Source organism: Sphingomicrobium astaxanthinifaciens (assembly GCF_022865105.1).
Classification (GTDB): Bacteria; Pseudomonadota; Alphaproteobacteria; order Sphingomonadales; family Sphingomonadaceae; genus Sphingomicrobium; species Sphingomicrobium astaxanthinifaciens.
Map to the genome: position 1 here is coordinate 265,258 of NZ_JAKNYM010000002.1, position 54,705 is coordinate 319,962.

A 54,705-nucleotide genomic window follows, 5' to 3' on the forward strand; every position below is an offset into this window, starting at 1 on the left:
CCCGAGCGCCGCGGCGAGCTTGGCAGCCGCCGCGCGCGAACCCGAGACATCGACCCCGTGGAACAGGTAGAGCCGCAGCGGATCCCGCTTGAGGAACTGGGCGATGTCCGTGGCTTTCGCCTTCACGGGGTGCCGATTCGGTCGAAATAGAGCGCGAGCCGCGCGACGATGTCATCGGCGACCTCCATGCTCAGCCGTTCGAGCGCGCTTTGCTCGGCGGCGACGGTGGCATAGGGCGAGGAGGTGATGTCGATCCCCGCGTCGAACCCCGCGGTGGCGTCGACGAGCGTTTCACCGGTGGCGAGGTCGACCAGCTGGTAACGCGCGCGCAAGGCACGGCGTTCGCGGGTCGCGCCGGCATCGCCGCGCAGCCCGAACTTGGTGATGTCGTCGTCGATCACCACGTCGAGCCGATAGCGGGCGTCCGCCGCCTCGCCCGCCCCCGCGAGGCGGTCGACCAGCGCGTTGCGCAACAGCCAGCCCGAGCGTTCGTCGATCGGCGCGACCATGACTTCGCGCAGCGACTGCGCGGTCGCCGAGGTCGCCCCCGCGCCGTAGAGCGGGCGCAGCCCGCACGCCGCGAGCGGGGCGGCCAGCAGCAGGAGGGCGAGCGCGCGCGTCATGCGACGATGTTGACCAGCCGATCGGGCACGACGATCACCTTGCGCGGCGGCTTGCCCTCGAGCAGCGCCTGGATCTTGTCGAGCGCCAGCGCCTGCGCCTCGACCGCGTCCTTCGCGGTGCCCCGCGCGACGCTCATCTTGTCGCGCAGCTTGCCGTTGACCTGGACGACGATGACGGCCTCCTCGGCGACCAGCTTGGCGGGGTCATGCACCGGCCACGCGGCCTCGGCCACCAGTCCGGCGCCACCGCGCACCGCATGCGCCTCCTCGGCCAGATGCGGCGCCATCGGCGCGACGAGCCGGACCAGCGTATCGATCGCCTCGTCGCGGGTGGCCGAGGCCGCGGCCTTCTCGATCGCCGAGACGAGCTCGTAGAGCGCGGCGACGGCCTTGTTGAACTGCAACCCCTCGATCGCGCTGGTGACCGCCGCGATGGCCTGGTGGCGCTTGACGTCGAGCGCCTTGTCGACGCCCGCCGCACCGCGCTCGGCCTGCGCCAGCTTCCAGACGCGCTGGACGAAGCGATTGGCCCCTTCGATCCCCGCTTCGGACCATTCGAGGTCGCGCTCGGGCGGGCTGTCGGACAGCATGAACCAGCGCACCGCATCGGCGCCGTAGCGGGCGATCATCGGATCGGGATCGACCACGTTGCGCTTCGACTTGGACATCTTCTCGACGCGGCCGCGCTCGACGGCGGCGCCGGTGGCCCGCTCGACCATCTCGCCGTCGGTGCCGACCCCGAGCTCCTCGGGGCTGAGCCAGCGACCGTCGAGGCTCTTGTAGGTCTCGTGGGTGACCATGCCCTGGGTGAAGAGGCCGGCAAAAGGTTCGGGTGCCTCGAGGCCCGTGTGCTTGGAAAGCGCGCGGGCGATGAAGCGGGCGTAGAGCAGGTGCAGGATCGCATGCTCGACCCCGCCGATATACTGCCCGACCGGGAGCCATTTGTTGGCCTCGGCGGCGTCGAAGGGCCGGTCGTCCGGCTGCGAGGCGAAGCGGATATAATACCAGGACGAATCGACGAAGGTGTCGAGCGTGTCGGTCTCGCGCCGCGCCGCGCCGTCGCATTTCGGGCAGGTCGTGACCTGCCACTGGGCGTGGCGGTCGAGCGGGTTGCCGGGAATGTCGAAGCTGACGTCCTCGGGCAGGACGATCGGCAGCTGGTCCTTGGGTACCGGTTGCGGGCCGCATTTGTCGCAATGGACGATCGGGATCGGGGTGCCCCAGTAGCGCTGGCGGCTGACGCCCCAGTCGCGCAGGCGCCACGTCGTCTTGGCCTCGCCCCACCCGTCCTTCTCGGCGCGCGCGATCACCTCGGCCTTGGCCGCGTCGGTGTCCATGCCGTCGAGGAAACGCGAATTGACCGCGACACCCGCCTCGGTGTCGGCCTCGCCCTCGATGGGCTTGTCGGCCTCGTCCGCGCTCGGGGCGACGACGCGCTGGATGGGCAGTCCGTATTTGGTCGCGAATTCGAAGTCGCGCTGGTCATGTCCGGGCACGCCGAAGACGGCGCCGGTGCCATAGTCCATGAGCACGAAATTGGCGATGAAAACGGGGAGTTTCCATGCCGCATCGAAGGGATGCACCGCGCCGATCCCGGTGTTGTAACCTTCCTTCTCGGCCGTCTCGATCTCGGCCGCGCTGGTCCCGCCCTGCTTGACCTTGTCGATGAAGGCGGCGGCTTCGGGATTGTCCTTCGCCACTGCCTGCGCGAGCGGGTGGTCGGCGGCGACCGCGACGAAGCTCGCGCCGAAGATGGTGTCGGGGCGCGTGGTGAAGACGGTGACCTTGTCCGCGCCCCCGACGGTCTCGTCGAGCGCGAAGTCGAACTGCATGCCGACCGACTTGCCGATCCAGTTTTCCTGCATCAGCCGCACCTTGTCGGGCCAGCGGTCGAGATCGCCGAGGCCGTCGAGCAGCTCCTCGGCGAAATCGGTGATGCGGAAGAACCATTGCGACAGCTTCTTGCGCTCGACCGGGGCGCCCGAGCGCCAGCCCTTGCCGTCGATCACCTGCTCGTTGGCGAGCACGGTCATGTCGACCGGGTCCCAATTGACCTCGCTTTCCTTGCGGAAGACGAGACCCGCGTCATAGAGGTCGAGGAAGAGCGCCTGCTCGTGGCCGTAATAATCGGGCTCGCAGGTCGCCAGCTCGCGGCTCCAGTCGAGCGCGAAGCCGAGGCGCTTCAACTGCGCGCGCATCGTCGCGATATTCTCGCGGGTCCATGCCCCGGGATGGACCTTGCGCTCCATCGCGGCATTCTCGGCGGGCATGCCGAAGGCGTCCCACCCCATCGGGTGGAGCACCTCGAAGCCCTGCATCCGCTTATAGCGCGCAAGCACGTCGCCCATCGTGTAATTGCGGACATGGCCCATGTGGATGCGCCCCGAGGGATAGGGGAACATCTCGAGGACATAGGCCTTGGGGCGATCCGAGGCGCTATCGGCCTCGAAGGTCCGCTGCGCGTCCCATCTGTCCTGCCAGCGCCGCTCGGCGGCCGCCGAGTCGAAGCGGTCGGTCATGCTTTATCCTGCGGGCGCGATGGTGGTACGGCGAATGTCGCGGGCGCGGGTGAGGATGATGTCCTCGAGCTTCTGCACGGTGGCGGCCTCGACCGGCGCGGCGACCCACATGCCATCCTTTAGGACCTCGCGCGCGGCGGTCACGCGCACCGCGTCGGAGCGCAGGCTGGCGTCGAGGATCGCGGCGGTCAGCTTGATCCGCTCGCCCGGGGTGTTGGGGTTGGCATACCAGTCGGTCAGCACGATCCCGTTCGAGGCATCAGCCTGCAGCAGCGGGGCGAAGCTCAGCGTGTCGATCGCCGCCTGCCACAGATAGGCGTTGACCCCGATCTGGGTCATTTGCGCGGGCGCCATCGCGACGGGGGTCATCGCGCGGTTGCCGCCGCCGCAGGCGGTCAGGGCCAGCGCGCTGGCAGCGATCAGCCCGGTGGAAAGGGGGAATTTCATGACGATAGGCCTCGTGATCTTGGTCGGTTCGCTTCGTGCCTAGCCCCATGCCGGGGGCTTGTGAAGGCGGATCATTGTGGGACGCGGGCCACAGTCGCGACGAAAGCGGATTCTGAGTCATGGAACGATCGGCTTCGCCGCGCTATGTTTACCGGAGCAATGGAGTCGGACCGAGTGACCATCGAGGGGCGCAAATCGAACAAGGCGGGCAAGCGCGGCGGCGTGCTGCTGATGCTCGGCTGCGCGATCGGCCTTGCCGCCACCTCGATTCCCGCGCTCGCCGCGGTCAGCCTGGTCGACGCCGCGGGCGCGCCCCCGGCGCGTAGCCAGACGGGGCGCTTCACCCCGGCCGGCGCCGACCCGCGGCTCGCCGCCGTCTTCGCCAACCGCAAGCCGTCGAACAGCGGCTTCACCCCGGCGGGCAGCAACCGCGAGGAACCCCGCAAGCTCGAGGTGGCGGCGCGCGGTTCGTCGAGCAGCGCCCCCGGCGCCGCGCCGACGCGTCGCGTCGCCGAGGTCGTCGACTCGCCGCGCCGCAGCGCCACCCTCACCCCGAGCAATTACGATCTGGGGGTCGATGTCGGCTGGAAACGTTTCCGCCTGTCGACCGAGGTGGCCGAACAGAACAATCAGGGCGGCCCGGCCTTGCTGAGCCGCGACCGGGCGCGCGTCGGGCTGAGCTATGGCACGAAGGTGAGCGGGCAGGTCGCGGTGTCGGCCGATCGCGAGACCAGCCGCGCGGTCCCGAGCATCCGCGCCACCGACAGCTATGCGCTCGACGTCGGCGGTGCGGTCAAGATCACCAACAATATCGCCATCACCGGCGGGGTGCGCTACCGCATCGATCAGGAACGCCTGCCCGAGGCCGATCTCGACGGGCGCCGCTATGACAGCCAGGCGGTCTACGTCGGCACCAAGCTCAAGTTCTAGCGCGCCAGCGCGCTGATCCCCGCCCATCCCGCAAAGTCCGCCGCCAGCGCGCGCCAGGCGCGAGCGTCCATTCCCCCCAGCGCGATCGCGGGACAGCCACACAGCCGCGCCAGCCGCCGCGCGCGCGCTGCGCCCAGCGTCGCCGCGCCGGGGTGCGAGGCGGTCGCATGGACCGGCGAGACATAGGCCAAGGCCGCCCCCGCGCGCCGCGCCGCGAGGGCTTCGCCCGGGTCGTGCACCGGCAGGCTGAAGCGCATCCCGCGCGTCGGCCCGGAGGGGCGATGCACCAGCGCCGCGCCCACCGCCCGGGCGAGCGCCACGTCGCCCGCCACCGACAGGACCAGCCCCCGCGCGCGCGCCAGCCGCGCGACCCGGTGCGCCAGCGCGGCGCGATCGGCGGGCGGCAGCCGGTCGTGCCGCAGCACCACCCCACTGCCGCGCGGCAGCGCCAGCAGGCTCGGCCACAAGCGGGCGCCGAGGCGCTCGTCGGTGAAGAGGGTCTGGCGGGGAGGCATCGGCTCTCCTATAGCGCGCGGCATGCACAAGCTGGAAGAGACGAAGGCGCGGATCGCGCTCGCGGCGCGGCGCGCGGGACGCGAGGCGCTGCCGACGCTGGTCGCGGTGTCCAAGACGCGCACCCCCGAGGAGATCCGCCCGCTGCTCGCCGCGGGACAGCGCGATTTCGGCGAGAATCGTGTGCAGGAGGCGCAGGACAAGTGGCCGGCGCTCAAGGCCGAGCATCCCGATGTGCGCTTGCACATGGTCGGCCAGCTCCAGTCGAACAAGGCGCAGGAGGCCGTCGCGCTGTTCGATGCGATCCATTCGCTCGATCGCCCCTCGCTGGTGCGCGCGATCGCCAAGGCGGTCGCGGCGTCGGGGCGTCGGCCCGACCTCTACGTCCAGGTCAATATCGGCGCCGAGCCGCAGAAGGGCGGGGTTGCGGTGGACGCGCTCGGCGAGCTGCTCGCGCTCGCGCGCGGCGAGGGGCTGTCGATCGCGGGGTTGATGTGCATTCCCCCCGCCGATCTTGAATCGGCGCCCTTCTTCGCGCTGCTCGCCGAGCTCGCGCGGCGTCATGACGTCGCCGGGCTGTCGATGGGGATGAGCCACGATGTCGAGAGCGCGGTGATACAGGGGGCGAGCGTGGTCCGGATCGGCACCGCGCTATTCGGACCGCGCGGCTGACGGGTCGCTTGTGCCCACGCGCCCCTAGTCGAGATGGCCCGAGCGCGCTTTCTTGGTGGCGACATAGTCCGCGTTGTGCGGGTTGGTCGGCAGGTGGTGCGCGACGCGTTCGCTGACGCGGATGCCTTCGGCCTCGAGACCGGCCATCTTGGCGGGGTTGTTGGTGAGCAGCCTGACCTCGCGTACCCCGAGCGCCTCGAGCATCGCGGCGGCCAGCCCGTAGTCGCGCGCATCGTCGGCGAACCCGAGCCGGCGGTTGGCATCGACGGTGTCGAGGCCGCGGTCCTGCAGCGCATAGGCGCGCAGCTTGTTGGCGAGCCCGATGCCCCGGCCTTCCTGCCGCAGGTAGAGAAGGATCCCACCCCCGCCGGTGCCGATCAGCCGCAACGCCTCGTCGAGTTGCGGGCCGCAATCGCACTTGAGGCTGCCGAACACGTCGCCGGTCAGGCATTCCGAATGCAGCCGGACCAGCGGCGGCCGACCGCCGAAGGCGCCGATGATCATCGCCGCATGTTCGGCGCCCGTCTGCCCATCGCGAAAGACCGCCAGCTGCGCGGCGGGCAGGTCGGCCAGCGGGATGCTGGCGCGCGACACGAGGGTCACGCTGCGCCGCGCCTGCGCGAAGGCGGCGAGCGGGACCGCCGCCAGCGCCCCCTCCCCTTCGATCACGCGCGCCGCCGGTAGCAGCCCCGCATAGCGCAGGAGCGCGAGCGCGGCCCCGTCGAGCGGCCCCGGTGCCACGCTCGTCACCGGCCCCGTCGGACCGCGTTCGAAATCATGCGCCGGATCGACCAGCGCCAGCGCGGCGGCGTGGTCGAACCATTGCGCTGGCGCGATCCGGGTCGGGCGATGCGCCTCGGCGGCCGCCTTCTGGTTGCCCAGCCCCAGCGCGGCGGCGCGCTCGCCGCTCAGCAGCAGGGGGGCCGCGTCCGCACCGAGCTCGGCGGCCATCGCCGCGCTCGCGGTCTCGAGCGGCAGGACGGCGAGCCGCTCCCCCTCGCCCGCGATCGCCACCGGCTGCCCGAGCCGGAGCCGGGCGACCGCGCGCTCGAGGGAGAGCGGTGGGGTCAAAGCGCGATCTCGCACACCAGCGGGACGTGGTCCGACGGCTTTTCCCAGCTCCGCACGGGTTCGTGGACCTCGTGGTGCACCACCTTGCCGGCGAGCACCGGGCTCGCCCACATATGGTCGAGCCGCCGCCCGCGATCGTTCTTGGTGTGGTCCTTCGAGCGATAGCTCCACCAGGTGTAGCAGCGTTGCGGCGCGGGAATGAAGCGGCGGCCAAGGTCGACCCAGTCGTGCGCTGCCTGGAGGCGCTCGAGCGCCGCGATCTCGATCGGAGTGTGGCTGACTACCTTGAGCAGCGCCTTGTGGCTCCACACGTCGCACTCGAGCGGTGCCACGTTGAAGTCGCCAACGAGCAAAGTCGGCTCAGCCAACTTTTGAGCCCACGCCGTCATTCGGTCAATGAAGTCGAGCTTCTGGCCGAACTTGGGATTTTCGGCGCGGTCGGGCACGTCGCCGCCGGCGGGCACATAGACATTCTCGAGCCGGAACTGCCCGGCGACGCGCACCCCGACATGGCGCGCCTCGCCATTGTCCTGCCAGTCATGGCGCAGGTCTTCCTCGAGCGGCACTCGGGCGATGGTCGCCACCCCGTGGTGCATGCGCTGCCCGTTGAGCGCGATATGCCGGTACCCGCGCTCCTCGAAGAAGCCGCGCGGGAAGGCGCTATTGTCGGCCTTGGTCTCCTGCAGGCACAGGATATCGGGGTCGGCATGGTCGAGGAACCGGCTGACGAGGTCGGGGCGGGCGCGAACGGAATTGATGTTCCAGCTGGCAATCTTGAGGCGGGTCACGAGGCGACGGGCACTTTCGGCAAGGGGTGATCTGGGCTCGACCCTTAGCCGCCCCTCCCCGGCCCCGCAAATCCTCACGGGCCCGACAAGCAAAAGGCCCCCGCTCCGGGGGCGTGGAGCGAGGGCCGACCTAGCGTTCGTCACGCAAGGCGATAGCCGACATCACCGGGTAACAGGGGGAAACCCCGGACATCGACAATCGTCATAGCTTTACGCGCCGCAAGCTTTCGCTTTGCTGAACGGTTTTAAATGCAAACCGAAAAAATTCTTAGGTTGGATCACGATAGCGGAATTTGCTGTCGGGGATGGCGACGTTGTAGCGCTGGTTTCGGAGCGTCACCGCGGTGCGCTTGTTCTGCGCATCGATCGCGGTCCAACCCTCGAGCCGCAGCCCGCCCGGATAGGCGCCGTTCTTGGTGAAGGCGAGGATCAGCGTACCGAATTCGGGGCGCCGCGCATCGCGCGCGCGCACGATCACGACCCGGTCGTCGCGGCTCGGCACGATCCGCGCGATCCGCCCGAGGTCGGGTTTGCTGTCGAGCAGCACCGACAGCGGCGAATTGGCGATTTCCCAGCTCGACTTCTGCCCCACCTCATAATCGAGGAAGTGCAGGTTGGTCCCGTCGCCCACGAGCAGCATGTTGGCGTTGGCGCCATAGTCGAAGCGCACCTTGCCCGGGCGCTTGAGCGAGAGATCGCCCGAGATCGAGCGGTTCTTGCCGTCGGTCTGGGTGAAGCTCGCGGTCAACGACCGGGTCGCGGCGAGATGCCGCTCGACCTGCTCGATACTCGCCTTGGCGGGCTGCGCGGTGGCGGGCACCGCGAGGGTCGCGGCGGCAACCACCGCGACGGGCAATGCGAGATGCTTGGCCAGCGAATCCATGAAAACGATCTCCTGAAAATCTCGGGGCCTTGTGGCCGACCCCGGTTGAATGCGCACTGAACTTCCCGGTTCCGGGCAGTTCAGCCGTTGTCCCGCCTCACAGCGGCTGGCCGTCGCGGTCGATCAGCACGTCGCGGCGGCCGACATGGTCGGGCGGGCCGACCAGCCCCTCGTCCTCCATCCGCTCGATCAGCCGCGCGGCGGTGTTGTAGCCGACCCGCAGCTGCCGCTGGAGATAGGAGGTCGAGGCCTTCTGGCTGGTGGCGACGATCTGGATCGCCTGGCGGAACTGCTGGGTTTCGGCGTCGTCCTCGCCCGAGGGTTCGCCGTCGAGGCTGAAGCCCCCGTCCTCGGGTTCCTCGGTGACCGCCTGGATATAGTCCGGGGTGCCCTGCGCGCGCCAGAAATCGGCCACCGCGCGCACCTCCTCGTCCGAGACGAAGGGCCCGTGGACGCGCTCGATCTTCTTGCCGCCGGGCAGGTAGAGCATGTCGCCCTTGCCGAGCAGCTGTTCGGCCCCCTGTTCGCCAAGGATAGTGCGCGAATCGATCTTGCTGGTGACCGCGAAGCTGATGCGGGTGGGCAGGTTGGCCTTGATCACCCCGGTGATGACATCGACGCTCGGGCGCTGGGTTGCCATGATCAGGTGGATCCCCGCCGCGCGCGCCTTCTGCGCCAGCCGCTGGATCAGGAATTCGACCTCCTTGCCCGCGGTCATCATCAGGTCGGCGAGCTCGTCGACCACCACCACGATCTGCGGCAGCGGGGCATAGTCGAGCTCCTCGATCTCGTAGGTCGGCTGCCCGGTCTCGGCGTCATAGCCGGTCTGCACCTTGCGCTCCAATGGCTTGCCCTTGGCGCGCGCCTCGATCACCTTCTTGTTGAACCCCGACAACTGGCGCACCGACAGGCTCGCCATCATACGATAGCGCTCCTCCATCTGCTCGACCGTCCACTTGAGCGCGCGGATCGCTTTGGGCGGTTCGGTCACCACCGGGGCGAGGAGGTGGGGGATATCGTCGTAGATGCTCAGTTCGAGCATCTTGGGATCGATCATGATCATCCGGCATTCGTCGGGGCTGAGCCGATAGAGCAAGCTCATGATCATCGCGTTGAGGCCCACCGACTTGCCCGACCCGGTGGTCCCCGCGACCAGCAGGTGCGGCATCGGCGCGAGGTCGGCAATCACCGGCTCGCCGCCGATATTCTTGCCGAGGATGATGGGAAGCGAGCGACCGTCGCGGGCGAAGTCCTCGCTGCCGAGCAGTTCGCGCATATTGACCATGTCGCGCTGCGCGTTGGGCAGTTCGATCCCGATCACGCTGCGCCCGGGGATGGTGGCGACGCGCGCCGACAGCGCGCTCATGTTGCGCGCGATGTCGTCGGCGAGCTGGATCACCCGGCTCGCCTTGATCCCGCTCGCGGGTTCGAGCTCGTACATGGTGACGACCGGCCCGGGCTTTACCTCGACGATGTCGCCGCGCACATGAAAATCCTCGAGCACGCTCTCGAGGAGGCGCGCGTTGCGCTCGAGCGCGGCCTTGTCGACCCGCGCGTTGACCGCCTCGCCGGGGGGCGTGAGCAGGTCGAGCGCGGGCAATTCGTAGCCGTCGCCCAGCGCGAGGCTCGCCTGCTGCCCGCTCGCCGCCTGCCGCTTGGGGCGCGGGGTCGCGGCGGCGATGACGGGGGCGGCGGGTTCGGCGACCTCGACTTCGGCGCGCGGCGGCCTGGCGGTCTTCTCGCGTTTCTTGCGGCGTTCGCGCGCGGGCGCGGCCGCCTTGTCGCGTCGCAGCCGCGGCGCCCGCAGCGCGTCGCGTTCGGGCAGCAGCTTCGCCAGCGCCGCGCGCTCCTCCGCGCGCAGGGCCAGCGCCATCGCGAACAGCGCGATGCCGCCGAGCGCGGCGATGATCATCAGCGACAGCCGCACCGGCCCCTCGATCGCACGATCGCCGATCAGCCCGACCCCGCTCTCGACCAGCGCGGCGCCGCCCATGCCCGCCAGCCCGCCCCACCCGGCGGGCAAATCGCTGAGGCTGCGGTCCGACAGGAGCGACAGCGCGGTGCCGATGCACAGCGCCGCGGCGAGCCCGAGCAGGATCGCACGCCGCGCGCTGCCCGTCTCGGCCAGCCGCAGCCATCGCCAGCCGCCGACTAGCAGCAGCGGCACGACCAGCACCGCGGCCAGCCCGAACCCCTGCAGCAGCGCATCGCTCGCATAGGCGCCGAACGCGCCGAGCCAGTTGTGCGGCGGCCCCCCGGCCGCGGTCGAGAAGGACGGATCGGTGCGTTCGTGGCTGGCCAGCGCCAGCGCCAACGCGCCCCCGCCCAGCACCATCGCCAGCCCGCCGAGCCGCCGCGCGAGGTCCGCGAAAAAGCCCTCGATCCCCTCGCCCGCGGCGCGCGCGCCACGGGTCACCTTGCCGGCCTTGCTCGCCATGCCCATTCCCCTTCGAAGCGGCCAATATAGCGGCGGGGCCGGGGGGGCGGTCAACGCCCTATCGCTCGCCCGCCAAAAGCCCTATCGAAGCGGCTATGAGCGATGTCATCATCTCGGGCGGGGGCCTCGTCGGCCTCGCCTTCGCCGCGGCGCTCGACAGCGCCGGGCTGCGCGCCACCCTCGTCGATCCCGCCGATCCCGACGCGCGCGCCAACGCCGCCTTCGACGGCCGCACCAGCGCGGTCAGCTCCTCTTCGCGGCGGATGTTCGAGGTCGTCGGCATCGCCCCCCATTTTCCCGAACCCGGGAACCCGATCCGGACCATCAAGGTCGCCGACGGGCTGGCCGAGGGCGGGCTCGCCTTCGAGGCGGGGGCGGAGGAGGAACCGCTCGGCTGGATGCACGAGAACCGCCATCTTCGCGAAGCGCTCCTCAAGCGCGCGCGCGCGGGCCGCCATCTCGACCTGCGTTACGGCCGCCACGCGGTGGCGACGCGGCGCGATGCCAACAGGGTGCGGATGACCCTCGACGATGGCAGCGAGATCGCCGCGCCGCTGCTGGTCGGCGCCGAGGGGCGCAATTCGCCCACCCGCGAGGCGGCGGGGATCCGGGTGGCGCGCTGGAAATATGACCATCATGCGATCGTCTCGACGCTCGCGCACGCGCGCCCGCACGGCGATGTCGCGTGGGAAATCTTCTATCCCGGCGGCCCGTTCGCGCTGCTACCGATGACCGACCTGCCCGACGGGCGCCACCGCTCGGCGCTCGTCTGGTCGGTCCCGACCGCCGATTCGCCCGGGCTGCTCAAGCTCCCGGACGAGGTTTTCGCCGCCGAGGCGGAGCGCGCGATGGGTGGTTTTCTCGGCGCCATCGAGATGCTGAGCCCGCGTTCGACCTACCCGCTCGGCTTCCACCACACGGCGCGGCTCACCGCCGAGCGGATGGCGCTGATCGGCGATGCCGCGCACGGCATCCACCCGATCGCGGGGCAGGGGGTCAACCTGGGCTATCGCGACGCCGCCGCGCTCGCCGAGGTGCTGGTCGAGGGCCGCCGGCTGGGGATGGACCCGGGCGATGCGCAGCTGCTCGAGCGCTACGAACGCTGGCGCAGCCTCGACACGCTGAGCGTGGCCGCCGCGACCGACGGGCTCACCCGGCTCTACGGGGTGCCCGGGCGCACCGCGTCGATGGTGCGGCGGCTCGGCATGGGGCTGGTCAACCGCTTCGGGCCGCTCAAGGAGAAGCTCAAGCAGGAAGCGCAGGGGACGAGCGGCGACCTGCCGCTGCTGCTGCGCGGGCTGCCGATCTAGCCGCGCCGCTACTGCAGCGTCTGGTCGGCCTCGGGACCGCCCGGCGCGATGCGCTGGAACTGCATCAGCTGGACCAGCAGGTCGGCGCGCCCCGCCAGCGCGCGCTCCTCGAGCAGCGCCTGCTTGGAGGGGATGTCGAAGGGCGCGACCTGCGCGATCGCGTTGATCAGCGTCTCGTCGTCGAGCCGCGCCACCGCCTCCCAGTCGACCTCGAGCCCGAGCGCGTCGCCAAAGGCGCGCGCCTCCTGTTCGACCGACGCCCGCCGCGCCGGGCCGAGCGAGCCGATGACACTGTCGTCATAGGCGGCAAGGTCGACATCGAGCTGGCGGTAGAGCGTGTCGACCTGCGGCTCGCGGATCGCGCGAAAGCGCTCGACGCCCTCGAGGATGATGTTGAAGCGCCCGTCGTCGAGTTCCTCGAGCGCGACGATGTCGCCGATGCACCCGACCTGGTGGAGCGCGCGCTCGTCTTCCGGGTCGAGCGGCTGGATCATCGCGATCCGCCCGTCGCTGTCGATGGCGTCGCGCACCATGTCGCGATAGCGCGCCTCGAAGATATGCAGCGGCAATTGCGCGCGCGGGAAGAGGATGGCCCCCGCGAGCGGGAAGATTCGCACGCGCGTCGGGCGCGCGTCCATCATGTGAAGAGCACCGCCGACAGTCGCCGCCGCTGGGTCTTCGACCAGTCGTCCTCGAGCCCCGCCGCCTCGATCAGCTCGAGCAGCGTGGTGCGCGCCTTGCCGTCTTCCCAGTCGCGATCGCGGCCGATGATCTCGAGGAGCTGGTCGGCGGCGGCATCGCGCTCGCCGTCGGCCATCGCCGCCTCGGCGAGCTTGAAGCGCGCCGCGTGATCGTCGGGGTCGGCCTCGAGCCGGGCGACATAGGGGCTGGTATCGACCGCGTCCTCGCCGAGCCGCGCCATCTTGAGCTGGGCGCGCGCTTGCGCGACGGCGGGATCGGCGGCGAGCTTGTCGTCGAGCCCGTCGAGCAACGTCGCGGCGGCCTCGGCCTGCCCGGCGAGGATCTGCGCACGCGCCATTCCGGCGATCGCCCGGGGGTGGTCGGGGGCCAGCTCCCTGATCTGCGAGAACAGGATGATCGCGCGCTCGCCGTCGCCCGATTCGAGCACCTGCTCGCCCATCTCGAGCAGCGGCTCGACCTGCTGCTCGGCCGTCTGCGCGTCGCCCTCGAGGGGGAGCTGGCGGATCATCTGGTCGAGCACCTGCTTGAGCTGGCCGGGGGTGCGATACTGGGTCAGGTCGCCGAGCGGCTGGCCTTGGAAGATGGCATAGACCGTCGGCACCGACTGGATGCGGAACTGCGCGGCGATGAACTTCTGTTCGTCGACATCGACCTTGGCGAGCATCACCCCCTTGTCGGCATAGTCGCTCGCGACCTGCTCGAGGATCGGGGTCAGCTGCTTGCACGGACCGCACCATGCGGCAGTGAACTGGAGGATCACCAGCTTCGACATCGAGGGGGTGATCACCTCGTCCTCGAACCGCTTGAGCGCCGTCTTGTCGTCCTCGCTCATGCCCAGCGTCGCCATTGCCTCATCCCCGTCTACTTGGTTGGTCCGTTGACCGTCATATGGGGTTCGGGGCGGGTCGCACAACCGGGGCTTGAGAATAGGGGTTGCGGCAACCCCCGGGTGCCGCTATCTGCGCCTCCACCCGGTCGGGACGCACTGATTCCCGATCCGCCGATGAGCGGGCGTAGCTCAGGGGTAGAGCACAACCTTGCCAAGGTTGGGGTCGAGGGTTCGAATCCCTTCGCCCGCTCCATTTTTCCCACCGTGACAAGCGATTGGCTGCCTTCGGGGCGGCGTGGCGATGCCGCGTCCAAGCGCGCCCTCGATGCGAAGGGGCGCTCAGCCGTTGCCGACGCTGCGGACCTCGAGATCGCCCCGCGCGATCGCGAGGGCGACGAGGTGGGTCCGGTTGCGCGCGCCCATCTTGTAGCGGATATTTTCGATATAGCGTTCGACCGTGCGCGCCGCGAGCCCGACCGCGGCGGCGATCTGCCGCGCCGATCGGCCGGTGGCGACGAGCTCGAGGATCTCGCTTTCCCTCGGGGTCAATCGTGTCGCACCGTTCGCCACGCTGGAAATGATCATGCCACCGGCTCCCCTATCGCGTCTGGATCTCGCGCTTGAAATTTAAGCCGGACATTAACATCAATTACCCCGGAGAGTCATGCTGTGGTGGTCGATTGACGATGAAATCCCTTCTTTTCCGCTGGATTCCGGCCGGTTCCGCGACATAAATCGCCGCGCCGCGCGGGTCGCGGGCCCCCTCACCCGCGCCGACCGGACGGGCTGGGGGGCGATCGGTGACCCGAGTCGCCCGCCTGGAGGGGCGCGGCGCGGCCGTTGGCGGGCGCTCGCGCGCTGGCCTCTGGCCGCCGCCGCGCGGCTGTGGCAACAGGTGCGGAGGCGAGGGGAGGAGGCCCATGATCGAATTGCTGCATAGTGCCGGGATGGCCGACCTGATCGCGCGCACCGCCTCGACCCCCAAGGTGCAGGGGATCCTCCAGCTGAGCCTCGCCCCCGTCTTCCTGCTCGCGGGGATCGGCGCCTTCCTCAACGTCATGAACATCCGCCTCACCTGGCTGGTCGAGCGGATCAACGCGATCGAGAGCGCGCTCGAGGATCGCCCGGTGCCGCGGCTGGCCGAACAGCTCCCGCTCCTGCTGCGGCGCCAGCGCTACGCCCACCATGCGGTCAACCTGTCGACCGCCGCCGCGTTGATGATCTGCCTCGTCGTCGGGCTGTTGTTCGTGTCCGCCTTCGTGCGCACCCCGCTGGGGACGCTCGTCGCCCTCTCGTGGATCGGCGCGATGGCGCTCATCTTCACCGCGCTGACCTTCTTCCTGCGAGAGACCTCGCTGGCCACGCGCAACCTCGCCGACAGCCGCGAACTGTCGCGCCGGATCGCGCGGAGCGAGCAGGCGGGCGAGGAGCCGCGCGAAGCCTAGCCCCGCGTCGCCGCCTTGAGCGTGGCGACGAACTCGCGCACCGCGGCGGCGGGATCGCTCGCCGCCTGCGCCGCCGCCACGATCGCGCTGCCGCAGATCACCCCCGCCGCGCCCGCCGCGAGCCCGGCGCGCACTTGTGCCGGGGTCGAGATCCCGAAGCCGAGGACCGGAGGCGGTGCGCCCAGTGCGCGCAGCCGATCGAACAGCGCGTCATGGTCGAGCGCCATGTCGGCGCGCTGCCCGGTCACCCCCGCGCGGGCGACGCAATAGATGTAGCCCGACCCGAGCGCGGCGATCCGTTCGAGCGCCGCGGCGCCGGTGTTGGGCGCGGCAATCAGCACCGGGTCGAGCCCGGCCTCGCGCGCGGCATCGGCGAAGCGGGCGGCCTCGAGGCTCGGGACGTCGGCGACCAGCAGGCTATCGGCGCCCGCCCGCGCGGCCGCCGCGCAGAAATCCTCGAGCCCGCGGGCGACGACGAGGTTGGCGTAGGTCAGGATCCCGATCGGCACCTCGGCATGGCGCTCGCGCAGCCGGGCGATGAGCTCGAACGAGGCGCGCGGCGTGATCCCCCCCGCCAGCGCCCGCTGCGCGGCGGCCTGGATCACCGGCCCGTCGGCGACCGGGTCGGAAAATGCGATCCCCACCTCGAGCATGTCGGCGCCCCCGGCGACCGCCGCGTCGAGCAGCGCGAAGCTGGTCTCGGCATCGGGATCGCCGAGCATCAGAAAAGCCCCGAGCGCGCCCTCCCCGGCGGCATCGAGCCGCGCGAACATTCGTCCGTAGCGCTGGTGTCTCATCGGCCGGCCACCAGCTGCATCGCCTGCGCCATGTCCTTGTCGCCGCGCCCCGACAGGTTGACGAGGATCACGCGTTCCTCGCCCGCCGCCTGCGCGGCCGCGACCTGCTTGAACGCCTCGGCCAGCGCGTGCGCGGTCTCGAGCGCGGGGATGATACCTTCCTCGCGCGCGAGGCGCTGGAAGGCGGCGATCGCCTCGGTATCGGTCGCCCCGACATAGGTCGCGCGCCCGCTGGCCATCAGGTGGGCATGCTCGGGACCCACCGCGGGATAATCGAGCCCGGCCGACACCGACCAGCTCTCGCCGACCTGCCCCTCGTCATCCTGCATCAGGTAGGTTTCGGCGCCGTGCAGGATCCCGCGCCGCCCGCGTTGCAGCGTGGCCCCGTGCTCGCCGCTATCGAGCCCCTTGCCCGCCGCCTCGACGCCGACCAGCGCGACCGCGCGGTCGGGCACGAATTCATGGAAGATGCCGATCGCGTTCGAGCCGCCGCCGACGCAGGCGATCACGCGGTCGGGCAGGCGCCCCTCGACCTCGAGCAGCTGCGCGCGTGCCTCGCGCCCGATCACCGCCTGGAAGTCGCGCACCATCTGCGGGAAGGGGTGCGGGCCCGCCACGGTGCCGAGCAGGTAATGGGTGTCGGCAAAGCTCGCGGTCCAGTCGCGCAGCGCCTCGTTGACCGCGTCCTTGAGCGTCCGGCTGCCGATCTCGACCGGCACCACCTCGGCCCCCATCAGCTGCATCCGGAAAACGTTGAGCGCCTGCCGCTCGGCATCGAGCGCGCCCATGTAGATGCGCGTCTTGAGTCCGAACAGCGCCCCCGCGATCGCGGTTGCGACCCCGTGCTGGCCCGCGCCGGTCTCGGCGATCAGCCGGGTCTTGCCCATCCGCTTGGCGAGCAGCGCCTGCGCGATCACCTGGTTGGTCTTGTGCGCCCCGCCGTGGAGCAGGTCCTCGCGCTTGAGGTAGAGCCGGACCCGCTCGTCGCCGATGTTGCGGCACCGCGTGAGCGCGGTCGGGCGGCCCGCATAGGTGCGCAGCAGATGGTCGAGTTCGGCGAGGAAGTCGGGGTCCTCGATTGCCGCGAGATAGGCGGCTTCGAGCTGCTCGATCGCGGGAACGAGGATTTCGGGCACGAAGGCCCCCCCGAAGGCACCGAAGCGGCCGTCCTGTTTCATTGTCCGCTCCTGCGGTCGGGGTGGCGCAGCGCCGCGAACAGCGCTTCGACCTTGGCCGGGTCCTTGGTCCCCGGCGCCGCCTCTACCCCCGAGCAGATGTCGAGCCCATAGGCGCCGGCGCGCGCCGCGGCGCGCACGTTGTCGGGGCCGATCCCCCCCGCGAGGAAGGCGCGGGTCAGGTCGTCGCGGCCGGCGATGCGGCGCCAGTCGAAGGCGACCCCCGTGCCCCCGCTGCGCGTGCCGATGCGCGTGTCGAACAGCGTGCGGTCGGCCTGCGGCACGGCATCGATCGCCGTGCCCTCGACCCCGGCCAGCGCCCAGCATTCGGTGCCCGCGCGCAGGTGCGGGCGCAGCGCGCCGATCTTGGCGCCGGCGCCGGGCTCGTGGAGCTGCACCACGTCGAGGCGCAACGCGCGGCTCGCGGCGGCGATCTCCTCGGGCGGCTGGCCGCGGAACACGCCGACCGTCTGCATCCCGAACTGGCCGGCCATCATGGTCAGCGTGCGGGCCCGCTCGACGTCGATTGCGCGCGGGGTGCCCGGCACGAAGATGAAGCCAACATGGCTCGCGCCCTGCCGCGCCGCGAGCGCGACGTCGGCAACCCGCGTCATCCCGCACAGCTTGACCGGCCCGTGCACCAGCTGGCGCGCGGCGAGCGCGATATCGTCCGCCGCCATCAGCGCCGAGCCGACGAGGAAGCCGTCGACATGGCGCGCGAGCCGTTGCGCATCGGCGTGGCTCGCGATCCCGCTTTCGCTCACCAGCACGACGTCGTGCGGGACGCGCGGGGCGAGCGCCTCGGTCACCGCGAGGTCGGTGGTCAATGTCTTGAGGTTGCGGTTGTTGATGCCGACGAGCCGCGCCCCGAGCCCGAGCGCGCGGTCGAGCTCGGTCGCGTCATGGACCTCGACGAGCACGTCCATGTCGAACCGCGCGGCGCGGGCCATCACCGCCCGGGCGGTCGCATCGTCGAGCACCGAGAGCATCGCCAGCACCGCGTCGGCCCCCGCCGCGCGCACCTCGTCCACCTGCCGCGGGTCGACGATGAAGTCCTTGGCGAGGATCGGTCCGCCATAGTCCTTGCGCAAGGTGGCGAGCAGGTCGAGCGAGCCACCGAAATCCGCTTCGTCGGTGAGGATGCTGATCGCATCGGCGACCGGGCGATAGGCGGCCAGCGCGGCCGCGGGCTGGTGGCGCGCGACATGGCCCGAGGGCGAGCGCGGCTTGATCTCCATGATGAAGCGCGCCCCCGGCCGGGCGAGCGCGGCGGCAAGGCTGCGGCGGGTCGGCGCGGCGGCGATGGTGCGATCCCCCAGCCGATCGGCCACCTCGACCCTCTTGCGCGCGACAATCCGCGCGAGCACGTCATCCATTGCTGGCCTCCACATAGGCGGCGAGCCGCTCGCCCGCCGCGCCCGTGTCGATCGCCGCGCCGGCGGCCGCCACGCCCTCGGCGAGCGTGGCGTGCAACCCGGCGAGATGCAGCAGCGCCCCCGCATTGAGCGCCACCATGTCGCGCTCGGGCTTGCTGCCCTCGCCCTCGAGCAGGCGCCGCAGCCGCACCGCATTTTCCGCCGCCTCGCCCCCCGCGACCGCCTTGAGCGGCGCCGGGTCGAGCCCGACCGCCTCGGGGGCGATGATCTCTTCGCTGATCGTGTCATGGTCGAGCCGCAGCGCGCGGCTGTCGGCGTGCAGCGCGAGCTCGTCGAGCCCGGCGCCATGGACCACCAGCGCCTTCTCGACCCCCATCGCCTGCAGGGTGCGGGCGATGCGGCGCATCAGCGTGGGGTCGGCAACGCCGAGCAGTTGCACCCTGGGGCGCGCCGGATTGATGCACGGGCCGAGCAGGTTCATCACCGTGCGCACGCCGAGCTGGCGCCGCACCGGGCCGGCGTGACGCATGCCCGGGTGGTAGGCGGGGGCGTAGAGGAAGGTGAAGCCGGTCGCATCGAGCAGCGCGCGCGCCGCGTCGGCGGGGATGTCGATCCGCGCCCCCAGCGCCTCGAGCACGTCGGCCGACCCGCATTTGGAGCTGACCGAACGATTGCCATGCTTGGCGATCGGCAGCCTGCAGGCGGCAGCCACGAACCCCGCCGCGGTCGAGACGTTGATGATCCCCGCGGAATCGCCCCCGGTACCGCAGCAATCGGCGAACAGGCCGTCGGGGGAGGGAAAGGCCTCGGCCGCCTCGCCCAGCGCGCGCGCGGCGCCGATCATCTCCTCGGCGGTCTCGCCCTTCATCCGTAGCGCCACGAGCACGCTCGCGATCTCGGCCTCGGACAGGCGCCCGAGGACGAGCCGCTCAAACAGGTGGCGCGCATCGTCGGACGGCAGGTCCTCGCCCGACAGGAGCTTGGGCAGGGGGTTTGGAACGGGGCCCTGGTCGGCGGGCAGGCTGGCTTTATCGAGCATGATGGTCCTTTCAGGCGGCCTTGGCCGGTTGGTCGAGGGCGACTTTGGCCCATGCGAGAAGGTTGGCGACGAGCTTGTCGCCGCGCGGGGTGAGGATCGATTCGGGGTGGAACTGCAGCCCGAGCTGGCGCCCCGCCTCGTCGCGCACCGCCATCGCCATGCCGTCATGCGCGGCGTCGACGGTGAAGCGGGTGGGGAGGCCATCGAGCGGGGTGCAGAGCGAATGATAGCGCCCTACGATGAGCGGATCGGGCAGCCCGGCGAAGATCCCGCAGCCGCGATCGGGTAGTCGCTGCGCCACCGCATGGGCGGGCGCGGGCGCGCGGGTGACGGTGCCGCCGGCCGCCTCGACGATGGCCTGGTGACCAAGGCAGATGCCGATCAGCGGGATGGTGCCGCGCGCTCGCTCGCATAATTGGAGACAGCAGCCCGCGTCGGCAGGCTTCCCGGGACCGGGGGAGATGAGGATCGCGCCATGCTTGGCGGTTTCCAGCGCTTCCGTCGCACTAATGCTATTGCGGAGCACTTGCACCTCCGCGCCCGCGAGGCGAAAGGCCTCGACGAGATTGAAGGTGAAACTGTCGCGATTGTCGATCACGGTGAGCTTCATGCCGCGGCTCCCAGCGCGGCGAGGACCGCGCTCGCCTTGGCGCGGGTCTCGGCGGCTTCGGCGGCGGGATCCGAATGGGCGACGACGCCCGCGCCGGCGCGGACCTGCGCAAGGCCGTCCGCGACGAAGGCCGAGCGGATGACGACCGCGCTGTCGAACCCGCCGCCCGATCGCAGCACGCCGATCGCGCCGCCATAGAAGCCGCGCTGGCATGTCTCGTGGGCGCGGATCAGCTCGATCGCGCGCAGCTTGGGCGCCCCCGACAGCGTGCCGACATTAAGGCAGGCGCGGATCGCGTCGACCACGTCGGCGCCCTCGGGGAGGCGCCCTTCGACGGTCGAGACGAGATGCATGACCCTCGCGAAGCGCTCGACCCGCATCAGGCTGGTGACGCGGCGGGTGCCGGGCCGCGCGATGCGCGCGACATCGTTGCGCGCGAGGTCGACGAGCATGAGATGCTCGGACACTTCCTTGGCGTCGAGCCGAAGGTCGGCCTCGAGCCTGTCGTCCTCGTCGGCGGTGGCGCCGCGCGGGCGGGTGCCGGCGATCGGGCTGACCGACAGCGTGGTGCCGTCGGCGCCGGGGGCGAGGTGGATGGCGTTCTCGGGCGAGGCACCGAAGAGCGTCCCGTGACGGGTCTGCGCGAAGAATTGATAGGCCGAGGGGTCGGCGGCGACGAGGCGGCGAAAGGCGGCGAGCGGGTCGGGGCAGGGGAGCGAAAAGCTGCGGCTCGGCACCGCCTGAAAGACTTCGCCCGCGGCGATGTCGTCCTGGAGTGCGCGAACGGTGGCTTCGAAGGCGGCGTCGTCGATATCCACCTCCGGATCGCCGGCTGGGGCGTCGGGAAGCGCGGGGACGGGGGCCTGCTCGATCCGCGCGGCGAGCTGGCCAAGCTTTTCCTGCGCGAGGCACAAGTTGCGATGGTCTTCTTCGCGTTGCCCCGTCACCGCAGCCACGGCGAGGATGCGCGCGGCGCCCGAGGGCTCGACCACCACCGACGTCTCGGCAAGGCGTGCGAGCAGGTCGGGGAGCGGGCCCTCCGGCGCCGCCACCCCGATCGGCTCGACCATGTCGGCATGGTCGAACCCGACCAGCGTGAACAGCGCCAGCGCGTAAGGATCGTCCTCGCCGCCCGCGAGCGCGGCGGCGGCGCGCAGCAGGTGGAGCGGGCTCGCGCGCCCCGCACGGGCGGCGTCGTCGCCGGTCTCGTCTGGCGCGGCGAAGACGAGCCGCGCCGACTCGCCATCCTGCTCGACCACCGCCGCGGCGAGCGGTTCGAGCAGCGGGGTGAGCAAGGCCATGCCCTGCGCCCCCGCGACGCGCACCTCGGCCTCGCGCCCCTTGGCGTCGATCGCCAGCGCGCTGTCGCACAGGATGGCGCTCGTGCCCCCGGTGCGGCGGAACAGCATGCGCGCGCGTCCCTCGGCATGGAGCGCGGCGAACAGGCTTACCGGATCGTGCACCCCGGGCAGGCGGCGCGAGAGGAGGCGCAGGCGGCTCATAGTTCGCGGCCCAGGGCGTGGAGCAGCCGCGACAGCTGGTGGCCGAGCGCTTCCATTTGTTCGGGATAGAGCGACTGCGGCCCGTCGGAGAGCGCGGTCGCGGGGTCGACATGCACCTCGACCATCACCCCGTCGGCCCCGGCGGCGGCGGCGGCAAGCGCCATCGGCGCGACGAGGCTGCGCTTGCCGGTGCCGTGGCTGGGATCAACGATGACGGGGAGGTGGGTCTTTTCCTTGAGCAGCGGGACGGCGGCGAGGTCGAGCGTGTTGCGCGTCGCGGTTTCGAAGGTGCGGATCCCGCGCTCGCACAGGATGACCTCCTCGTTTCCGCCCGCGAGCACATATTCGGCGGCCATCAGCAGGTCGTCGATGCGCGCCGCCATTCCGCGCTTGAGGATGACCGGCTTGCCACACTCGCCGACCGCCTTGAGCAGTTCGAAATTCTGCATGTTGCGGGTGCCGATCTGGATCGCGTCGGCCTTCTCGACGAACAGGTCGAGGTCGCGCGCGTCGACCATTTCGGTGACGACCGGGAGATCGAGTTCGTCGCCGACCTGGCGCAGCAGGTCGAGCCCCTCGGGGCCCTTGCCCTGGAAGCTGTAGGGGCTGGTCCGCGGCTTGTAGGCGCCGCCGCGCAGGATCCGCGCGCCGCCCGCCTTGGCTGCCTTGGCGGACGCGCGCAGCTGCTCTTCGCTCTCGACCGCGCAGGGGCCGCCGAGGAGCGCGAAGCGCCCGCCGCCGATCGCGACGTCGCCGATCTTTACCCGGCTGTCGTGCGGATGGAGGTCGCGCGCGGCGAGCTTGTAGGGGGCGAGGATCGGCTTGACGCTCTCGACCGAGGGCTCGGCCTCGAGGCCGAGTTCGGCGAGCACGCGTTCATCGCCGAGGGCGCCGAGGACGACGCGTTCGGCGCCGGGCATGTGGAGCGGCTTCAGCCCCTTGTCCTCGATCCGCCCGAGGAGGCGGTCGATGGTGTCCTGGCTGGCGTCGGGTTTCATCACGATGATCATGGGTCGGTCTCTCGGGTCTCGGGGGGAGAAGGAGAGCGGACCTGATCGAGGTCACGAAAAAGCCCGCTCGGTGGCGGGCTGGAAGATCACGTCATGCGTGAGCGCAGCGCCGCCGTCAGGACGAGCGCCACCACCACTGCAGGGCAGCGGTCGAATGGGCCGAAACGGGAGCGGTCTTGCGCATGTACGCGAGGAGGCCGCAATTTTTCCTACAGGTCAAGCGGCAAAAAGGCGGGGGTGGCGAAAGAAGCGACGAAGCGCGTCGATGCGCCGAAGGGGCGCTTAGGTCCATGGTTGCATTCTCCGCTGAGACCGCTACATGCATGCCAATGTTTTAACACATTGGAACAATCAAATGTCGGAAACGCGGGGAAAAGATTCGAGCACGGCGGGCGTGACAGGGGCCGAATCGGCGGCCGAGGCGCAGGCGCAGCTCGCGCTCGTCCTCGCCCGGCTCGGCGATCCGGGGAGCGTCGCGATGCTGCTCGATGATTTGTGCACCCCCTCGGAGCGGCGCGCGCTGGCCGAGCGCTGGCATGTCGCGCGGCTGCTCGCCGAGGGGTGCTACACCTATCGCCAGATCCACGACCTGACCGGCGTGTCGACCACCACCATCACCCGCGTCGCGCGTTTCCTCAACGGCGGCACGGCGGGCGGCTATCGCGCCGCGCTCGATGTCATGACGAAGGACGCACAATGACCACGACGATGACCCGCCTGCGCATGGCGGTGCAGAAATCGGGCCGGCTCGCCGATGCGGGCGAGGGGCTGCTCGCCAAGGCGGGATTGAAGATCCGCAGCGCCAAGGGGCAGCTGACCGCGCGGGCGACCAACTTTCCCTTGGACCTCATGCTCGTGCGCGACGACGACATCCCGACGCTGGTCGGCGACGGGGTGTGCGATCTCGGCATCGTCGGGCTGAACGTGCTCGAGGAATATCGGCTCGACCCCGCCAACGAGGATGTCGACGTGCTGGCGCGATTGGGCTTCGGCGGCTGCGCGCTCCGGATCGCGATTCCCGTGGCGGAGGATTGGTCGCTGGCGATCCTCGAGGGCAAGCGCATCGCTACCAGCTATCCGCTGCTGACCCGCGCCTTCCTCGAGAAGGAGGGCATTACCGCCGAGGTGGTGACCATGCACGGCGCGGTCGAACTGGCGCCGCGGCTGGGAATCGCCGATTATGTCTGCGACCTCGTCTCCACCGGGCAGACGCTCGAGGCCAATGGCCTCAAGCCGGTGCACACCATCCTCGAATCGGAAAGCGTGCTGATCCGCACCCGCGCCGCGATGGAGCCGCGCAAGGTCGACCGCGCCGATGCGCTGAAGACCCGCATGCTCGGCGTGATCGCGACGGCGGAGAGCAAATATATCGTCCTCAACGCGCCCGAGAGCGCGATTGCCGAGATCACGCGCATCCTGCCGGGCGCCGAGGCGCCGACTGTGATGCCGCTGCGCGGGATCGAGGGGCATGTCGCGATCCAGGCGGTGGCGCGCGAATCGGTCTTTTGGGAGACGCTCGAGGAGCTGAAGGCCGCCGGCGCGCGCGACATCCTTGTCATGCCGATCGAAAAGATGATGCTCTGATGGCGAACGTGATCGACTGGACCAGGCAGGGCGACGAGGGTCGCCGCCGTGCGCTCGCCCGCCCCGAACGCCGCGAGGACGGTCGGCTGCAGAATGCCGTGCGCGAGATCATCGCCGAGGTGCGCTCGGGTGGTTGGGACAAGCTGGCCGAAATCGCCGAGCGGATCGATGGCAAGGCGCCCGAGCGCGTCGCCGTCGCGCTCTTCGCCGAGCGCGCACGCGCTGAATTGCCCGCCGAGGCGATCCAAGCGATGCGGCTCGCCGCCGACAATATCGAGCGCTTTCATGAAGCGACCCTGCCCGCCCCCGTCTCGGTCGAAACGATGCCGGGGCTGACGGTGGAAAAGCGCTGGGCGCCGCTCGCCAGCGCGGGGCTCTATGTCCCCGGCGGCAAGGCGCCCCTTTTCTCGACGCTGCTGATGCTGGCAATCCCCGCGCGGGTCGCGGGGGTCGAGCGACTGACGGTGGTGACCCCGCCGCGCCCCGAGGGCGGGCTCGACCGCGCGGTCGCGCTGGCCGCCGAAATGTGCGGCATCGAGGCGGTCTGGACCGTGGGCGGGGCGCAGGCGATCGCCGCGCTGGCCTTCGGCGCGGGCGAACTCGAGGCCGTCGACCGTATCTGCGGCCCCGGCAACGCGTGGGTCGCGGCGGCCAAGGCGCAGGTCGCGAGCCTGCCCGGCGGGCCGGGGATCGACCTGCCCGCCGGCCCTAGCGAATTGCTCGTCATCGCCGACGAGACCAGCGACCCGGCGCGGGTCGCCGCTGACCTGTTGAGCCAGGCAGAACATGGCGAGGATGCGCAAGTCCTGCTCGTCAGCCCGAGCGAGGACGCCATCGCGGCGACGCTCGCCGAGGTCGAGGCGCAGGCGGCGGCAATGGGAGGCGACTTCGCGCCCGCCCGCGCGATTCGCTGCGCCAATCTCGATGAGGCGGTCGAGATCGCCAATGCCTATGCGCCCGAGCACCTCAGCATCGCGCTCGCGGATGAGCGCGCGGCGGCGCTGGCGGAGAAGATCACCAATGCCGGCGCGATCTTCGTCGGCGAAGGCGCGGCGGAGAGCTTCGGGGACTATCTCGCCGGGTCGAGCCACGTGCTGCCGACCGACGGCGCGGCGCGCTATACCGGCGGGGTGACCGCGCTGACCTACCTCAAGGCGATCAGCGTGCAGCGGATCGCCCCCGACACGGCGCAGCGGCTGGCGCGACCCGCCGCCGCGCTGGCGCGGCTCGAAGGGCTCGAGGCGCATGCGCGCGCGGCCGATATCCGGGGCAATGCGACGAAGGAGGCGGCCGAATGACCAGCCAGCCGATCGGCGATCGTCTCGCCCGTCCCGACCTTCGCTCGCTGCCGCGTGCCGATCTTGCCGGCGCGCCCATCCCCGGCACCATCCGCCTCGATGCCAACGAAAATCCCTATCCGCCGCTCGCGGGCGGCAAGGACATCAACCGCTATCCCGAACCCCAGCCCGACGTGCTGCGGCGGCGAATGGCGGGGCTCTATGGCGTCTTTCCGCAGCGGCTCTGGGTGACGCGGGGGAGCGATGACGCCATCGACCTGTTGTGCCGCGCCTTCCTGCGCCCGGGGCAGGATCGCATCCTCGTCGTCGAACCGACCTTCTCGGCCTATGCGCAATTCGCGCGGATCCAGGGTGCGAAGGTCGACGGCGTGTCGATGGGCGAGGATTTCGTCTTCGATGCGGGCACGGTGCTCAAGGCCGCCAAGCACGGCCCGGCGCCCAAGCTCCTGTTCCTGTGCACTCCCAACAACCCGACCGGCACGGCGATCGACGTCGATAGGGTGCGCGACATTGCCCGGGCGCTGCCCGATACGCTGGTGGTGGCGGATGAGGCCTATGGCGAATTTGCCGACGCGCCGAGCCTCGCCCCCGACGCGGGCAATATCGACAATTTGGTCGTGCTGCGCACCTTGTCGAAGGCCTATGGGCTGGCGGGGGCGCGGATCGGCTGTGCGATCGCCGACGCCAATGTCATCGACTGGCTCGCGCGCGTGTCGCCGCCCTATCCGTTGCCCGGTCCCTCGATCGCGGCGGCGCTGTCGGCGCTGGCGCCCGAGCGGATGCCGATCCACGCCGAGCGGGTCGAAACGCTGCTCGCCGAGCGCAAACGGCTCGCCGGGCTGCTGCGCGAGGTCGACGAGGTCGAGGCGCTCCACGAGGGCGGCAATTACCTGTTTCTCGTCGTCGCCGACCCCGAGGGGCTCGCAAGGCGCCTCGAGGCGGCGGCGGTCAGGGTGCGTTTTCGTCCCAACGCGGCGCCGGGCGGGGTGCGCGTCACCATCGGCACCGAGGCGGAAAACCGTGCCCTCCTCGCGGTCTTCGGCATCGTCGATCCCGCCCCCGAGCGTCGCCGCGCGAGCGTGACGCGCGATACCGCCGAGACGCAGATCGCGCTGTCGATCGACCTCGACGCCCCCGAGCCCAGGCGGCAGATCTCCACCGGGATCGGCTTTTTCGATCATATGCTCGACCAGGTCGCGAGCCACGGCGGCTTCTCGCTCACGCTCGCCTGCACCGGCGACACGCATATCGACCCGCACCACACGATCGAGGATGTCGCGCTGGCGCTCGGCACCGCGCTCGACCGGGCGCTGGGCGACCGCGCCGGGATCGGGCGGTTCGGCTTCGCGCTGCCGATGGACGAGACCCGCGCCGAAGTGCTGGTCGACCTGTCGGGGCGCCCCTTCGCCAGGTTCGACGGCAGCTTCGAGGCCGAGCATCTGGGCGAGTTCCCGACCGAGATGACGCCGCACGTCTTCCGCAGCCTCGCCGACAGCATGCGCGCGGCGATCCACGTGCGTGTCGAGGGCGACAATGACCATCACAAGGTCGAGGGCGCCTTCAAGGCCTTCGGGCGCGCGCTCCGGCAGGGGCTCGCCACCGGTGGGGGCGGCGGCATTCCCTCGACGAAGGGCAGCCTGTGACGAGCCTCGCGCTGATCGATCTGGGTTACGGCAATGTGGAATCGGTGCGGCTCGGGTTCGAGCGCATCGGCGCCGCGCCGGTGCGCACCGATGATCCTGACGTCATCGCGCGCGCCGAGCGGGTGATCTTGCCCGGCGTCGGCCATGCCGGCTATGCGAGGGAGCGGGTCGAGGCGGCGGGGCTGGCCGAAGTGCTGCGCGCGCGCACCCGCCCGACGCTCGGCATCTGCGTCGGCATGCAATTGCTGTTCGAGGGCTCGGAAGAGACCGATCGACCGCTGCTCGGCGTGCTACCCGGAAGAGTGACGTCACTCGAGCCCGCGCCCGGGCGCCCGGTGCCGCACATGGGCTGGACCCGGTTGCACGATGTCGAAGAAGGTCTGGGCGTGCACGAGGGCGAGCATGTCTATTTCGCGCATAGCTACGCCTGTCCCGGGAGCGGGGCTGATGCGGCATGCGCGACCTATGGCCGCAGTTTTCCGGTCATCGTCCGGAAAGGGCCCTTTTGGGGCGCGCAATTCCACCCCGAACGTTCCGCCGCGCCCGGCGCGGCCTTCCTGAAGGCGTTTCTCTCCTCATGATCCTCCTGCCTGCCCTCGACCTGATGGACCGCAAGCCCGTGCGGCTGCGCCAGGGCGATTTCGACGCGCGCACGAACTACGATCCCTCCCCCGCCGAGGCGCTCGCTGCCTTTCGCGACGCGGGAGCGCAGATGGCGCATGTCGTCGATCTCGACGGCACGCGCGCGAAAAGCCCGGTGCAGCACGACTTGCTGATGGAACTGGCGCCGATCCTGCCGCTGCAGGTGGCGGGCGGGATTCGCGGGACCGCGCATGCCAAGCCGCTGTTCGACGCCGGGGTGGCGCGCGTCGTGGTGGGGAGCCTCGCGCTCAACGAGCCGCAGGCCTTTGCCGACATGCTCGACCACTTCGGGCCCGAGCGGATCACGCTGGCGCTCGACGTCAACCTGCGCGGCGGGGTGCCGATGGTCGCCAAGCACGGCTGGGCCGAGGATAGCGGCAGGGCGCTGGACGAGGTGCTCGGGCAATTCCCGACCATCCGCCACCTGCTCGTGACCGACATCGCCAGGGATGGCATGATGCAGGGGCCCAATGTCGATCTCTATCGCACGCTGGCCGACACCTATCCCGACAAGGCGGTGCAGGCCTCGGGCGGGGTCGCGTGCCTCGACGATCTCGACGCGCTGCGCGCGGCAGGGGCGAGCGCCGCCATCACCGGCAAGGCGATCTGGGAAGGCGCCTTCACCGTCGCGGAAGGGATCGCCCGTGCCCGCGGCTAGGATCATCCCCTGTCTCGACGTCGCCAACGGCGTCGTCGTCAAGGGCGTGCAGTTTCGCGATCACCGCGTCATCGGCGACATCGTCGAGAATGCGCAGCGCTATGCCGACGAGGGGGCCGACGAACTCGTCTTCTACGACATTACCGCCTCGGCCGACGGGCGCAGCGTCGATGTCGACTGGGTCCACAAGGTGGCGCGTGTCATCGACATTCCCTTCAGCGTCGCCGGGGGGATCGACAGCGTGGACAAGGCCGCCGCCGTGCTCGGCGCGGGGGCCGACAAGGTCAGCGTGAATTCGCCCGCGCTCGCCGATCCCGAGCTCATCACCCGCCTCGCCGACGCGTTCGGGCGGCAATGCGTGGTGCTGGGGCTCGACAGTTTCACCGATGAGCAGGGCGTGTTGCGGGTGAAGGCGCTGACCGGGCGCCCCGACAAGACCATGGACGTGGGGCGCGAGACGATCGACTGGGCGCGCGAGGCGGTGGCGCGCGGGGCGGGCGAGATCGTGCTCAACGCAATGAATAACGACGGGGTGCGGCAAGGCTACGACCTCGTCCAGCTCGAGGCGCTGTGCGCCGCCGTCGACGTGCCGGTGATCGCTTCGGGGGGTGCCGGGACGCCCGAGCATTTCGCGCAAGCCTTCGCCGTCGGCTGCTCGGGCGCATTGGCGGCAAGCGTCTTCCATGACCAGCGGATCGCGATTGGCGACCTCAAGGACTATCTCGACCAACAGGGGCTGGAGGTGCGACGATGATCGATGTGGAAGCGCTCGCGTGGGACAAGATGGACGGGCTGCTCCCCGCCATCGTGCAGGGCGGTGACGACGGCCGGGTGCGGATGCTCGGCTACATGAACCGCGAGGCGCTTGCCGCGACCATCGAGACCCGAACGGTCACCTTCTGGAGCCGGTCGAAGGCGCGGCTTTGGGTCAAGGGCGAGACCAGCGGCAATACGCTCGGCGTCCTGGCGATCCACGCCGATTGCGACAGCGATGCGATCCTGATTGTCGCGCAGCCCGCGGGGCCGACCTGTCACAAGGGCATCGACAGCTGTTTCGACATCGACACCGCGCCGCATTTCCTCGCCCGGCTCGAAGCGGTGATTCACCAACGCGCTGGCGCCGATCCCGACGACAGCTATACCGCAAGGCTGCTCGCCGAGGGCACCAAGCGGGTAGCGCAGAAGGTTGGCGAGGAAGGGGTCGAGGCGGCATTGGCGGCGACCGTGGGCGACCGCGAGGAGCTGACCAACGAGGCCGCCGACCTGCTCTATCACCTGCTCGTGCTGCTCAAGGACCAAGGGCTCGGCCTCGCCGACGTGACCAACGAGTTGCAGCGCCGCCACGGCTGACCTAAGCGCGGCTCGCATGGAACGGGTCGACGTGATCGTGATGGGCGCGGGCGCCGCGGGGCTGATGGCGGCGACGGTCGCCGGGCAGCGCGGGCGGCGCGTGCTGCTGGTCGACCATAATGGCGCGCCGGGGAAGAAGATCCTGATCTCGGGCGGCGGTCGGTGCAACTTCACCAACCTGTCGGCGAGCGATCCCAACTATCTCAGCCAGAACCCGCACTTCGCCAAGTCGGCGCTGCGGCGCTACACCCCCGCCGACTTCATCGCGCTGATCGAGAAGCACGGCATCGCGTGGCACGAGAAAACGCTCGGCCAGCTGTTCTGCGACGGCTCGGCCAAGCAGATCGTGGCGATGCTGATGGACGAATGCCGTGCCGCCGGGGTGGACTTCGCTTTTGGCGAGGCGGCACAAGTGGCGCGAAACGGGGAAGAATTCGCGGCCTCGATCGGCCAGCGAAAGGTGATATCAAATTCTCTCGTCCTCGCGACGGGCGGGTTGTCGATCCCCAAACTGGGGGCGACGAGCTTTGCCTACGACCTCGCCCGCCAATGGGGCTTGAAGATCGTCGAACCGCGCCCGGCGCTGGTGCCGCTGACGCTGGCGGGGGACCAGTTGCTGTTCCGCGAACTGGCCGGAGTGGCGGCGCTGGTCGAGGCGCGCGCCTCGAAGGGGCCGCCCTTCAGGGAGGCCGCGCTGTTCACCCATCGCGGCCTGTCGGGGCCGGCGATCCTGCAGGTGTCGAGCTATTGGCGCAACGGCGAGGGGGTGCGGATCGACTTCCTGCCCGCCGAGCGCGACGGCTGGCTGCGCGAGGCCAAGCGGCAGACGCCCAACCGGCAGGTCGGGACGCTGCTGGCCGAGCGGCTGCCCGAGCGGCTGGCGGGGACGCTGGCGGACAAGCTGGGGCTCGCGGGCCCGCTGCAGGCGCAGTCGGACAAGGCGCTGGCGCAGGCCGAGGAACGGCTCGGCGGCTGGGACTTCCTGCCCTCGGGCAGCGAGGGCTTCGCCAAGGCCGAGGTGACGGTGGGCGGCATCTCGACCGCCGAACTGTCGTCCAAGACGATGGAAGCGAAGAAGGTGCCGGGGCTGTTCTGCATCGGCGAGGCGGTCGACGTCACCGGCTGGCTTGGCGGCTACAATTTCCACTGGGCCTGGGCGAGCGGGGTTGCGGCGGGGCAGGCGGCCTAGGTTTCGAGCGCGCGCACGGCTGCTTCGAAAAGCGGCTCGCTCGCCGCGGCGATGACGTCACCGCCCGACAGGTCGCTGCCCCCCGACCAATTACCGACATGTCCGCCCGCGCCGCGCACGACGGCGACCAGCGCGTCATAGTCGTGCGGCTTGAGGCCGGTATCGGTGGCGAGGTCGAGGCTCCCGCTCGCGACCTTGGCGAAGGCCATCGCGTCCATCCCGAAGCGCGTCAGCCGCGCGGCGCGGCGCAGCGCCTCGAAGCGCGGGCGTTCGTCGGCGTCGAAGAGATAGGGGTCGGTGGTGGCGATGCGTGCCTCGGCCAGCACGGTGCAGCCGCTACTGCGCACGCGCGCGCCGTTGAGACGGGTCTCGCCGTCGATGCCGACATAGGTTTCGCCGAGATCGGGCAGGTCGATCATCCCCGCGACATGGCGTCCCGCCTCGAGATGGCCGACCAGCACCGCCCAGCTCGGCAAGCCGCAGATGAAGGCGCGCGTGCCGTCGATCGGATCGAGGCTCCAGTGCGCCGCCGCTCCTTCGCGGCTCCAGCCATATTCCTCGCCCCAGATGCCATGCTCGGGAAAACGCGCGGCGATGACCTCGCGCAGCGCGCGCTCGGCGGCGCGGTCGGCCTCGGTCACGGGGTTGAACCCCGCCGCGTCCTTGTTGTCGGGGGTGCGATCGGCAACGCTCGCGATGGCGCGCCGCGCGTGGACGGACAGAAGCTGGAAGAAGACGCGATCCATGCAACCTGCCTAGAGGCTGCGCGGGCGCTTGCCTAGCGGCTGGCGAGATCGCCGAGCGCGTAGCGTTCGTGGTGCTCGATCACCATCCGCGTCACGTCGCGCATCAGTTCCTGCGCGCTGCCGTCATCGGGGTCGGGGATGGTCATGAAGGCGAGCGCGTAGCTGGTCCCGTCGGGGGCGGTAAGGATGCCGACGTCGTTGAGCCCGCCGCGCTGGCGACCGAGCGTCTGCCCGGTCCCCGTCTTGTGGCTCCACTCCCACCCCGGGGCGAGCCCGCCGCGCACGCGCAGCCGGCCGGTCCGGGTCATCCCCATCGTCGTCAGCATCTTGGCGGTCGACGCGGGCGACAGCAGTTCGCCGCGCTCGAGCCGGGCCAGCGCGCGCGCGATCGCGATCGGGGAGGCCCCGTCATAGGGCGACTCCAGATAGCGGTCGAAGGCCGCGCGGCGCTGGGCGCCGGGCACCGCCGCGCGGGCGCGGTTGAACCCGTTGTCATAGGCATAGCTCTGGCGCCACGAAAGCCCCGCGATCTTGGCCTGCATCTCGCGCTCGCCGTCGCCGAACCCGATGTCACCGAGCGCCTTGTCGCGGACCATCTGGCGCACCGCCTCGGGGCCGCCGACGAGGCGGAGCATCTTGTCGTTGGCGTGGTTGTCCGACTTGGTGAGCGCATCGAAGATCAGCCCGTCGAGCGAGCGGCTGTAACCGCCCTTGAGGATCTGCGCGGCGGTCGAGGAGGACCAGAGCGTGACGTCGTCGCGATCGAACCGCAGCGTCTGGCCCAGGCTCAGCCGCCCGCGGTCGACCTGGTCGAGCACGGTCAGCGTCACCCACAGCTTGGAGACCGACTGCTGGGGAAAGGACCGCTCGACCTGCCACCCCGCCTCCCAGCCCGCGTCGATCGCCTTGATCGCCAGCCCGCTGGTGCCGCTGAAGGAGCGCACCCGGTCGTGGATGCGGGCATTGAGTTCGGCGACATGGGGCGGGTTGACCACCGCCGGGCGCGGCGGGATCGTGACGGTGAAGGCATCGGACAGGGGAGGACGGGCCGCGACCCCGCGATCGTTCTCGGCGGCATCGAGGTCGATCTCGAGCGGCGCACGCTCGGGCACGGCCTGCGCGCGGTTTTCGGCGACGAGCTGCGCGCTCGCGACCGAAGATACCACCATCGCGCCGCCCAGCAGAAGCTTGCCTACCCATGTCGCCATCGTTGAACGTTATCCCCTAAACCCCGGAATTCAATCGGGAATTTACTAGCAGGGCGAGACTTAACCCAACCTGTCCGCCAAAGATATCGGTGCGATCACCCAAAAGATATCGGGACCGCAATCAATTGGTCGCAAGATTGTCTCGGTTGAGCAGCGCGGCGGTTTCGATCCGATCGAGCGCGCGCTGCACCGCGACGTAGCGGCGCGCGCGTTCGATCCATGCGCGCGCGGCCTCGTCCTGCGCGCCCGGCAGCCGCATCGCCTCCGCCAGCGCGCCCTCGACGTTGCCGAGCCGCAGGTCGACCAGCGCCCGTTCGTAGCGCGCGCGCGGTCGCGGGTTGGGCTCGTTGGCCGAATAGACCATGACGAGGCTGCCCAGCGCGCGCCGCACCCGCGCCATCGCCGAGGCATCGGGCCCGGGGCCGCGCAGCACCGTGCCGAGCCGCTCGTAGCCCGCGACGAGGTCGTCGAGCAGGATCGGCTCGCGCGCGCCGGCGATCACCGTGCCGACCGCCGCCTCGTGACGCGTCCCGAAGCGGTCGACGAGGAGCGGTTCGAGATAGCCGAGCGGCAGCCCGCGCTCGATCGCGCGCCGCGCCGCGAAGGCGAGGAGCAGTCCGTCGGCGCGTCCCGCCGCCCCCTCGGCGCGGATCATCGCGCGTTCGAGCGCGGCGAGCCGCTCCTCGGTGGCGGCCGCGCTGGCCGCGCCCTCGTCGCGCCGCGCCGGTGCCGCGGCGGCGTCCTGCGGGGGGCGTGGCGCGGGCGAGGTGTCGGGGAGCGTCGCGAGCCCCTGCGCGACCCGCTCCTCGCCGGCGGGCGGGGCGAGCCCGAGCATGCGCTGCCCGCCCTCCCACCGCGCGACGCCGTAGAGCGCCGCTAGCATGCCGATCGCAATCAGGGCCGCGCCCAGCGCGACGCGTTTCTTCCAGCTCATGCGACCTTGTCGCGTAATTGGGCCGCGCGTTGCAACAATTCTCGATCGCGCGGCGCGGCGGCGACCACGATTTGTTCGTAGCGATGCGCCTCGGGCGGGCAGGCGTCCTCGCTGATCGCGGCGACCGCGATGCTGCCGCGCTCGATCCCCTCGCGCTCGCACAGCGCGTCGAGCCGCTGCCCAGCACGGGGCGAATGCACCACCGCGATCGCGCCCGCGAGTCGCTCGACCCCCGGTGGGTGTTCGCGCGCGATGCTCGAATAGACCGCCAGCGGGACGATGGTCTGGCGCGCCCCGGCGGGCGCGCGGCGATGCTGTCCCGCGAGGTGGAGCAGGCGCCGGTCGGGCGGCAGCCGCTCGAGCAGCGCCTCCACCCCCCCGGTGCCGACCTCGTCGACCATCAGTCCCGCCGCGCGCGCCGCCGCCGCGGTCGCCTCGCCGACCGCATGGACGGGCAGGTCACGCAGTGCGCGCAGCCCCTCGCCACCGTGGCGCGCGGCATTGGCGCTGGTCATCAGGATCGCGTCGAAGCGCGCCGGGTCGGGTGGGGTCCAGTCGACCGGGCGGACCTTGAACAGCGGCAGCGTCTCGACCCCCTCGATCCCCATCTCGGCGGCGCGCGACGCGCTCAGGCTGGCCCCCGGTTCGGGACGGAGGAGGAGGATCGGGCGCATCAGGCGAACAGCCTCGCGATGCTGCCCGGCGCCGCGTCGAGCATCGCGCGTGCGAGCGCGGCCGCGCCCGCCGTGTCGTGACGGTCGAGCGTGATCGTCCGGGTCACCGCCTCGCCGCCATCCTCGGCATAAAGGGCCGCATGGAAGGTGACGTCATCGCCTGCGAGCTCGGCATGAGCGGCGACGGGGGAGTGACAGTCGCCCCCGAGCGCGGCGGTGAAGGCGCGTTCGAGCCGCACCGCGTCGCTGGTGTCGCGGTGGTCGACCGCGGCCAGCGCCTCGCGGGCCGCCTCGTCGTGCGTGCGCGCGTCGATACCGATGGCACCCTGCGCGGGGGCGGGGAGCATCGTGGCGACCGCGACCGCCGTGCCTTCCTCGATCCCGAGCCGGTCGAGCCCGGCGGCGGCGAGCAGCGTGGCGTCGACCTTGCCCTCGCGCACCGCAGCGAGCCGGGTCGCGACATTGCCGCGCAGCAGCGTCGTCGATAGGTCGGGGCGCAGCCGCCGAACCTGCGCGGCGCGGCGCGGGCTCGCGGTGCCGATCACCGCCCCCCGCGGCAGCGCCTCGATCGAGGGCGCGCCGACCAGCCGGTCGCGCACGTCGGCGCGGCGCAGCATCGCGGCGATCCCGAGCCCGGCGGGCCGGTGCGGATCGCTCTCGACATCCTTCATGCTGTGCACGCTGGCGTCGGTCTCGCCCGCCAGCAGCGCGCGGTCGAGTTCCTTGGTCCACACCGCCTTGCCCCCCATCTCGGTGAGCGGGGCGACGCGATCGCGGTCGCCGCGGGTCGAGATGGTGACGATCGCGACCTCGTCCTCGTCCCAGCCATGCGCGGCGACGAGCGCCGCCCGGACCATCTCGGCCTGGTGGAGCGCGAGCGGGGAACCGCGGGTGCCAAGTCGGAATTTCATCCCCAATCCCCTGCCCGATGGCGCAAGGCCCCGCAAGTGGCGCTGGCCTTCGGGGGGCGCGCGGGTCTATGGGAAGCGCCGATGGCCGTCATTCTTGCCCTTGAAAGTTCCTGCGACGACAGCGCCGCCGCGCTGGTCACGTCCGACCGCCAGATCATCGCGCAAGGGGTGGTGGGGCAGGCCGAGCGCCATGCCCCCTTCGGCGGGGTGGTGCCCGAGATCGCCGCGCGCGCGCATGCCGAGATCCTTCCCGACCTGATCCGCGACGTGCTGACCGACGCCGACCTCGAGGCGGGTGACGTCGATGCCATCGCCGCGACCGCGGGGCCGGGGCTGGTCGGCGGGGTGATGGTCGGGCTGCTCGCGGGCAAGGGGCTCGCGCTGGCGACCGGCAAGCCGCTGATCGCGGTCAACCACCTCGAAGGCCATGCGCTCTCGCCCCGGCTGACCGATCCCGACCTCGACTTCCCCTACCTCCTGCTGCTCGCCAGCGGCGGGCACTGCCAACTGCTCGAGGTGCGCGGCGTCGACGATTACCGCCGGCTCGCCACCACCATCGACGATGCCGCGGGCGAGGCGTTCGACAAGGCGGCCAAGCTGATGGGGCTGGGCTATCCGGGCGGCCCGGCGATCGAGGCGCTGGCGACGAAGGGCGACCCCAACGCCGTGCCGCTGCCGCGCCCGCTGGTCGGGTCGGGCGAACCGCATTTCAGCTTCGCCGGCCTCAAAAGCGCGGTCCAGCGCGCGGTCGTCGCCGACGCGCATCGCCATGCCGATATCGCGGCGAGCTTCCAGCAGGCGGTGCTCGACTGCTTCGTCGATCGCACCCGGATCGCGCTTGCCAGGACCAAGGCGCCCGCGCTGGTGGTCGCCGGCGGGGTGGCCGCCAACGCGGCGGTGCGCGGTGCGCTCGAGGCGCTCGCGCACGAGGAGGGCCGCCGCTTCTCGGTGCCCCCCGCGTGGCTGTGTACGGATAATGCGGCGATGATCGGCTGGGCCGGGGCCGAGCGCTTCGCCGCCGGGCTGGTCGATCCGCTCGATACGCCGGCGCGGGCGCGCTGGCCGTTGGACAAGAGCGCCGAGAAGGTACGCGGGGCAGGAGTGAAGGCATGAGCATCGAGAAGATCGCGGTCGTCGGCGCGGGGGCCTGGGGCACCGCGCTCGCGCAGGTCGCCGCCACCGGGGGACGCGAAGTGCTGCTCTGGGCGCTCGAGGACGATGTCGTGCGCGCGGTCAACACGATCCACCAGAACCCGATCTACCTCAAGGACATCCCGCTCGAGCCATCGATCCGCGCGACCTCCAACTTTTCCGACCTCTCGCAGGCCGACGCGTGGCTGGTCGTCACCCCGGCGCAGCACATGCGCGCGGTGCTCGGGCGCGCGCCCTGCCCGGGCATGCCGCTGGTGCTCTGCTCGAAAGGGATTGAGGAACGCTCGGGCCAGCTCCTCCATCATGTCGCCAAGGACGTGTGCGCCACCTCGCCCGTCGCGGTATTGTCGGGCCCCTGCTTCGCGCATGAAGTGGCGCGCGGGCTGCCCACTGCGGTGACGCTGGCGTGCGAGGACGAGGCGCTGGGCGCCGCGCTGCACGAGCGCCTCGCGCTGCCCACCTTCCGGCTCTACTCGACCGACGACGTCGCGGGGGCCGAGGTCGGCGGCGCGATCAAGAATGTCCTCGCCATCGCCTGCGGCATCGTCGAGGGCAAGGCGATGGGGCAGAATGCGCGCGCCGCGATCATCGCGCGCGGTTTTGCCGAGATGAAGCGCTTCGGCGCGGCGGTCGGCGCGCGCGAGGAAACGCTGGCGGGGCTGTCGGGGCTGGGCGACCTCGTCCTCACCTGCACCTCGACCGCGAGCCGCAACTTCTCGCTCGGCAAGGCGATCGGCGAGGGCAGGTCGGCGGCCGAACTCATGAGCGATCGCACCACGGTCGCCGAGGGCGCGCATACCGCGCCGGTGCTCGCGAGGATCGCGCGCGACGGCGATATCGACATGCCGATCGTCGAGACGGTGGCGGCGCTCCTGTCGGGCGAGGTCAGCATCGACGAGGCGGTCGAGCAGATATTGAGCCGCCCGCCGCGCCCGGAGAATGCCTGAGGTCGGCGCTTGAGGCGCGAGGGCGGCCTCGCGCCGTCGATCAGGCTCGCTAGCGCGACCTGTCGGCCGGCCGGCACGCTCTCTTCGCGCTGCTCCGGCGGCCTTTCAAGCCGGCGTCGCTGCGCTCGGGCGCTTGGCTAAAAGTCCCAAGCGATGCCCTTGCGTTCCCAGTCGCCGTAGCGCGTCGGGTCCTTCTTGTCCTTCTCGCCGACCGGGCCGTCGTCGTTTTCCACCTGCTCCGGTTCGGGCACCGGGGGGGAGGGCGACAGATAATCGGGGGGCTGGAGGTGTTTAGGCCGTTTCATGCCGCCCATTTGGGCGTTATGGGGGCGCATGCCAAGACCACAGAAGAGTCGTAGTCCCGACGCAGCGGGCACCGGAGCGCGCCGCGCCGCGCTGAAATTGCTCGATGCCGTGCTGCGCCGCGGCGAGACGCTCGATGCCGCCGGGGCCGCCGCGACGCAGGGGCTGCGCCCCGACGATGCGCGGCTCGCGCATGCGATCGCCGGCGAGACGCTGCGTCGCCTGCCCCAGCTCGACGAACTGATCGACAGCGCGATGGAGCGCCCGGTGGCCGAGGATGCCAAGTCGCGCATGGTGCTGCGCCTCGCGCTCACGCAGGCGATCGTCCTCGACATTCCGCACCACGCGGTGGTCGCGACCTCGCTGTCGCTGATCGACGGCGGCCCCAAGCGGCTCGTCCATGGCGTGCTTTCCAAGCTGCTCAAGAGCGAGCTGCCCGACCTTTCGCGCCCGACCCTGCCCGCCAAGGTCGCGGGGCGCTGGGCGCTATGGGGCAAGGACGTCCTCGATGCCGCGCGCGAAATGGTCGCGCAGCGCCCGCCGCTCGACATCAGCCTCAAGGCCGAGGACGTCGCCGCGCCCGAGGGGCCGAGCTTTGCCCCGCTCCATCGCCGCGTCACCGAGGGCGGCGCGGTCGCCTTGCTCGACGGCTACGCGGCGGGCGGCTGGTGGGTGCAGGACCTCGCCGCCTCGATCCCCGCGCGCCTCGTCCCGCGCTCGGCGAGGCGCGTTCTCGACGCCTGCGCGGCGCCGGGTGGCAAGACGCTGCAGCTGGCCGCCGCGGGCTTCGAGGTCACCGCGCTCGACCTGTCCGAACGCCGCCTCCAGCGAGTGCGCGAGAACCTCGAGCGGACCGGCCTCGAGGCGCGGATCGTCGCGCGCGACCTGCGCCGCCACAAGACCGACCCGTTCGACGCGGTACTGCTCGACGCCCCCTGCAGCGCGACCGGCACCTTCCGCCGCCACCCCGAGGTGCTCCACCGCGCCACCCCGCGGATCATCGCCGAGATGTCGGAGTTGCAGGCCGAACTGCTCGACGCCTCGGCGCGTCTGGTGAAGCGCGGCGGCAGCCTCGTTTTCGCCACCTGCAGCCTCGAGCCCGAGGAAGGCGAATTGCAGGTCCCCGCATTTCTCGCGCGCAACCCCGAATTCAGGATCGAACCCGTGCCCTCGGTGGCGGGGATCGCGCCGACGCCCAAGGGCTGGATGCGCATCCTTCCCGGCATGCTCGGCGACAAGGGCGGGCTCGACGGCTTCTTCATCGCGCACCTTGTCCGCGACGCCTGATCAAGGCATTGAAACAAGCATCATGACGATCATCTCCCCCTCGATCCTCTCCGCCGATTTCGCCCGCCTCGGCGAAGAGGTGCGCGCCATCGACGCCGCCGGGGCCGACTGGATCCATGTCGATGTCATGGACGGCCATTTCGTCCCCAACATCACCATCGGCCCGGCGGTGGTGAAGGCGCTGCGCCCGCACACGTCCAAACCTTTCGACGTCCATTTGATGATCAGCCCGGTCGACCCCTATCTCGAGGCCTTTGCCGAGGCCGGCGCCGATATCCTGACGATCCACCCCGAGGCGGGGCCGCATGCGCATCGCTCGCTCCAGAAGATCCGCTCGCTCGGCAAGAAGGCGGGGGTGGTCATCAACCCCGGCACCAGCGAGGCGGCGATCGACTATCTGCTCGACGAGGCCGACCTTGTCCTCGTGATGAGCGTCAACCCCGGCTTCGGGGGGCAGAAGTTCATCCACGACCAGCTGCGCAAGATCGAGGCCATCGCGACCCTCAAGGAGCAGCGCGGCCTCGGCTTCCATATCGAGGTCGACGGCGGGGTCGATCCCGACACCGCGCCCAGGTGCAAGGCCGCGGGCGCGACCGCGCTGGTCGCGGGTTCTGCCGTCTTCCGCGGCGGGCCCGACGCCTACGCCGACAATATCGCCGCGCTGAAGACCGCCTGATGGGCGAGGGCGGCTGGCTCGGTCGGCTGCTCGGGGGAAGGCGCCAGTCGCTGCGGCTGGCGGCGGTGGCGCGCGACCATGTCGAGGGCGACCGCAGCATCGGCGAGGCGCTGGTGGCGGGCACGCTGGTCCACGACGGCGAACGCTTCGGCCTCAAGGGGCTCGATGTCGCCGCGCTCGACCTCGCCCGCCCGATCCACCGCCATCTCCACGGGTTTTCCTGGCTGCGCGACCTTGCCGCGGCGACCGGGCGCGAACAGGGCGCGCGGCTCGGCGAAGCGGTCACCCGGCGCTGGCTCGCCACGCATGGCGACGAACCCGACGCCGCCTGGGCCCCCGACCTGATGGGCGAGCGACTGCTGTTCTGGATGGCCTATGCGCCCTACGTCCTGTCGAGCCGCGACGAGGACTATCGGCGCGCGCTGCTCAACGTGATGGCCCGCGCCGCGCGGCTGCTCGGCGAGCAGGCCGACAAGGTGCCGCCCGGGCTGCCGCGCATCACCGCGTGGAGCGGCATGACCGCCGCCTGCCTGTGCATGGAGGGCGACCTGCCCCGCGTCGCGCGCGCCGAGGGCGGGCTGATGCGCGCGCTCGGGCAAGGACAGCATGAGGACGGCGGGCTGATCAGCCGCCGCCCGTGGGAGCAAGCGCTGCTGGTCGACCGGCTGGGGCTGGTGCGCGCCGCCTATGCCGCCGCCAAGCAGGCGCTGCCCGACGCGCTCGAGGACGCCGCGGGCGCCGCGCTCGCCGCGCTGCACGGGGTGCGGATGGGCGATGGCGGCCTTGCAAGCTGGCAGGGCGGCAACCCGGGCGAGCCGCAACGCCTCGACGCGCTGGTCGAGGGCTGCGGGATGCGCGCGCGCCCGCTGCGCAAGCCCCGCGGCTGGGGCTATCATCGGCTCTCGGCGCTCGGCACGGTGGTCCAGATCGATGCCGCGCCGCCGCCGCTACCCCCGCACGCGCCCGCCGCCCACGCCTCCTGTCTCGCCATCGAGATCGCCGACGGGTCGCAGCGACTGGTCATGGGGTGCGGCGGGCCTGCCGCGCGCCCCGACCGCCTGCCCCCCGCGCTGGTCGCCGGGCTGCGCGGGTCGGACGCGCATTCGGGGCTGATCCTCGGCGGCGCCAATTCGACCCCGCTCGGCGAGGACGGCGTGCCGCGAAAGGGGCTTCCCGAGGTCGAGATCGAGCGCAAGGAAGACGATCATTTCAGCCGGCTGACCGCGCGCCATGACGGCTATGTCAAGCGCTTCGGTCTCCTGCACGAACGCAAGCTCGCGCTGGCCAATGACGGCAAGGAGGTGCGCGGCGAGGACAACCTGCTGCCCGAAGGGCGCCGCCTGCGCCGACGCACTCTCCCCTTCCTCCTGCGCTTCCACATCGCCCCCGACGTCGAGGTCATCGCCACCGCCGACGCGCAGGGCGCCTTGCTGCGCCCGCGCAACGCCCCGCCGTGGCAGTTCCGCTGCACCGGGGGCAGCCTGAGCCTCGAGCAGAGCCTCGTCATCGGCCCCGGCGCGCGCCCGATCAACACGAGCCAGCTTGTCATCACCGCCGAGGCGGGCAAGGAGGGCGCGACCGTCAACTGGCAATTCCGCCGCTCCAGCTAAGGACCATCATGGCTACCCACACCCCCATCCGCCGCGCGCTCATTTCGCTTTCGGACAAGGAGGGGCTGGAGCCGCTGGCGCGCGCGCTGGCCGCGCATGGCGCCGAGCTGGTCTCGACCGGCGGCACCGCCAGCGCGATGCGCGAGATGGGGCTCGAGGTGAAGGACGTCGCCGACCTCACGGGCTTTCCCGAGATGATGGACGGGCGCGTGAAGACGCTCCACCCCAAGGTGCATGGCGGCATCCTCGCGCGGCGCGACAAGCAGGACCATCTCGACGCGATGGAAGCGCATGAGATCGGGCCGATCGATATGGTGGTGATCAACCTCTACCCGTTCGAGCAAATGGTCGCGAGCGGGGCGGACCGCGAGACGATCATCGAGAATATCGACATCGGCGGCCCCGCGATGGTGCGTTCGGCGGCAAAGAACCATGCGAGCGTCGCGGTGGTGACCGATCCCGCCGACTATGACGCGGTGATCGGTGAACTCGAGGGCCATGGCGGGCTGACGCAGGAGTTTCGCACGATGCTCGCGCACAAGGCCTATGCGCTGACCGCGAGCTACGACGCGGCGATTTCCAGCTGGTTCGCCTTCGCCGATCGCGGCGAGCTGTTTCCCGACCGCTTCGCGCTCGCGATGCGCAAGAAGGACGCGCTGCGCTATGGCGAGAACCCGCACCAGCAGGCCGCGCTCTACCTGCCGCAGGCGACCCCCCCGGGGCTCGCGGGCGCGCGGCAGGTGCAGGGCAAGGCGCTGAGCTACAACAACCTCAACGATGCCGATGCGGCGTTCGAGCTGGTCGCCGAATTTCGCGACGGGCCGCCCGCCTGCGTGATCGTCAAGCACGCCAATCCGTGCGGGGTGGCGCAGGCCGACAGCCTCGAACAGGCGTGGATCGACGCGCTGCAATGTGACAGCGTCTCGGCCTTCGGGGGTATCGTCGCGGTCAACCGCCCGCTCGACGAGGCCACCGCGCGCGCGATCACCGACATCTTCACCGAGGTCGTCGTCGCGCCCGATGCCGACGAGGCCGCCAAGGCGGTGTTCGCGAAGAAGAAGAACCTGCGGCTGCTGCTGACCGGCGATCTGCCCGACGCGGGGCGCCCCGGGGTCAACCTCAAGCCGATTTCGGGAGGCATCCTCGTGCAGGAACGCGACCGCGGGCGGATCACGCGCGAGGACCTCAAGGTGGTCACCAAGCGCCAGCCGAGCGAACAGGAATTGAAGGACTGCCTGTTCGCCTGGACGGTCGCCAAGCACGTCAAGTCGAACGCCATCGTCTATGCCAAGGACGGCGCGACGGCGGGCATCGGCGCGGGACAGATGAACCGCCGCGATTCGGCGCGCATCGCCGCGATCAAGGCCAAGGAAGCGGCGCAAACGCACGGCTTCGGCGAACCGCGCACCATCGGCAGCGCGGTCGCCTCCGATGCCTTCTTCCCCTTCGCCGACGGGCTGATCTCGGCCGCCGAGGCGGGCGCCACCGCGGTGATCCAGCCGGGCGGTTCGATCCGCGACGAAGAAGTGATCGCGGCGGCCGACGCGGAGGGGCTGGCGATGGTCTTCACCGGGATGCGGCACTTCCGGCATTGAGCTGCCGAGCAGAAGGCTGGCGTTGCGCTGGCAACGCGTCCTTCCGTCGAGAGACAGCGAAATGCGGGCGGCCAGCGCGCTCTCGCGCGACCGGACCGACGGGGTCAGGCCGCCCTGACCCTCTTATCGCCTAGCGAGGCGCCCCGCCGCTCGTTCCCGGCGGAGGGATCTCGGGCGAGGTCGTCTCGCCCTTCTTCATCTTGAACAGTTCGCGGTCCTCGGGCCCGAAGCCCCAGCGCCAGACGATGACCCCGAAGAGGAGGAGGATGGCGGGCGCGCCGATCGTCAGCTGCGCCCAGTCGGGCAGCCGCCCGATCATCAGCCCCGGCGGGACGGTGGCGAGCGCGGCCCAGACGAGCGGCCAGCGCCAGCCCGAGACCCCCGCGTTGACGATCCCCGAGAGCAGCCAGGCCTTGGCGATCGCGGCAAAGCCGAGCGCCGCGGCAAGCCCGATCGCGGCGCCCGCGGCCTGCACCTCGACCGGATAGCCCATGTTCCTGAGCACGATGATCGCCCCCGCCCCGATCGCCGCCTCGAGCCCGAGCATGATGAAGCCGATCAGCATGTTGCGGTGGCGCGCGAGATAGATCAGCGCGGCCTCCGAGACCGCCGCCATCGCGGCGATGACCTCGGCGGCGAGCAGCACCGCGAGGATGATATAGCCCGCGCCGAATTCCTCGCCGACGAGGTTCATCACCGCCATCGCGGGGATCCCGAGCGCCAGCGCCACCCCGGCCTGCGCGGCGATGATCCAGAAGCCGACCTGCCGCACCTGCTGCGCGACCGCACCCATGTTGCCCGCCTCGACATTCTGGCTGATCACCGGGCCCATGATCGGGTCGAAGCTGGTCTTCAGCTTGCTCGGCAGCGAGGCGACCTGTTGCGCGGCCCAGTAGATGCCCACGATCGCGGGGCTGAAGAACAGCCCGAGGACGAGGATGTCGAGGCGGCGCGAGGCCCATTCGGTGGCATCGGCGGCAGCCACCGGCAGGTTGCGCCGCGCCATCGACCACAGCTTGCCGAAATGCGGGTTCCAGTGGTGGGGCAGCCCGTAATCCTTGACGAACGGCCAGAGCGCGGCGAGCAGCGCGCCGACCATCGAGGCGACATAGGCGACGATCAGTCCGTCGTCGGTCGAGATGAAGGCCCAGATGCCCGCCACGATCGAGATGGTCCACGGCTCGACGATCGCGCGGCTGCGCACGGTGGCGGCGACATTGTGGCGATAGTTGCACGCCGCGAGCGCGACCTCGGTCCACGCCAGCGCGAGCACGGTGATCGGCAGCAGCCGTTCGAGCCCGCGCACCTCCGAGTTGGGGAACATCAGCCAGGGGAAGAGGAACAGCGCCGTCATGATGACGAGGCTGCCGAGCATGGCGACGACCATCCCGTCCCACGCGATATGGGTATGCTCTTCCTCGCCCGCCGCCGACAGCTGCTGCGCGAGCCCGCGCTTCAGTCCCAGCGTGGCGATCTGCGCCGAGAACTCGACCACGATCAGCGCATAGGCAAAGCGCCCCAGCGCCTCGGCGCCGTAGAATTGGCCGGCAATGAAGAGGAAGGGGATGCGCGCGAGCAGCCGCAGGACGAAGCCGAAAAAGTTGATCCGGCCCCCGCGCGCGAGCGCGGCGAGGTCCTTCTTGCCGCCGTCGGCGCTGGTGTCGGCAGGCGCGGCGCTCAATGCGCAGCCCCCCAGTTGGCGCCCCAGCCGATCTCGACCTCGAGCGGCACGTTGATCACGAGCGCGGGCGCGGCGGCGCCTTCCATCACCGGGCGGATGACGGCGGCGGCGGCCTCTTCCCTGCCCGCGGGCACTTCGAACAGCAGTTCGTCATGGACTTGGAGGAGCATCTTCACGTCGTCGAGCCCGGCCTCGGCCAGCGCTTCGTCCATCCGCGCCATCGCGCGCTTGATGAGGTCGGCGCTGGTGCCCTGGATCGGCGCGTTGACCGCCGCGCGCTCGGCGCCCGCGCGCACGTTGGGCATGCGCGAATTGATGTTGGGGAAATGCGTCTTGCGCCCGAACAGGGTGGTCGTGAATCCCGTCTCCTTCACCTCGGCGGTGGTCCGCGCGATATAGTTCTGGATGCCGGGGAAGCGCTGGAAATAGGTGTCGATGATCGCCTTGGCCTCGTCGCGCCCGATGTCGAGACGGTTGGCGAGCCCGAAGGCCGAGATGCCGTAGAGGATGGCGAAGTTGACCGTCTTGGCCTTGCCCCGCGTCTCCTTCATCACCTCGCCGAACAGCTCGGTCGCGGTGCGGTCGTGGATGTCCTCGCCCTCGTTGAACGCTTCCTTCAGCTGCGGCACGTCGGCCATGTGCGCGGCGAGGCGGAGCTCGATCTGGCTATAGTCGGCGCTGAGCAAGACATGCCCTTCTTCGGCGACGAAACAGTCGCGGATCTTGGCGCCGATGGGGGTGCGGATCGGGATGTTCTGGAGGTTGGGGTCGTTCGACGACAAACGCCCGGTCTGCGCGCCCGCGAGGCTGTAGCTCGTATGCACCCGCCCCGTGCTGGCGTTGATCTGTTCCTGCAGCGCGTCGGTATAGGTCGACTTCAGTTTCGACAGCTGGCGCCATTCGAGCACCTTGGTCGCGACCTCGAACCCTTCGCTCGCGAGCCGTTCGAGTTCGCTCTGGTCGGTCGAATAATTGCCCGACTTGCCCTTGCGGCCCCCCTTGGCGCCGAGCTTCTCGAACAGGATGTGGCCGAGCTGCTGGGGCGAGCCGATGGTGAATTCCTCGCCCGCGGCTGCGTAGATCTGCTTTTCGAGCGCGGCCATGTCCTCGGCGAACTGCTTGGACAGGCTGGCGAGGCGCGCGCGGTCGACCTTGATGCCGCGCAGCTCCATCTTCGCGAGCACTTCGGGCATCGGCCGGTCGACGCGCTCGTAGACCCGCGCGGCGCGTTCGGGCGCCATGCGCGGTTTGAGCCGCTGCCACAGCCGCAGCGCGATATCGGCGTCCTCGGCGGCATATTCGGTGGCCTTGTCCAGGGGGACCTCGGCAAAACTGATCTGCTTCCTGCCGGTGCCGCAGACCGCCTTGAAGGGGATGCACTCATGCTCGAAATGCTGCTTGGCCAGCGTGTCGAGCCCATGCCCCTGCAGCCCGCGCCCGGCGTCGAGGTTGAAGCTCATGACCAGCGTGTCGTCATAGGGGGCGAGCCGGATGCCCTCGCGGCTGAACATGGCGAGGTCATATTTGAGGTTGTGCCCGACCTTGAGCACCGCCGCGTCCTCGAGCAGCGGTTTCAATTTCGCGAGCACCTCGGCCTTGTCCAGCTGGTCTGGGCGCTCGCCCAAGAGGTCGGCGCCGCCATGGCCCAAAGGGATGTAGCAGGCGACATCGGGGCCGACCGCCAGGCTGATGCCCACCAGTTCGCCGGTGACGCAGTCGAGGCAGTCGGTCTCGGTATCGATCGCGACATGGCCGACATGGCGCGCGGCGAGAATCCAGCGCTCGAGGTCGGTCATGTCGGTGATCGTCTCATATTTGGAGCGATCGACGCTGATCTTCTCGGGCTCGGGCGGGTCGGCGGGGCCGTGATCGCCGCTGTCCATCCCGGTCGCGCCTGCCTTGCCGCGCTCGGCCTCGGTCTTCGAGCCCCCGCCCATCCGTTCGAGGAGGCGCTTGAAGCCCTGTTCCTCGAGAAAGGCGCGCAGCGGTTCGGCGGGGATGCCGTCGAGCTTCAGTTCTTCCAGGGGCTGGGGCAGCGGGTGGTCGCAGATGAGCTCGACCAGCTGGCGCGACAGCCGTGCATTGTCGGCATGTTCGGTGAGATTGCGCTTCAAGGCGGGCTTGGTGATCTTGTCGAGGCTCGAGAGGATCGTGTCGAGGTCGCCATATTGCTCGAGCAGCTGCGCGGCGGTCTTGGGACCGACCCCGGGGACGCCGGGGACATTGTCGACCTTGTCCCCCATCATCGCGAGCAGGTCGCCGACCTTCTCGGGGGGCACGCCGAACTTCTCGATCACATCCTCGCGGCGGATGCGCTTGTCCTTCATCGTGTCGAGCATGTCGACGTCGGCGCCATTGTCGCGCGTCTCGATCAGCTGCATCAGGTCCTTGTCGGAAGAGACGATGGTGACGCGCCAGCCCCGGTCGGCGGCGGCGCGCGCATAGCAGGCGATGATGTCGTCGGCCTCGAGCCCCTCTTCCTCGATGCAGGGCAGCGAGAAGGCGCGGGTCGCCTCGCGCACCAGCGGGAATTGCGGCACGAGATCTTCGGGCGCGGGCGGGCGGTTGGCCTTGTATTGCTCGAACAGTTCGTCGCGGTGGGTCTTGCCCGAGGCATCGAGGATCACCGCGAGGTGGCTCGGCCCATCTTCCTTGTTGAGGCCGTCGGCGAGCTTCCACAGCATCGCGGTATAGCCATAGACGGCGCCGGCGGGGATCCCCGCCTTGTTCGTGATCGGCGGGAGGACATGATAGGCGCGAAAGATATAGCTCGAGCCATCGACGAGATAGAGGTGGGGCTGGTCGGCCATGGCGGGGGTTTAGCAGGGCTGGCCCGCCATGCCATGCCAAAATACGGCGGCCCCGTTATCCTCCAGTTGCCGCTGGGGGTCGACGAATGGCGCCGCGGGCACGGCACCTTTGCGCGGCTCGCGCGTCCTGTGGAGGACGATCAAGCCTAAGGTTCTCCAATGCCCCGATTTTCCATTCTCTATTTCCACGACGACCAGGTCGTCGACGCCGAGACCCTGCCCGCGATCGACATGCTCGAGGCGATCGAACATGCGCGCCTCTGCGCGGGGCCGCGGCGCGCCGAGATCTGGTCGGGCACGCGCTGCGTCGGCGAAGTCGGCGGGCACCGGGCGGCGCCGTTCAAGATTCCCGCCTAGGGTTTGACCGCGATCAAGGCGCGCGCGCCGGCACCCTGCCAGAAGACGGGCATCCAACAGGAGATGCCCAATGTCGAAACCGATCAAGGATGCCGAACTGCTCGCCGCCGCCAAGGTGGTGGAAGCGCCCCGCCTGCCCAATATCCGCGCCCATCTCGAGGACCGCAATTTCGAATTGCCGGTCGCGCTCCATGCCGGGGTCTTCGGGCTGTTCCTCGTCTACCTCGGGGTGATGGGGCTGGGGTTTTCGCATCCCGAGATGGTCATCCCGATCGCGATCTGCCTGCTGTTCACCGCCGCCTTCTATATCGTGCCGATGGCCTGGGCGGTGATGAACCCCGCGCAGGCCGACAAGGCGATGCCGCTGCAGGCGCTGTTCGACAAGGGCATTGCCATCCACACCGGCCACAGCCGCGGCGGTGATGCCGCGACCCAGGTCCTCATCCTTCCCGTCCTCATCCTCGGCTGGGGCATCGCCGTGGTGAGCATCGCGGCGCTGGCGTAAACTATCCCGCCAATGCCGCGAGCCGCGCGGGGTCCGTGATCCGGATCCCGCGCGGTCCTGTTTTGGCGATGACTCCGTCCTTCTCCAGCCGGGTGAGCTGGCGCGACACCGTCTCGATGGTCAGCCCGAGCAGCCCCGCCATCTCGCCGCGCGTCAGCGGCAGGTCGAACTCGCCCGCCGAGTGACAGGGCGACTGGCTCGCCGCGCGGGCGAGCGAGCGGATGAGGTTGGCGATCTTGGCGCCCGCGCCCTTCCTGGCATCGAGCGCGATCTGCTCGCGCGCCTCGAACAGGTCCTGGCTCGACCGGCGCAGCAAGGCGCGCGCCAGCGCGGGGAAACGCTCAATCGCGCGCTCATAGTCGCGGCGGTCGAACAGGCACAGCCGGCTGGCGGTCAGCGCGACGATGTCGTGCTTCTCGACGGGCGCGAACATCTCGCCGACGAACCCCGCGGGGTGGACGAGGCTGAGGATGCGCTCGTTGCCGTCGGCGTCGACATGCGCGATCTTGAGGAGCCCGCTGTTGAGCGTCGCGCAGACATCGGCCTCGTCGCCGGCATGGAACAGCACCTCGCCGCGCTCCAGCGTGCGGTGCGACCCCAGCCGCGCCAGCTCCTCGCGCTGTTCCTCGTCGAGCGCCGAGCAGGCGGCGCTGTCGCGCACGGGGCAGGTATCGCAGTGAAGTTTCACGGCGCCAGCACCGTATCCTGCGCCACCGCGTCCGTCTCCGGATGATCGAGCGTATAGTGGAGCCCGCGGCTCTCGTGGCGTTTGAGCGCGCAGCGGACGATGAGGTCGGCGACCTCGACGAGGCTCCTCAACTCGATGAGGTCGGGGGTGACGCGGAAGTGGCGGTAATAATCGTCGACCTCGCGGCGCAACAGGTCGATCCGCGCCTTGGCGCGTTCGAGGCGCTTGGTGGTGCGCACGATGCCGACGAAATTCCACATGAAGCGGCGGATCTCGCCCCAGACCTGCTGGATGACGACTTCCTCATCGCTGTCGGTGACACGGCTTTCGTCCCAGTCGCGGATGGCGATCGGTTCGGGGAGCGTGTCGAAATTGGTCTTGATATGCTCGGCCGCGGCGTCGCCGAAGACGAAGCATTCGAGCAGGCTGTTGCTGGCGAGGCGATTGGCGCCGTGGAGGCCCGACATGGTCACCTCGCCCGCCGCATAGAGCCCGGGCGCATCGGTGCGGCCATGTTCATCGACCATGACCCCCCCGCAGGTATAATGCTGCGCGGGCACCACCGGGATGGGCTCCCGGGTGATGTCGATGCCGAGCCCGATGAGCTTGTCGTAGATCGTCGGGAAATGCGCCTTCACGAACGCCTCGCCCCGGTGCGAGATGTCGAGATGGACATAGTCGAGACCGTCGCGCTTGATCTCGGCGTCGATGGCGCGGGCGACGATGTCGCGCGGCGCGAGTTCGAGCCGCTCGTCGTGATTGGCCATGAAGCGCTCGCCGGTCTCGGGATTGGTGAGGATCCCGCCCTCGCCGCGCACCGCCTCGGTGATGAGGAAATTCTTCACTTCGAGGTTGTAGAGGCAGGTCGGGTGGAACTGCATGAATTCCATGTTGGAGACGCGGCAGCCCGCGCGCCACGCCATCGCGATGCCGTCGCCCGTCGCGCCGCGCGGCGCGGTCGAGAAGAGATAGGCGCGCCCCGCCCCGCCCGCTGCCAGCACGGTGGCGCGCGCGGTGATCGTCTCGACCACCCCCGCGCCGCGTTCGAGCGCGTAGACGCCGTGCACGTTGCCGCTGGTCGAATAGTCCTCGCCGTGCCGCCCCTGGATGAAGTCGATCGCCACGCGGCCCGGCAGCAGCGTGATATTGTCGTGCATCACCGCCGCCTTCTCGAGCGCCTGCGCCACCGCCCAGCCGGTGGCGTCATGGACATGGACGATGCGGCGGTGGCTGTGCCCGCCCTCGCGGGTGAGGTGCCAGTCGCCGTCGGTGTCGAGGTTGAAGGGGACGCCGAGGCTGGCGAGTTTCTCGATTGCGGCGGGGGCGCGCTCGACCACCATCTCGACGATCTCGCGGTCGTTCAACCCGGCGCCCGCGATCATCGTGTCGCGAATGTGGTTTTCGAAACTGTCCTCGTCCTCGAGCACCGCGGCGATCCCGCCCTGCGCCCATTCGGTCGCGCCGCCGCCCAGCTTGCCCTTGGCGAGCACCCCGACCTTGAAGCGCTCGGCGAGGTTCAGCGCGGCGGTGAGGCCGGCCGCCCCGGTGCCGATCACGAGGACGTCGAAGTCGAGGCTAGTCATTTTTCCGCTTGAACACGGCCCCGCATCGGTGTGCAAGTGCCAAACCTATGGACGCCGATCGTCGCAAAGAGCTGGAAGCGCGCCGCGCCGCGATGCATGCGCGGGCCGAGGCGGCGCCGCGCGGGCAGATCGCCGACTGGCTCTCCTTCCTTTGCGTTCCTCACCAGGCGGCGAACGAAGGTATCTGGACCCCACCGCACGTGAGTACCACGGCGACGCGCCTCTATTGGGAGGACAGCCCGCCGATCCCGCCAGAGGACTGGGACTTCGCGCACGACCCGGCCGAAAAGGTGCGCCACGTCCGCCGCTTTCTCGAGGAAGTCGCGGTCCCCGAAACCATCCTCACCTTCGCCTATGACGCGATGACCTCGAATATCCGGATCCGGCTGGCCGATGCGCAGCCGGTCCTCGGCATCCTGCTCGACGAGACCTGGACCGTCTGGGTGACGGCGCGCCCCGCATGCTGGCTGATCGAGGCCCATCGCGACGGCACGGTGCGCCTGTCGCGCCCGCCCCGGCGCACGCTCAAGGAGGAGGCTGCGCAGCGGGCGAGGGAGCGCGCCCACGCGCTGCCAATGATCGAGGCGCTCGAGGCCGCAGGGGAATGGCATATGCCGATCGCCAGCGACGATCCGCGCGCGCCCGACCGGCCGCGCTTTCGCAACGGTTATCGCAAGGACCCCGAGCCGACCTCGATCAACGGGTTCGTCGAGCACCACCAGTTTGACGCGATGCGGGCGCGCGTGTTCGACTGGCTTGCCGCGCGCGTCGACGAGAAGGTGGTGATGGTCTGGGACGGCTATCCCGCGGCACCCTATGTCGCGATGGCGGGGGCGACGCTCTTGCGGCACTTCGATGCCTTCATGCGGATGCTCGAGGTCGAGGTCGACAATCCCGACGGCATCCCGATCCAGCCGCGCACCGTGACCGCCTGGGCGCCGGGCGAGAACTGGTCGCTCCAGCTCGACTGGAACGGCCCCATGTGGAAATATTCGGGGCTCGACTAGCCCCGCGTCAGGCTGAGGAACACGTCCTCGAGATCGGGCTCGCGCGTGCGCACGTCGACGATGTCATAGCCCTCGCGCGCGAGCAGCCGCAGCACCTCGCCCGCATGCACCTTGTCCTTGGAATAGGAGATCGCGACCTCGGTATCGCCGATCCGCTCGATCTTCTCGAAGCGATCGTCGGCGGGCAGCGCGGCGACGGGCTTGTCGAAGGTGACGACGACCTGCTTCTCCTGCGCCCGCGCGATCAGCTGGCGGGTCGGCTCGTTGGTGACGAGCTTGCCGTGGTTGATGATCGCGATGCGGTCGCACAATTCCTCGGCTTCCTCGAGATAATGAGTGGTGAGCACCACCGTGACACCGCGCGCGTGCAATTCGCGGACATAGTCCCACAGTTGCTGGCGCAGGTCGATGTCGACCCCCGCGGTGGGCTCGTCGAGGACGAGGATGGGGGGCGAATGGACCATCGCCTTGGCAACCAGCAGGCGGCGCTTCATGCCGCCCGACAGCGTGCGCGCATAGGCATCGGCCTTGTCGGTGAGCGCGACCGCCTCGAGCAGCTCGGCGGTGCGGCGATCGCGCGGCGCGATGCCGTAGAGCCCGGCCTGGATCTCGAGCGCCTCGGCGGGGGTGAAGAAGGGGTCGAACAGGATTTCCTGCGGCACGATGCCGATCGACCGCTTGGCGTTGCGATGGTCGCGATCGATGTCGAAGCCCCAGATTTCGGCGCGCCCGCTCGTCTTGGTGACGAGCCCGGCGAGGATGTTGATCAGCGTCGACTTGCCCGCGCCATTGGGGCCGAGCAGCCCGAAGATCTGCCCCTGCGGCACCTCGAAGCTGACATCGTCGAGCGCCCGCTTGCCCCCGGCATAGGTCTTCGACAACTGCTCGATGCGGATCGCGGGGGGCTGGGTCATGCCCGCTGCCTTAGGCATGCCGGCGCGCCCCGCCAAGCCCTCGCGCCCCCGCGGCGCGGGCGCGCGCGGCGGTTGCCGCGGCGGGGCGGCTTCGCTAATCGGCAAGCCATGTCCACGATCCCGCCCCCCGAGACGATCCGAGTCGATACGCTCCGCGTCCATTGCGACGGCGCCGGCGACATCTCGCCCGCGCTCGGCCACCCGCGCGTCTTCCTCCACATCGACGACAACGGTTTCGTCGAATGCGGTTATTGCGATCGCCGCTTCGTCCTCGCGGGCGGACCGGCCGACGACGAGGCGAGCGGCAGGGACGTGGCGTGAGCCTCGGTCCTCGGGGGTTCCTCTACACGCCGGGCGGGTTCGAACCCGCCGACGCGCTCGCCGCGGCGCGCGCGCACCTGTCGGACCGCGACGACGGCGAACTCTATCTCCAGTATCGCGCCTCCGAGATGGTCGCCTTCGACGACGGCCGGCTGCGCGCCGCCGACTATTCGACCGATCGGGGGTTCGGGCTGCGCGGGGTGACCGGCGAGATGACCGGTTTCGCGCATGCGAACGAACTGAGCCGCGCCGCGATCGACCGCGCCGCCGAGACGCTCCGCTTGCTCGACCCGTCGAAGCAGGCCCCCGCCGGGCCGCCGCGCGGCACCAACGCCAGGCTCTACACCGACGCCGACCCGCTGGTCGCGGTGCCGTTCGAAAGGAAGCTCGCGCTCATCGAGGAGATCGAGGCGGAGGCGCGCCGCCGCGACCCGCGCATCGACCAGGTCAGCGTGGTGCTCTCGGGCAGCTGGAGCGTGGTCGAGATCGTCCGCCCCGACGGCTTCGTCGGTACCGACGTGCGCCCGCTGGTGCGGCTCAACGTCTCGGTGGTGATGGCCGATGGCGATCGCCGCGAGAGCGGCAGCCACGGGCTGGGCGGGCGCTATCTCTACGACCGCTTGTTCGACCGCGCGACGTGGATGCGCTGCGTCGATGAAGCGGTGCGCATGGCCGACGTCAACATGCGCTCGGTTGCCGCGCCCGCGGGAGACATGCCGGTGCTGCTCGGCCCCGGCTGGTGCGGCGTGCTGCTGCACGAGGCGGTCGGCCACGGGCTCGAGGGTGACTTCAACCGCAAGGGGCAGTCGACCTTCTCGGGGCGCATCGGCGAGCGTGTCGCCTCGCCCGGCGTCACCGTGGTCGACGAGGGCAATATCGCCGATCGCCGCGGCAGCCTGACGATCGACGACGAGGGCACCCCGACGCAGCGCAACGTGCTGATCGAGGACGGCATCTTGCGTGGCTATATGCAGGACCGCCTCAACGCCCGGCTGATGGGGGTCGAGCCCACCGGCAACGGGCGCCGCGAGAGCTTCGCGCATGCGCCGATGCCGCGCATGACCAACACCTTCATGCTGGGCGGCGAGGATGATCCCGCCGAGCTGCTCGCGCGGCTGGACAAGGGTATCTACGCCAAGAGCTTCGGCGGCGGGCAGGTCGATATCGTCAGCGGCAAGTTCGTCTTCAGCTGCACCGAGGCCTACAAGGTCGAGGGTGGCAAGCTGGGCGACCCGATCAAGGGCGCGACGCTGATCGGCGACGGGCCGACGGTGATGCAGCGGGTGCAGGGCATCGGCAACGACATGGCGCTGGACGAAGGCGTCGGCATGTGCGGCAAGGGCGGCCAGTCGGTCCCCGCGGGCGTCGGGCAGCCGAGCCTGCTCGTCTCCGCCATCACCGTCGGCGGCACCGCCGCGTGAGCCTCGTCGAGGCGGCGCGCTATTCCACGCGGGTCGAGGGCGACCTCGCGCGCCACCGGCTCGAGGCGGAGAATATCCCGGCGATGATCTTCGACACCGGGCTCAACAACGTGTTCGGGGGCGCGGGGCTGGCGTGGGTGCGGCTGATGGTCGACGAGAGCGACCTTGCCGTGGCCCGCGACATCCTCAGCTCGCCCCCCGACGCGGTGGCGGTCGAGGACGACTAGAGCGCGCCCTTGAGCGCCCCCAGCAGCCCCTCGCCATAGCGCTCGAGCTTCTTTTCCCCCACCCCGTCGACCCGGCGCAGCGCCGCGAGGCTGTCGGGCTTCATCG

Annotated in this window: 56 protein-coding genes and 1 tRNA gene (2 of these 57 cut by a window edge); 26 read left to right on the plus strand and 31 right to left on the minus strand. The window is 70.3% G+C overall.

The window, feature by feature from the left end:
- The 4 genes in view from holA to L8951_RS05130 are tightly spaced (at most 3 nt apart) and all read right to left on the minus strand, a layout consistent with a single transcriptional unit that may run on beyond the window.
- A protein-coding gene (gene holA / locus L8951_RS05115) for a DNA polymerase III subunit delta (protein WP_244381931.1) crosses the window boundary here: on the minus strand, positions 1-126 show its start. Its footprint begins 876 nt before the window's first position; the window shows 126 of its 1,002 coding nt (coding positions 1-126); it begins with the start codon at positions 124-126; its stop codon lies off the left edge, out of view.
- Complete coding sequence (gene lptE, locus L8951_RS05120) at positions 123-623, minus strand: LPS assembly lipoprotein LptE (RefSeq protein WP_244381932.1); 501 nt, start codon at positions 621-623, stop codon at positions 123-125. Before lptE ends, holA begins: the two co-directional genes overlap by 4 nt.
- On the minus strand, positions 620-3,142 hold the full coding sequence (gene leuS / locus L8951_RS05125; RefSeq protein WP_244381933.1) for a leucine--tRNA ligase: 2,523 nt from the start codon (positions 3,140-3,142) through the stop codon (positions 620-622). The genes lptE and leuS overlap by 4 nt, the downstream gene beginning before the upstream one ends.
- 3 nt (positions 3,143-3,145) lie before the next feature.
- Complete coding sequence (locus L8951_RS05130) at positions 3,146-3,589, minus strand: DUF3576 domain-containing protein (RefSeq protein ID WP_244381934.1); 444 nt, start codon at positions 3,587-3,589, stop codon at positions 3,146-3,148.
- 174 nt (positions 3,590-3,763) lie between these two features.
- Between L8951_RS05130 and L8951_RS05135 the strand changes: the two genes are divergently transcribed.
- Positions 3,764-4,519, plus strand: a complete 756-nt coding sequence (locus tag L8951_RS05135) for a hypothetical protein (RefSeq protein WP_244381935.1) — start codon at positions 3,764-3,766, stop codon at positions 4,517-4,519.
- Here L8951_RS05135 and L8951_RS05140 read toward each other — a convergent pair.
- A complete protein-coding gene (locus tag L8951_RS05140; RefSeq protein WP_244381936.1) occupies positions 4,516-5,034 on the minus strand; it encodes a thiamine phosphate synthase in 519 nt (172 codons plus the stop codon). The two genes, L8951_RS05135 and L8951_RS05140, sit on opposite strands and share 4 nt — an antisense overlap.
- 22 nt (positions 5,035-5,056) lie before the next feature.
- On the opposite strand from L8951_RS05140, the gene L8951_RS05145 reads away from it, so the two are divergent.
- Positions 5,057-5,704 (plus strand): YggS family pyridoxal phosphate-dependent enzyme, encoded by a 648-nt coding sequence (locus L8951_RS05145; protein WP_244381937.1) that lies wholly within the window; start codon positions 5,057-5,059, stop codon positions 5,702-5,704.
- A gap of 24 nt (positions 5,705-5,728) precedes the next feature.
- On the opposite strand, the gene ribA is transcribed toward L8951_RS05145, so the two are convergent.
- The 4 genes from ribA to L8951_RS05165 form a co-directional block, all read right to left on the minus strand.
- The gene (gene ribA, locus L8951_RS05150) at positions 5,729-6,775 is read right to left on the minus strand and encodes a GTP cyclohydrolase II (RefSeq protein ID WP_244381938.1); all 1,047 of its coding nucleotides are present in this window, start codon (positions 6,773-6,775) and stop codon (positions 5,729-5,731) included.
- Complete coding sequence (locus tag L8951_RS05155) at positions 6,772-7,563, minus strand: exodeoxyribonuclease III (RefSeq protein WP_244381939.1); 792 nt, start codon at positions 7,561-7,563, stop codon at positions 6,772-6,774. Before L8951_RS05155 ends, ribA begins: the two co-directional genes overlap by 4 nt.
- 268 nt (positions 7,564-7,831) lie before the next feature.
- Positions 7,832-8,446 carry a LolA family protein gene (locus L8951_RS05160; protein ID WP_244381940.1) on the minus strand — a complete coding sequence of 205 codons (615 nt, stop codon included), beginning with the start codon at positions 8,444-8,446 and terminating at the stop codon, positions 7,832-7,834.
- 97 nt (positions 8,447-8,543) lie between these two features.
- Positions 8,544-10,883, minus strand: coding sequence for an FtsK/SpoIIIE family DNA translocase (locus L8951_RS05165; protein ID WP_265535824.1), 2,340 nt, complete (start codon positions 10,881-10,883; stop codon positions 8,544-8,546).
- Between the two features lie 95 nt (positions 10,884-10,978).
- On the opposite strand from L8951_RS05165, the gene L8951_RS05170 reads away from it, so the two are divergent.
- Positions 10,979-12,193, plus strand: coding sequence for a UbiH/UbiF/VisC/COQ6 family ubiquinone biosynthesis hydroxylase (locus L8951_RS05170; protein ID WP_244381941.1), 1,215 nt, complete (start codon positions 10,979-10,981; stop codon positions 12,191-12,193).
- An 8-nt stretch (positions 12,194-12,201) separates the two neighbouring features.
- On the opposite strand, the gene L8951_RS05175 is transcribed toward L8951_RS05170, so the two are convergent.
- A complete protein-coding gene (locus L8951_RS05175; RefSeq protein ID WP_244381942.1) occupies positions 12,202-12,834 on the minus strand; it encodes an LON peptidase substrate-binding domain-containing protein in 633 nt (210 codons plus the stop codon).
- Complete coding sequence (locus L8951_RS05180) at positions 12,831-13,742, minus strand: tetratricopeptide repeat protein (protein WP_244381943.1); 912 nt, start codon at positions 13,740-13,742, stop codon at positions 12,831-12,833. The genes L8951_RS05175 and L8951_RS05180 overlap by 4 nt, the downstream gene beginning before the upstream one ends.
- Positions 13,743-13,902: 160 nt before the next feature.
- Between L8951_RS05180 and L8951_RS05185 the strand changes: the two genes are divergently transcribed.
- Positions 13,903-13,977, plus strand: a tRNA-Gly gene (locus tag L8951_RS05185).
- Positions 13,978-14,063: 86 nt separating this feature from the next.
- On the opposite strand, the gene L8951_RS05190 is transcribed toward L8951_RS05185, so the two are convergent.
- Positions 14,064-14,309 (minus strand): response regulator transcription factor, encoded by a 246-nt coding sequence (locus L8951_RS05190; RefSeq protein ID WP_244381944.1) that lies wholly within the window; start codon positions 14,307-14,309, stop codon positions 14,064-14,066.
- A 335-nt stretch (positions 14,310-14,644) separates the two neighbouring features.
- Here L8951_RS05190 and L8951_RS05195 point away from each other — a divergent pair, with 335 nt between their 5' ends.
- Positions 14,645-15,169, plus strand: coding sequence for a DUF2721 domain-containing protein (locus L8951_RS05195; RefSeq protein ID WP_244381945.1), 525 nt, complete (start codon positions 14,645-14,647; stop codon positions 15,167-15,169).
- On the opposite strand, the gene trpA is transcribed toward L8951_RS05195, so the two are convergent.
- Genes trpA through aroF form a run of 7 tightly spaced genes read right to left on the minus strand, consistent with a single transcriptional unit; the run spans position 15,166 to position 22,678 of the window.
- Positions 15,166-15,966 (minus strand): tryptophan synthase subunit alpha, encoded by an 801-nt coding sequence (gene trpA, locus L8951_RS05200; RefSeq protein ID WP_244381946.1) that lies wholly within the window; start codon positions 15,964-15,966, stop codon positions 15,166-15,168. The genes L8951_RS05195 and trpA overlap by 4 nt on opposite strands.
- The gene (trpB, locus tag L8951_RS05205; RefSeq protein ID WP_244381947.1) at positions 15,963-17,144 is read right to left on the minus strand and encodes a tryptophan synthase subunit beta; all 1,182 of its coding nucleotides are present in this window, start codon (positions 17,142-17,144) and stop codon (positions 15,963-15,965) included. The genes trpA and trpB overlap by 4 nt, the downstream gene beginning before the upstream one ends.
- The gene (gene trpCF, locus L8951_RS05210; RefSeq protein ID WP_244381948.1) at positions 17,141-18,517 is read right to left on the minus strand and encodes a bifunctional indole-3-glycerol-phosphate synthase TrpC/phosphoribosylanthranilate isomerase TrpF; all 1,377 of its coding nucleotides are present in this window, start codon (positions 18,515-18,517) and stop codon (positions 17,141-17,143) included. Before trpCF ends, trpB begins: the two co-directional genes overlap by 4 nt.
- Positions 18,510-19,556, minus strand: coding sequence for an anthranilate phosphoribosyltransferase (gene trpD, locus L8951_RS05215; protein WP_244381949.1), 1,047 nt, complete (start codon positions 19,554-19,556; stop codon positions 18,510-18,512). The genes trpCF and trpD overlap by 8 nt, the downstream gene beginning before the upstream one ends.
- A gap of 10 nt (positions 19,557-19,566) precedes the next feature.
- Positions 19,567-20,166, minus strand: coding sequence for an anthranilate synthase component II (locus tag L8951_RS05220; protein WP_244381950.1), 600 nt, complete (start codon positions 20,164-20,166; stop codon positions 19,567-19,569).
- A complete protein-coding gene (locus L8951_RS05225; protein ID WP_244381951.1) occupies positions 20,163-21,668 on the minus strand; it encodes a chorismate-binding protein in 1,506 nt (501 codons plus the stop codon). Before L8951_RS05225 ends, L8951_RS05220 begins: the two co-directional genes overlap by 4 nt.
- Positions 21,665-22,678, minus strand: a complete 1,014-nt coding sequence (gene aroF / locus L8951_RS05230) for a 3-deoxy-7-phosphoheptulonate synthase (RefSeq protein WP_244381952.1) — start codon at positions 22,676-22,678, stop codon at positions 21,665-21,667. Before aroF ends, L8951_RS05225 begins: the two co-directional genes overlap by 4 nt.
- A gap of 394 nt (positions 22,679-23,072) precedes the next feature.
- Between aroF and L8951_RS05235 the strand changes: the two genes are divergently transcribed.
- From L8951_RS05235 to L8951_RS05275, 9 genes are read left to right on the plus strand one after another with little or no spacing between them, the layout of a single operon-like run.
- A complete protein-coding gene (locus L8951_RS05235) occupies positions 23,073-23,378 on the plus strand; it encodes a YerC/YecD family TrpR-related protein (protein WP_244381953.1) in 306 nt (101 codons plus the stop codon).
- The gene (hisG, locus tag L8951_RS05240) at positions 23,375-24,262 is read left to right on the plus strand and encodes an ATP phosphoribosyltransferase (protein ID WP_244381954.1); all 888 of its coding nucleotides are present in this window, start codon (positions 23,375-23,377) and stop codon (positions 24,260-24,262) included. Before L8951_RS05235 ends, hisG begins: the two co-directional genes overlap by 4 nt.
- Positions 24,262-25,560, plus strand: a complete 1,299-nt coding sequence (hisD, locus tag L8951_RS05245; protein ID WP_244381955.1) for a histidinol dehydrogenase — start codon at positions 24,262-24,264, stop codon at positions 25,558-25,560. Before hisG ends, hisD begins: the two co-directional genes overlap by 1 nt.
- Complete coding sequence (gene hisC, locus L8951_RS05250; protein ID WP_244381956.1) at positions 25,557-27,203, plus strand: histidinol-phosphate transaminase; 1,647 nt, start codon at positions 25,557-25,559, stop codon at positions 27,201-27,203. The genes hisD and hisC overlap by 4 nt, the downstream gene beginning before the upstream one ends.
- Positions 27,200-27,784 (plus strand): imidazole glycerol phosphate synthase subunit HisH, encoded by a 585-nt coding sequence (gene hisH, locus L8951_RS05255; protein ID WP_244381957.1) that lies wholly within the window; start codon positions 27,200-27,202, stop codon positions 27,782-27,784. Before hisC ends, hisH begins: the two co-directional genes overlap by 4 nt.
- Complete coding sequence (locus L8951_RS05260; RefSeq protein ID WP_244381958.1) at positions 27,781-28,503, plus strand: 1-(5-phosphoribosyl)-5-[(5-phosphoribosylamino)methylideneamino]imidazole-4-carboxamide isomerase; 723 nt, start codon at positions 27,781-27,783, stop codon at positions 28,501-28,503. The genes hisH and L8951_RS05260 overlap by 4 nt, the downstream gene beginning before the upstream one ends.
- Positions 28,490-29,257 (plus strand): imidazole glycerol phosphate synthase subunit HisF, encoded by a 768-nt coding sequence (gene hisF, locus L8951_RS05265; RefSeq protein ID WP_244381959.1) that lies wholly within the window; start codon positions 28,490-28,492, stop codon positions 29,255-29,257. The genes L8951_RS05260 and hisF overlap by 14 nt, the downstream gene beginning before the upstream one ends.
- A 29-nt stretch (positions 29,258-29,286) precedes the next feature.
- Complete coding sequence (gene hisIE, locus L8951_RS05270) at positions 29,287-29,853, plus strand: bifunctional phosphoribosyl-AMP cyclohydrolase/phosphoribosyl-ATP diphosphatase HisIE (protein WP_244383194.1); 567 nt, start codon at positions 29,287-29,289, stop codon at positions 29,851-29,853.
- 16 nt (positions 29,854-29,869) lie between these two features.
- Complete coding sequence (locus L8951_RS05275; RefSeq protein WP_244381960.1) at positions 29,870-31,042, plus strand: BaiN/RdsA family NAD(P)/FAD-dependent oxidoreductase; 1,173 nt, start codon at positions 29,870-29,872, stop codon at positions 31,040-31,042.
- Here the strand turns inward: L8951_RS05275 and L8951_RS05280 are convergent.
- From L8951_RS05280 to hemC, 5 genes are all read right to left on the minus strand, one after another.
- Positions 31,039-31,788, minus strand: coding sequence for an inositol monophosphatase family protein (locus L8951_RS05280; RefSeq protein ID WP_244381961.1), 750 nt, complete (start codon positions 31,786-31,788; stop codon positions 31,039-31,041). The genes L8951_RS05275 and L8951_RS05280 overlap by 4 nt on opposite strands.
- A 32-nt stretch (positions 31,789-31,820) precedes the next feature.
- Positions 31,821-32,996 carry a serine hydrolase gene (locus L8951_RS05285; protein ID WP_244381962.1) on the minus strand — a complete coding sequence of 392 codons (1,176 nt, stop codon included), beginning with the start codon at positions 32,994-32,996 and terminating at the stop codon, positions 31,821-31,823.
- A gap of 121 nt (positions 32,997-33,117) precedes the next feature.
- Positions 33,118-33,930, minus strand: coding sequence for a hypothetical protein (locus L8951_RS05290; protein WP_244381963.1), 813 nt, complete (start codon positions 33,928-33,930; stop codon positions 33,118-33,120).
- On the minus strand, positions 33,927-34,604 hold the full coding sequence (locus L8951_RS05295; protein ID WP_244381964.1) for a uroporphyrinogen-III synthase: 678 nt from the start codon (positions 34,602-34,604) through the stop codon (positions 33,927-33,929). The genes L8951_RS05290 and L8951_RS05295 overlap by 4 nt, the downstream gene beginning before the upstream one ends.
- On the minus strand, positions 34,604-35,515 hold the full coding sequence (gene hemC, locus L8951_RS05300; protein ID WP_244381965.1) for a hydroxymethylbilane synthase: 912 nt from the start codon (positions 35,513-35,515) through the stop codon (positions 34,604-34,606). The genes L8951_RS05295 and hemC overlap by 1 nt, the downstream gene beginning before the upstream one ends.
- Positions 35,516-35,596: 81 nt before the next feature.
- Between hemC and tsaD the strand changes: the two genes are divergently transcribed.
- Both tsaD and L8951_RS05310 read left to right on the plus strand, forming a co-directional pair.
- The gene (tsaD, locus tag L8951_RS05305; RefSeq protein ID WP_244381966.1) at positions 35,597-36,628 is read left to right on the plus strand and encodes a tRNA (adenosine(37)-N6)-threonylcarbamoyltransferase complex transferase subunit TsaD; all 1,032 of its coding nucleotides are present in this window, start codon (positions 35,597-35,599) and stop codon (positions 36,626-36,628) included.
- Entirely contained in the window at positions 36,625-37,614 is a 990-nt protein-coding gene (locus L8951_RS05310) for an NAD(P)H-dependent glycerol-3-phosphate dehydrogenase (protein ID WP_244381967.1), read from the plus strand. Before tsaD ends, L8951_RS05310 begins: the two co-directional genes overlap by 4 nt.
- Before the next feature lie 137 nt (positions 37,615-37,751).
- Here the strand turns inward: L8951_RS05310 and L8951_RS05315 are convergent, their stop codons facing one another.
- A complete protein-coding gene (locus L8951_RS05315) occupies positions 37,752-37,919 on the minus strand; it encodes a DUF1674 domain-containing protein (protein WP_407696369.1) in 168 nt (55 codons plus the stop codon).
- A 28-nt stretch (positions 37,920-37,947) separates the two neighbouring features.
- Between L8951_RS05315 and L8951_RS05320 the strand changes: the two genes are divergently transcribed.
- The 4 genes from L8951_RS05320 to purH are packed head-to-tail and all read left to right on the plus strand — an operon-like array spanning position 37,948 to position 43,085.
- The gene (locus L8951_RS05320) at positions 37,948-39,204 is read left to right on the plus strand and encodes an RsmB/NOP family class I SAM-dependent RNA methyltransferase (protein ID WP_244381969.1); all 1,257 of its coding nucleotides are present in this window, start codon (positions 37,948-37,950) and stop codon (positions 39,202-39,204) included.
- 22 nt (positions 39,205-39,226) lie between these two features.
- The gene (gene rpe, locus L8951_RS05325) at positions 39,227-39,880 is read left to right on the plus strand and encodes a ribulose-phosphate 3-epimerase (protein ID WP_244381970.1); all 654 of its coding nucleotides are present in this window, start codon (positions 39,227-39,229) and stop codon (positions 39,878-39,880) included.
- Positions 39,880-41,490 carry a heparinase II/III family protein gene (locus L8951_RS05330; protein WP_244381971.1) on the plus strand — a complete coding sequence of 537 codons (1,611 nt, stop codon included), beginning with the start codon at positions 39,880-39,882 and terminating at the stop codon, positions 41,488-41,490. Before rpe ends, L8951_RS05330 begins: the two co-directional genes overlap by 1 nt.
- An 8-nt stretch (positions 41,491-41,498) precedes the next feature.
- Entirely contained in the window at positions 41,499-43,085 is a 1,587-nt protein-coding gene (gene purH, locus L8951_RS05335; RefSeq protein WP_244381972.1) for a bifunctional phosphoribosylaminoimidazolecarboxamide formyltransferase/IMP cyclohydrolase, read from the plus strand.
- Between the two features lie 130 nt (positions 43,086-43,215).
- On the opposite strand, the gene L8951_RS05340 is transcribed toward purH, so the two are convergent.
- Together L8951_RS05340 and polA are read right to left on the minus strand one after the other, a co-directional pair.
- Complete coding sequence (locus tag L8951_RS05340) at positions 43,216-44,766, minus strand: lipopolysaccharide biosynthesis protein (RefSeq protein ID WP_244381973.1); 1,551 nt, start codon at positions 44,764-44,766, stop codon at positions 43,216-43,218.
- Positions 44,763-47,576, minus strand: a complete 2,814-nt coding sequence (gene polA, locus L8951_RS05345) for a DNA polymerase I (protein WP_244381974.1) — start codon at positions 47,574-47,576, stop codon at positions 44,763-44,765. Before polA ends, L8951_RS05340 begins: the two co-directional genes overlap by 4 nt.
- 159 nt (positions 47,577-47,735) lie before the next feature.
- Here polA and L8951_RS05350 point away from each other — a divergent pair, with 159 nt between their 5' ends.
- On the plus strand, positions 47,736-47,933 hold the full coding sequence (locus tag L8951_RS05350; RefSeq protein ID WP_244381975.1) for a hypothetical protein: 198 nt from the start codon (positions 47,736-47,738) through the stop codon (positions 47,931-47,933).
- A 70-nt stretch (positions 47,934-48,003) separates the two neighbouring features.
- Positions 48,004-48,438, plus strand: a complete 435-nt coding sequence (locus tag L8951_RS05355) for a hypothetical protein (protein ID WP_244381976.1) — start codon at positions 48,004-48,006, stop codon at positions 48,436-48,438.
- A gap of 1 nt (position 48,439) precedes the next feature.
- Here L8951_RS05355 and L8951_RS05360 read toward each other — a convergent pair whose 3' ends face one another.
- Together L8951_RS05360 and nadB are read right to left on the minus strand one after the other, a co-directional pair.
- Complete coding sequence (locus L8951_RS05360) at positions 48,440-49,126, minus strand: Crp/Fnr family transcriptional regulator (protein ID WP_244381977.1); 687 nt, start codon at positions 49,124-49,126, stop codon at positions 48,440-48,442.
- The gene (gene nadB / locus L8951_RS05365) at positions 49,123-50,709 is read right to left on the minus strand and encodes an L-aspartate oxidase (RefSeq protein ID WP_244381978.1); all 1,587 of its coding nucleotides are present in this window, start codon (positions 50,707-50,709) and stop codon (positions 49,123-49,125) included. Before nadB ends, L8951_RS05360 begins: the two co-directional genes overlap by 4 nt.
- Positions 50,710-50,756: 47 nt before the next feature.
- Here nadB and L8951_RS05370 point away from each other — a divergent pair, with 47 nt between their 5' ends.
- Positions 50,757-51,716 (plus strand): hypothetical protein, encoded by a 960-nt coding sequence (locus L8951_RS05370; protein ID WP_244381979.1) that lies wholly within the window; start codon positions 50,757-50,759, stop codon positions 51,714-51,716.
- Here the strand turns inward: L8951_RS05370 and L8951_RS05375 are convergent.
- Complete coding sequence (locus L8951_RS05375; RefSeq protein ID WP_244381980.1) at positions 51,713-52,630, minus strand: ABC transporter ATP-binding protein; 918 nt, start codon at positions 52,628-52,630, stop codon at positions 51,713-51,715. The genes L8951_RS05370 and L8951_RS05375 overlap by 4 nt on opposite strands.
- Positions 52,631-52,738: 108 nt before the next feature.
- Between L8951_RS05375 and L8951_RS05380 the strand changes: the two genes are divergently transcribed.
- The 3 genes from L8951_RS05380 to L8951_RS05390 are packed head-to-tail and all read left to right on the plus strand — an operon-like array spanning position 52,739 to position 54,599.
- Positions 52,739-52,951 carry a zinc-finger domain-containing protein gene (locus L8951_RS05380; RefSeq protein WP_244381981.1) on the plus strand — a complete coding sequence of 71 codons (213 nt, stop codon included), beginning with the start codon at positions 52,739-52,741 and terminating at the stop codon, positions 52,949-52,951.
- Positions 52,948-54,372 carry a metalloprotease TldD gene (gene tldD / locus L8951_RS05385; protein WP_244381982.1) on the plus strand — a complete coding sequence of 475 codons (1,425 nt, stop codon included), beginning with the start codon at positions 52,948-52,950 and terminating at the stop codon, positions 54,370-54,372. Before L8951_RS05380 ends, tldD begins: the two co-directional genes overlap by 4 nt.
- Positions 54,369-54,599 (plus strand): putative signal transducing protein, encoded by a 231-nt coding sequence (locus L8951_RS05390; protein WP_244381983.1) that lies wholly within the window; start codon positions 54,369-54,371, stop codon positions 54,597-54,599. Before tldD ends, L8951_RS05390 begins: the two co-directional genes overlap by 4 nt.
- Here the strand turns inward: L8951_RS05390 and recQ are convergent.
- Positions 54,596-54,705, minus strand: the end of a protein-coding gene (gene recQ / locus L8951_RS05395; protein WP_244381984.1) for a DNA helicase RecQ. 1,651 nt of this gene lie beyond the right edge of the window; the window shows 110 of its 1,761 coding nt (coding positions 1,652-1,761); its start codon lies off the right edge, out of view; it ends in the stop codon at positions 54,596-54,598. The genes L8951_RS05390 and recQ overlap by 4 nt on opposite strands.

Coding starts and splice junctions, on each gene's coding strand:
- L8951_RS05290 (WP_244381963.1), bottom strand. CDS start 33,930: ATGAGCTGGAAGAAACGCGTCGCGCTGGGCGCGGCCCTGATTGCGATC.
- L8951_RS05160 (WP_244381940.1), bottom strand. CDS start 8,446: ATGGATTCGCTGGCCAAGCATCTCGCATTGCCCGTCGCGGTGGTTGCC.
- hisIE (WP_244383194.1), top strand. CDS start 29,287: ATGGACGGGCTGCTCCCCGCCATCGTGCAGGGCGGTGACGACGGCCGG.
- trpD (WP_244381949.1), bottom strand. CDS start 19,556: ATGCTCGATAAAGCCAGCCTGCCCGCCGACCAGGGCCCCGTTCCAAAC.
- hisD (WP_244381955.1), top strand. CDS start 24,262: ATGGCGAACGTGATCGACTGGACCAGGCAGGGCGACGAGGGTCGCCGC.
- L8951_RS05145 (WP_244381937.1), top strand. CDS start 5,057: ATGCACAAGCTGGAAGAGACGAAGGCGCGGATCGCGCTCGCGGCGCGG.
- L8951_RS05275 (WP_244381960.1), top strand. CDS start 29,870: ATGGAACGGGTCGACGTGATCGTGATGGGCGCGGGCGCCGCGGGGCTG.
- L8951_RS05165 (WP_265535824.1), bottom strand. CDS start 10,883: ATGGCGAGCAAGGCCGGCAAGGTGACCCGTGGCGCGCGCGCCGCGGGC.
- aroF (WP_244381952.1), bottom strand. CDS start 22,678: ATGATCATCGTGATGAAACCCGACGCCAGCCAGGACACCATCGACCGC.
- L8951_RS05180 (WP_244381943.1), bottom strand. CDS start 13,742: ATGGCGACGCTGGGCATGAGCGAGGACGACAAGACGGCGCTCAAGCGG.
- L8951_RS05195 (WP_244381945.1), top strand. CDS start 14,645: ATGATCGAATTGCTGCATAGTGCCGGGATGGCCGACCTGATCGCGCGC.
- L8951_RS05355 (WP_244381976.1), top strand. CDS start 48,004: ATGTCGAAACCGATCAAGGATGCCGAACTGCTCGCCGCCGCCAAGGTG.
- L8951_RS05370 (WP_244381979.1), top strand. CDS start 50,757: ATGGACGCCGATCGTCGCAAAGAGCTGGAAGCGCGCCGCGCCGCGATG.
- L8951_RS05285 (WP_244381962.1), bottom strand. CDS start 32,996: ATGGCGACATGGGTAGGCAAGCTTCTGCTGGGCGGCGCGATGGTGGTA.
- L8951_RS05330 (WP_244381971.1), top strand. CDS start 39,880: ATGGGCGAGGGCGGCTGGCTCGGTCGGCTGCTCGGGGGAAGGCGCCAG.
- tsaD (WP_244381966.1), top strand. CDS start 35,597: ATGGCCGTCATTCTTGCCCTTGAAAGTTCCTGCGACGACAGCGCCGCC.
- L8951_RS05190 (WP_244381944.1), bottom strand. CDS start 14,309: ATGATCATTTCCAGCGTGGCGAACGGTGCGACACGATTGACCCCGAGG.
- L8951_RS05140 (WP_244381936.1), bottom strand. CDS start 5,034: ATGCCTCCCCGCCAGACCCTCTTCACCGACGAGCGCCTCGGCGCCCGC.
- rpe (WP_244381970.1), top strand. CDS start 39,227: ATGACGATCATCTCCCCCTCGATCCTCTCCGCCGATTTCGCCCGCCTC.
- L8951_RS05375 (WP_244381980.1), bottom strand. CDS start 52,630: ATGACCCAGCCCCCCGCGATCCGCATCGAGCAGTTGTCGAAGACCTAT.
- L8951_RS05220 (WP_244381950.1), bottom strand. CDS start 20,166: ATGAAGCTCACCGTGATCGACAATCGCGACAGTTTCACCTTCAATCTC.
- nadB (WP_244381978.1), bottom strand. CDS start 50,709: ATGACTAGCCTCGACTTCGACGTCCTCGTGATCGGCACCGGGGCGGCC.
- hisG (WP_244381954.1), top strand. CDS start 23,375: ATGACCACGACGATGACCCGCCTGCGCATGGCGGTGCAGAAATCGGGC.
- trpB (WP_244381947.1), bottom strand. CDS start 17,144: ATGAAACAGGACGGCCGCTTCGGTGCCTTCGGGGGGGCCTTCGTGCCC.
- L8951_RS05260 (WP_244381958.1), top strand. CDS start 27,781: ATGATCCTCCTGCCTGCCCTCGACCTGATGGACCGCAAGCCCGTGCGG.
- L8951_RS05280 (WP_244381961.1), bottom strand. CDS start 31,788: ATGGATCGCGTCTTCTTCCAGCTTCTGTCCGTCCACGCGCGGCGCGCC.
- L8951_RS05380 (WP_244381981.1), top strand. CDS start 52,739: ATGTCCACGATCCCGCCCCCCGAGACGATCCGAGTCGATACGCTCCGC.
- L8951_RS05130 (WP_244381934.1), bottom strand. CDS start 3,589: ATGAAATTCCCCCTTTCCACCGGGCTGATCGCTGCCAGCGCGCTGGCC.
- L8951_RS05350 (WP_244381975.1), top strand. CDS start 47,736: ATGCCCCGATTTTCCATTCTCTATTTCCACGACGACCAGGTCGTCGAC.
- L8951_RS05170 (WP_244381941.1), top strand. CDS start 10,979: ATGAGCGATGTCATCATCTCGGGCGGGGGCCTCGTCGGCCTCGCCTTC.
- trpCF (WP_244381948.1), bottom strand. CDS start 18,517: ATGGATGACGTGCTCGCGCGGATTGTCGCGCGCAAGAGGGTCGAGGTG.
- leuS (WP_244381933.1), bottom strand. CDS start 3,142: ATGACCGACCGCTTCGACTCGGCGGCCGCCGAGCGGCGCTGGCAGGAC.
- polA (WP_244381974.1), bottom strand. CDS start 47,576: ATGGCCGACCAGCCCCACCTCTATCTCGTCGATGGCTCGAGCTATATC.
- hemC (WP_244381965.1), bottom strand. CDS start 35,515: ATGAAATTCCGACTTGGCACCCGCGGTTCCCCGCTCGCGCTCCACCAG.
- L8951_RS05225 (WP_244381951.1), bottom strand. CDS start 21,668: ATGAGCCGCCTGCGCCTCCTCTCGCGCCGCCTGCCCGGGGTGCACGAT.
- trpA (WP_244381946.1), bottom strand. CDS start 15,966: ATGAGACACCAGCGCTACGGACGAATGTTCGCGCGGCTCGATGCCGCC.
- L8951_RS05310 (WP_244381967.1), top strand. CDS start 36,625: ATGAGCATCGAGAAGATCGCGGTCGTCGGCGCGGGGGCCTGGGGCACC.
- L8951_RS05315 (WP_407696369.1), bottom strand. CDS start 37,919: ATGAAACGGCCTAAACACCTCCAGCCCCCCGATTATCTGTCGCCCTCC.
- purH (WP_244381972.1), top strand. CDS start 41,499: ATGGCTACCCACACCCCCATCCGCCGCGCGCTCATTTCGCTTTCGGAC.
- L8951_RS05295 (WP_244381964.1), bottom strand. CDS start 34,604: ATGCGCCCGATCCTCCTCCTCCGTCCCGAACCGGGGGCCAGCCTGAGC.
- hisC (WP_244381956.1), top strand. CDS start 25,557: ATGACCAGCCAGCCGATCGGCGATCGTCTCGCCCGTCCCGACCTTCGC.
- L8951_RS05175 (WP_244381942.1), bottom strand. CDS start 12,834: ATGATGGACGCGCGCCCGACGCGCGTGCGAATCTTCCCGCTCGCGGGG.
- L8951_RS05320 (WP_244381969.1), top strand. CDS start 37,948: ATGCCAAGACCACAGAAGAGTCGTAGTCCCGACGCAGCGGGCACCGGA.
- lptE (WP_244381932.1), bottom strand. CDS start 623: ATGACGCGCGCGCTCGCCCTCCTGCTGCTGGCCGCCCCGCTCGCGGCG.